At 39.4% G+C, this 52,077-nt stretch carries 45 protein-coding genes, 10 tRNA genes and 1 pseudogene; 35 read left to right on the top strand and 21 right to left on the bottom strand.

Translation table 11 applies throughout. The annotated features are described in order from the left end of the window. Positions 1–12 precede the first annotated feature (12 nt). From GQR54_RS16165 to GQR54_RS16190, 6 genes are all read left to right on the top strand, one after another. Positions 13–89, top strand: a tRNA-Asp gene (locus GQR54_RS16165). Positions 90–143: 54 nt separating this feature from the next. Beyond that, positions 144–220 (top strand) — tRNA-Asp (locus GQR54_RS16170). A 193-nt stretch (positions 221–413) separates the two neighbouring features. Then, positions 414–1,127 carry a response regulator transcription factor gene (locus tag GQR54_RS16175; RefSeq protein WP_024604903.1) on the top strand — a complete coding sequence of 238 codons (714 nt, stop codon included), beginning with the start codon at positions 414–416 and terminating at the stop codon, positions 1,125–1,127. After that, entirely contained in the window at positions 1,124–2,482 is a 1,359-nt protein-coding gene (locus GQR54_RS16180) for a histidine kinase sensor domain-containing protein (protein ID WP_166378959.1), read from the top strand. The genes GQR54_RS16175 and GQR54_RS16180 overlap by 4 nt, the downstream gene beginning before the upstream one ends. 210 nt (positions 2,483–2,692) lie before the next feature. Continuing rightward, positions 2,693–4,729, top strand: a complete 2,037-nt coding sequence (locus GQR54_RS16185; RefSeq protein ID WP_166378961.1) for a TonB-dependent receptor — start codon at positions 2,693–2,695, stop codon at positions 4,727–4,729. 18 nt (positions 4,730–4,747) lie between these two features. Then, entirely contained in the window at positions 4,748–5,869 is a 1,122-nt protein-coding gene (locus GQR54_RS16190; protein ID WP_166378963.1) for a PepSY-associated TM helix domain-containing protein, read from the top strand. Positions 5,870–5,994: 125 nt separating this feature from the next. On the opposite strand, the gene fadE is transcribed toward GQR54_RS16190, so the two are convergent. Beyond that, positions 5,995–8,451, bottom strand: coding sequence for an acyl-CoA dehydrogenase FadE (gene fadE / locus GQR54_RS16195; protein WP_007586946.1), 2,457 nt, complete (start codon positions 8,449–8,451; stop codon positions 5,995–5,997). A 324-nt stretch (positions 8,452–8,775) separates the two neighbouring features. On the opposite strand from fadE, the gene GQR54_RS16200 reads away from it, so the two are divergent. Continuing rightward, positions 8,776–9,540, top strand: a complete 765-nt coding sequence (locus GQR54_RS16200) for a class II glutamine amidotransferase (RefSeq protein WP_166378965.1) — start codon at positions 8,776–8,778, stop codon at positions 9,538–9,540. A gap of 38 nt (positions 9,541–9,578) precedes the next feature. On the opposite strand, the gene GQR54_RS16205 is transcribed toward GQR54_RS16200, so the two are convergent. The 5 genes from GQR54_RS16205 to cmoA all read right to left on the bottom strand — a co-directional run bounded on the left by GQR54_RS16205 (position 9,579) and on the right by cmoA (position 13,926). Beyond that, positions 9,579–10,313, bottom strand: a complete 735-nt coding sequence (locus tag GQR54_RS16205) for a DUF3108 domain-containing protein (protein ID WP_007586948.1) — start codon at positions 10,311–10,313, stop codon at positions 9,579–9,581. Positions 10,314–10,329: 16 nt separating this feature from the next. Beyond that, entirely contained in the window at positions 10,330–10,977 is a 648-nt protein-coding gene (gene purN / locus GQR54_RS16210; RefSeq protein WP_007586949.1) for a phosphoribosylglycinamide formyltransferase, read from the bottom strand. Then, positions 10,977–12,029, bottom strand: a complete 1,053-nt coding sequence (purM, locus tag GQR54_RS16215) for a phosphoribosylformylglycinamidine cyclo-ligase (RefSeq protein WP_002959993.1) — start codon at positions 12,027–12,029, stop codon at positions 10,977–10,979. The genes purN and purM overlap by 1 nt, the downstream gene beginning before the upstream one ends. Before the next feature lie 190 nt (positions 12,030–12,219). Further along, positions 12,220–13,188, bottom strand: a complete 969-nt coding sequence (cmoB, locus tag GQR54_RS16220; protein WP_166378967.1) for a tRNA 5-methoxyuridine(34)/uridine 5-oxyacetic acid(34) synthase CmoB — start codon at positions 13,186–13,188, stop codon at positions 12,220–12,222. A gap of 12 nt (positions 13,189–13,200) precedes the next feature. Then, positions 13,201–13,926 (bottom strand): carboxy-S-adenosyl-L-methionine synthase CmoA, encoded by a 726-nt coding sequence (gene cmoA / locus GQR54_RS16225; protein WP_007378000.1) that lies wholly within the window; start codon positions 13,924–13,926, stop codon positions 13,201–13,203. A gap of 116 nt (positions 13,927–14,042) precedes the next feature. Here cmoA and GQR54_RS16230 point away from each other — a divergent pair, with 116 nt between their 5' ends. Next, positions 14,043–14,729 carry a DUF3334 family protein gene (locus GQR54_RS16230; protein ID WP_007586957.1) on the top strand — a complete coding sequence of 229 codons (687 nt, stop codon included), beginning with the start codon at positions 14,043–14,045 and terminating at the stop codon, positions 14,727–14,729. 152 nt (positions 14,730–14,881) lie between these two features. Here GQR54_RS16230 and GQR54_RS16235 read toward each other — a convergent pair whose 3' ends face one another. The 7 genes from GQR54_RS16235 to GQR54_RS16260 form a co-directional block, all read right to left on the bottom strand. After that, positions 14,882–15,559, bottom strand: a complete 678-nt coding sequence (locus GQR54_RS16235) for a response regulator (RefSeq protein ID WP_166378969.1) — start codon at positions 15,557–15,559, stop codon at positions 14,882–14,884. A gap of 4 nt (positions 15,560–15,563) precedes the next feature. Then, complete coding sequence (locus tag GQR54_RS19640) at positions 15,564–16,454, bottom strand: ATP-binding protein (RefSeq protein ID WP_240918960.1); 891 nt, start codon at positions 16,452–16,454, stop codon at positions 15,564–15,566. 48 nt (positions 16,455–16,502) lie between these two features. Beyond that, positions 16,503–16,922, bottom strand: a complete 420-nt coding sequence (locus GQR54_RS19645; RefSeq protein ID WP_240918961.1) for a hypothetical protein — start codon at positions 16,920–16,922, stop codon at positions 16,503–16,505. A 222-nt stretch (positions 16,923–17,144) separates the two neighbouring features. Beyond that, positions 17,145–17,654: a hypothetical protein gene (locus GQR54_RS16245; RefSeq protein ID WP_166378971.1), complete on the bottom strand. Its 510-nt coding sequence runs from the start codon at positions 17,652–17,654 to the stop codon at positions 17,145–17,147. Between the two features lie 37 nt (positions 17,655–17,691). Further along, complete coding sequence (locus GQR54_RS16250; RefSeq protein WP_197192761.1) at positions 17,692–19,875, bottom strand: YHYH protein; 2,184 nt, start codon at positions 19,873–19,875, stop codon at positions 17,692–17,694. A gap of 235 nt (positions 19,876–20,110) precedes the next feature. Beyond that, positions 20,111–20,611 carry a YgjP-like metallopeptidase domain-containing protein gene (locus GQR54_RS16255; RefSeq protein ID WP_166378973.1) on the bottom strand — a complete coding sequence of 167 codons (501 nt, stop codon included), beginning with the start codon at positions 20,609–20,611 and terminating at the stop codon, positions 20,111–20,113. A gap of 24 nt (positions 20,612–20,635) precedes the next feature. Next, positions 20,636–21,484: a DUF72 domain-containing protein gene (locus tag GQR54_RS16260; RefSeq protein WP_166378975.1), complete on the bottom strand. Its 849-nt coding sequence runs from the start codon at positions 21,482–21,484 to the stop codon at positions 20,636–20,638. 247 nt (positions 21,485–21,731) lie between these two features. On the opposite strand from GQR54_RS16260, the gene aspS reads away from it, so the two are divergent. From aspS to GQR54_RS16275, 3 genes are all read left to right on the top strand, one after another. Next, positions 21,732–23,510, top strand: a complete 1,779-nt coding sequence (gene aspS / locus GQR54_RS16265) for an aspartate--tRNA ligase (protein ID WP_166378977.1) — start codon at positions 21,732–21,734, stop codon at positions 23,508–23,510. 119 nt (positions 23,511–23,629) lie between these two features. Further along, positions 23,630–23,860 carry a hypothetical protein gene (locus GQR54_RS16270; protein WP_166378979.1) on the top strand — a complete coding sequence of 77 codons (231 nt, stop codon included), beginning with the start codon at positions 23,630–23,632 and terminating at the stop codon, positions 23,858–23,860. Positions 23,861–23,874: 14 nt separating this feature from the next. Next, positions 23,875–24,471, top strand: a complete 597-nt coding sequence (locus tag GQR54_RS16275; RefSeq protein WP_166378981.1) for a pentapeptide repeat-containing protein — start codon at positions 23,875–23,877, stop codon at positions 24,469–24,471. 72 nt (positions 24,472–24,543) lie between these two features. Here GQR54_RS16275 and GQR54_RS16280 read toward each other — a convergent pair whose 3' ends face one another. Further along, a complete protein-coding gene (locus tag GQR54_RS16280; protein ID WP_166378983.1) occupies positions 24,544–24,867 on the bottom strand; it encodes a hypothetical protein in 324 nt (107 codons plus the stop codon). Positions 24,868–24,996: 129 nt separating this feature from the next. Between GQR54_RS16280 and GQR54_RS16285 the strand changes: the two genes are divergently transcribed. Continuing rightward, the gene (locus GQR54_RS16285) at positions 24,997–25,764 is read left to right on the top strand and encodes an alpha/beta hydrolase (protein ID WP_024591306.1); all 768 of its coding nucleotides are present in this window, start codon (positions 24,997–24,999) and stop codon (positions 25,762–25,764) included. 58 nt (positions 25,765–25,822) lie between these two features. On the opposite strand, the gene GQR54_RS16290 is transcribed toward GQR54_RS16285, so the two are convergent. Continuing rightward, a complete protein-coding gene (locus GQR54_RS16290) occupies positions 25,823–27,025 on the bottom strand; it encodes a bifunctional alpha/beta hydrolase/OsmC family protein (RefSeq protein ID WP_007586983.1) in 1,203 nt (400 codons plus the stop codon). A gap of 528 nt (positions 27,026–27,553) precedes the next feature. Here GQR54_RS16290 and GQR54_RS16295 point away from each other — a divergent pair. Together GQR54_RS16295 and GQR54_RS16300 are read left to right on the top strand one after the other, a co-directional pair. Next, a complete protein-coding gene (locus GQR54_RS16295) occupies positions 27,554–28,393 on the top strand; it encodes a 2OG-Fe(II) oxygenase family protein (protein WP_149605142.1) in 840 nt (279 codons plus the stop codon). A 200-nt stretch (positions 28,394–28,593) separates the two neighbouring features. Further along, on the top strand, positions 28,594–29,988 hold the full coding sequence (locus GQR54_RS16300) for a DEAD/DEAH box helicase (protein ID WP_166378985.1): 1,395 nt from the start codon (positions 28,594–28,596) through the stop codon (positions 29,986–29,988). Between the two features lie 130 nt (positions 29,989–30,118). Here GQR54_RS16300 and GQR54_RS16305 read toward each other — a convergent pair whose 3' ends face one another. Both GQR54_RS16305 and GQR54_RS16310 read right to left on the bottom strand, forming a co-directional pair. Continuing rightward, a complete protein-coding gene (locus tag GQR54_RS16305; protein WP_166378987.1) occupies positions 30,119–30,862 on the bottom strand; it encodes a DUF3307 domain-containing protein in 744 nt (247 codons plus the stop codon). Continuing rightward, positions 30,862–31,485 carry a hypothetical protein gene (locus GQR54_RS16310; RefSeq protein WP_166378989.1) on the bottom strand — a complete coding sequence of 208 codons (624 nt, stop codon included), beginning with the start codon at positions 31,483–31,485 and terminating at the stop codon, positions 30,862–30,864. The genes GQR54_RS16305 and GQR54_RS16310 overlap by 1 nt, the downstream gene beginning before the upstream one ends. A 150-nt stretch (positions 31,486–31,635) precedes the next feature. Here GQR54_RS16310 and GQR54_RS16315 point away from each other — a divergent pair, with 150 nt between their 5' ends. The 7 genes from GQR54_RS16315 to GQR54_RS16345 all read left to right on the top strand — a co-directional run bounded on the left by GQR54_RS16315 (position 31,636) and on the right by GQR54_RS16345 (position 37,669). Then, positions 31,636–32,139: an NYN domain-containing protein gene (locus tag GQR54_RS16315; protein WP_010555312.1), complete on the top strand. Its 504-nt coding sequence runs from the start codon at positions 31,636–31,638 to the stop codon at positions 32,137–32,139. Positions 32,140–32,313: 174 nt separating this feature from the next. Beyond that, positions 32,314–33,234 carry an NAD(+) diphosphatase gene (nudC, locus tag GQR54_RS16320; protein WP_166379013.1) on the top strand — a complete coding sequence of 307 codons (921 nt, stop codon included), beginning with the start codon at positions 32,314–32,316 and terminating at the stop codon, positions 33,232–33,234. 9 nt (positions 33,235–33,243) lie between these two features. Beyond that, the gene (locus GQR54_RS16325) at positions 33,244–34,425 is read left to right on the top strand and encodes a cystathionine beta-lyase (protein ID WP_166378991.1); all 1,182 of its coding nucleotides are present in this window, start codon (positions 33,244–33,246) and stop codon (positions 34,423–34,425) included. A 143-nt stretch (positions 34,426–34,568) separates the two neighbouring features. Then, on the top strand, positions 34,569–35,396 hold the full coding sequence (locus GQR54_RS16330; RefSeq protein WP_165740937.1) for an ABC transporter permease subunit: 828 nt from the start codon (positions 34,569–34,571) through the stop codon (positions 35,394–35,396). Further along, entirely contained in the window at positions 35,393–36,301 is a 909-nt protein-coding gene (locus GQR54_RS16335) for an ABC transporter ATP-binding protein (RefSeq protein ID WP_166378993.1), read from the top strand. Before GQR54_RS16330 ends, GQR54_RS16335 begins: the two co-directional genes overlap by 4 nt. Beyond that, entirely contained in the window at positions 36,301–36,675 is a 375-nt protein-coding gene (locus tag GQR54_RS16340) for a PH domain-containing protein (RefSeq protein WP_166378995.1), read from the top strand. The genes GQR54_RS16335 and GQR54_RS16340 overlap by 1 nt, the downstream gene beginning before the upstream one ends. A 199-nt stretch (positions 36,676–36,874) precedes the next feature. Further along, positions 36,875–37,669, top strand: a complete 795-nt coding sequence (locus GQR54_RS16345; RefSeq protein WP_166378997.1) for a putative porin — start codon at positions 36,875–36,877, stop codon at positions 37,667–37,669. Between the two features lie 87 nt (positions 37,670–37,756). Here the strand turns inward: GQR54_RS16345 and GQR54_RS16350 are convergent. Continuing rightward, positions 37,757–37,977, bottom strand: a pseudogene (locus GQR54_RS16350) (M2 family metallopeptidase); the annotation flags it as partial. Between the two features lie 469 nt (positions 37,978–38,446). Between GQR54_RS16350 and GQR54_RS16355 the strand changes: the two are divergent. Then, on the top strand, positions 38,447–39,250 hold the full coding sequence (locus GQR54_RS16355; RefSeq protein WP_166378999.1) for a putative porin: 804 nt from the start codon (positions 38,447–38,449) through the stop codon (positions 39,248–39,250). 328 nt (positions 39,251–39,578) lie between these two features. Then, entirely contained in the window at positions 39,579–41,855 is a 2,277-nt protein-coding gene (locus tag GQR54_RS16360) for an acyl-CoA dehydrogenase (protein ID WP_166379001.1), read from the top strand. 77 nt (positions 41,856–41,932) lie between these two features. Here the strand turns inward: GQR54_RS16360 and GQR54_RS16365 are convergent, their stop codons facing one another. Both GQR54_RS16365 and cysK read right to left on the bottom strand, forming a co-directional pair. Continuing rightward, positions 41,933–42,367: a hypothetical protein gene (locus GQR54_RS16365; RefSeq protein ID WP_166379003.1), complete on the bottom strand. Its 435-nt coding sequence runs from the start codon at positions 42,365–42,367 to the stop codon at positions 41,933–41,935. A 152-nt stretch (positions 42,368–42,519) separates the two neighbouring features. Continuing rightward, positions 42,520–43,488, bottom strand: coding sequence for a cysteine synthase A (cysK, locus tag GQR54_RS16370; RefSeq protein WP_002963138.1), 969 nt, complete (start codon positions 43,486–43,488; stop codon positions 42,520–42,522). Positions 43,489–43,850: 362 nt separating this feature from the next. Between cysK and GQR54_RS16375 the strand changes: the two genes are divergently transcribed. The 12 genes from GQR54_RS16375 (at position 43,851) to GQR54_RS16430 (ending at position 49,309) form a co-directional block, all read left to right on the top strand. Further along, positions 43,851–45,002: a dicarboxylate/amino acid:cation symporter gene (locus tag GQR54_RS16375; protein ID WP_007587010.1), complete on the top strand. Its 1,152-nt coding sequence runs from the start codon at positions 43,851–43,853 to the stop codon at positions 45,000–45,002. Positions 45,003–45,110: 108 nt separating this feature from the next. Beyond that, entirely contained in the window at positions 45,111–45,761 is a 651-nt protein-coding gene (gene uvrY, locus GQR54_RS16380; RefSeq protein ID WP_002963136.1) for a UvrY/SirA/GacA family response regulator transcription factor, read from the top strand. Positions 45,762–45,770: 9 nt separating this feature from the next. Beyond that, entirely contained in the window at positions 45,771–47,594 is a 1,824-nt protein-coding gene (gene uvrC / locus GQR54_RS16385) for an excinuclease ABC subunit UvrC (protein WP_166379005.1), read from the top strand. 42 nt (positions 47,595–47,636) lie between these two features. Continuing rightward, positions 47,637–48,182, top strand: a complete 546-nt coding sequence (gene pgsA / locus GQR54_RS16390) for a CDP-diacylglycerol--glycerol-3-phosphate 3-phosphatidyltransferase (RefSeq protein ID WP_166379007.1) — start codon at positions 47,637–47,639, stop codon at positions 48,180–48,182. Positions 48,183–48,394: 212 nt separating this feature from the next. After that, a tRNA-Gly gene (locus GQR54_RS16395) sits at positions 48,395–48,470 on the top strand. A gap of 32 nt (positions 48,471–48,502) precedes the next feature. Continuing rightward, positions 48,503–48,576 (top strand) — tRNA-Cys (locus tag GQR54_RS16400). Between the two features lie 37 nt (positions 48,577–48,613). Continuing rightward, positions 48,614–48,700 (top strand) — tRNA-Leu (locus GQR54_RS16405). A gap of 64 nt (positions 48,701–48,764) precedes the next feature. Beyond that, positions 48,765–48,840 (top strand) — tRNA-Gly (locus GQR54_RS16410). Positions 48,841–48,879: 39 nt separating this feature from the next. Then, positions 48,880–48,966 (top strand) — tRNA-Leu (locus GQR54_RS16415). Between the two features lie 49 nt (positions 48,967–49,015). After that, positions 49,016–49,091 (top strand) — tRNA-Gly (locus tag GQR54_RS16420). A gap of 19 nt (positions 49,092–49,110) precedes the next feature. After that, a tRNA-Cys gene (locus GQR54_RS16425) sits at positions 49,111–49,184 on the top strand. A gap of 38 nt (positions 49,185–49,222) precedes the next feature. After that, positions 49,223–49,309, top strand: a tRNA-Leu gene (locus GQR54_RS16430). Between the two features lie 925 nt (positions 49,310–50,234). On the opposite strand, the gene GQR54_RS16435 is transcribed toward GQR54_RS16430, so the two are convergent. Further along, positions 50,235–51,650, bottom strand: coding sequence for a sodium:alanine symporter family protein (locus GQR54_RS16435; protein ID WP_166379009.1), 1,416 nt, complete (start codon positions 51,648–51,650; stop codon positions 50,235–50,237). Positions 51,651–52,077: the final 427 nt, after the last annotated feature.

Below are 52,077 nucleotides of genomic sequence, written 5' to 3' on the forward strand. Positions count from 1 at the left end.
TGATATCTCTGCGGAGTGGTAGTTCAGTTGGTTAGAATACCGGCCTGTCACGCCGGGGGTCGCGGGTTCGAGTCCCGTCCACTCCGCCATTTGATATCATGATTAAAATTAGTAAGTGCATTACCCCATGCACATACCACTGCGGAGTGGTAGTTCAGTTGGTTAGAATACCGGCCTGTCACGCCGGGGGTCGCGGGTTCGAGTCCCGTCCACTCCGCCACTTGTTATTTCCTAAATGACAAGTTTATGCTCGAAAAACACTCAAAACACTCAAAACACTCAAAACACTCAAAACACTCAAAACACTCAAAACACTCAAAAAATCAACTTTCTCCACACTCACTAATTTTGATATTGATTTGTATTACCATTTGCTTTAATTTGTTTTAATACTATAAAAATTATGGCTTTCTATGTCTGCACCACAGGCCTATCAACGTAACAAATCTGATTTTGATATTTTAGTTGTTGAAGACGATACATTACTTAATGATCAAATTACTGAATTACTAGCCAACCAAGGATACTCTGTTACACAGTGTTTTGATGGTAATCAAGCGCTTGATTTAGCGGTTGCTCAACGTTTTAGTCTTATTTTATTAGATGTTATGTTGCCGGGCAAAGATGGCTTAGCAGTGCTTAATATTTTACGTAGTTGTAATAACACCCCTGTAATAATTGTATCGGCAAAACATGCTGAAGAAGAGCGCATTTTAGGTTTATCAGCTGGTGCAGATGATTACTTAGCAAAACCGTTTAATAGCCAAGAATTATTACTACGAGTAGATTCAGTACTAAGGCGCGTTTTTAAACAAGACACAAATACCCCTTACATTGCTAATATTGATGGACTTGAAATAGATAGCCTACACCAGCAGGTTTTTCTGCATTGTGAGCTATTAGCTTTTACGCCTATTGAGTTTGCCTTGCTGCAAATTTTAATGAAAAACCAAGAACAAATACTGTTAAAACCTTTTTTATATCAAGTGGCGCTTAACAAGCGTTTCAGTCAGTACGATCGTAGTTTAGATATGCATATGAGTCGTATACGAAAAAAATTAAATAACGCCGGCTGGGATGGCAGCCGTTTACACACTGTGCATGGGCAAGGGTACTGTATTAAATGACACGACGTTTATTTTGGAAGCTGTGCTTAATTATTGGTACTGGTGTTGTTGCGATGTTTTATTTAATTAATGTCGCGGTTAATCATTTTGAAAATGATATGAGCATGCTAAGTGACTCAAGTCGAGAAGAGTTAATTAATTGGCAAAAAAAGGCTGAGGTTATATTTGATCAAGGCGATATGAGCGAACTTGAGCGTTGGGTTGATGATTTACAACAACAAGAGAGTATTTGGGCTGTAATTGCTAAAGCCAATGTGGTTGAGTTAGCAGGTAATCGCTCTCATCGTTATGAGTATACAGGGTATAACTTGGGACGAAGTATTGATTGGAAAATTCATCTGTATTTTGAGCATGCACCCGTTATGCAATTACCTTTTAAAGATGGTGCAACTAGCCTTGTTGTGCAGTTGCCGCAAAGAATGCGCCCAGGATCACTTTGGAATTTAACACGTTTGTCGTTACAAGTTTTATTGCCAATGCTGATATTGGTGTGTTTATCGATTGTGTTATATCGCCATATTATGCATCCTATTAAAGAACTCGACTTAGCAAGTAGGGCATTTAGCAAAGGAGACTTTAGTGTCAGAGTTCGGGAGCAGTTGGGCTCACGCAATGATGAACTATCCCAGTTAGCTGAAACATTTGATTTAATGGCAGAGCGGATCAGTGATCAGATTATGCATCAACGTGTATTACTAACTGATCTGTCTCACGAGTTGAGAACACCTTTAACACGCTTAGATATAGCAACTGACAATTTACTCTCTCACAGAGAAAAGGGTGTAGAAGACACGCAAATCAAATTAGAGCGTATTCACAAAGAGTCACAGCACATCCGTAAGTTAGTGGATGACACGCTTACTTTATCCTGGTTAGATAACGAGTCACCTCAGTTGCGCATCGAATCTTTGGATTTAGTCGATTTACTCGAAATTCTCATTGAAGATGGGCGTTTTGAGTACCCAGATAAACTTATTTTTGCTGACTTACCTAATCAAGCCCATATTGAAAACAGTAATCACAGAGCATTAGGTCAAGCACTGGAGAATATACTTAGAAATGCACTACGTTACACACCCATTAATAAAAAAGTACGGATTAGCCTCATTGATTATAAACATGAATATCAAATTATTATTGCAGATCAAGGTCCAGGAGTACCTAAAGAGCATTTAAATACTATTTTTAGACCTTTTTTCCGGATTGATTCAGCTCGCTCATGCAACAGTGATAGCTTTGGTTTAGGGCTTGCTTTAGCACAAAGGCAATTACATGCGATTGCTGCGACAGTATTTGCTAAAAATGATACTGCAGGTGGTTTAGTAATGACTGTAACGGTTCCTAAAGGTGTATAAATTACATTTCATATTGTGTGCTTGTAAAAACTGAGCAACGCTTTCTCGTCCTGTTCACGCCCTTACTTACATATTTTTAGGCAACTAAAGTAGATTGCACCTAACGCGTCTTTGTATATATCCTAAATGTAACAAATGTAAAGTTGCTATACTTTTAATCAAAAGAAAATGATAATTCTTCTTATTTGCAATTAAGAAGGAACGTCCCCCTTGAAAAAATTAGCCCTAATGAGTGCCATTTGTGCATCATTTAGTTCACCTATATACGCGCAAGAACTTGCTAAAAATACAGCGTCTGTTGAAAAAATATCTGTAGTTGGTTCTGCAACTAATTTGAGTATTACAGCTGAAGAAATAGAACAATATCAAGCAAGTGATCTGGCTGACATTTTTCGACATTCACCTTCTGTTAGTGTGGGTGGCTCGGTAGGCGTTGCACAAAAGATCTATATTCGTGGTGTTGAAGATTCTTTATTAAATATAACGGTTGATGGTGCACAGCAAACATCAACGTTATTTCATCATATTGGTCGTGTAACAATAGATCCTGACCTATTACAGCAAATAGATGTGCAAGCAGGTGCCGGAGAAGCAACAAGTGGTCCTGGTGCGATTGGCGGCTCTATCCGCTTTAAAACTAAAGACGCGCAAGACTTACTTAATCAAGGTGAACAATTTGGTGGACGTGTTAAAGCAAGTTACTTTTCAAATGACGGTACGCGTTTAAGCACCAGTGTATACGGTAAATTAAGTGATGCATGGGGCGTACTAGGGTATTTCAGTACTGTGGATCGCGAGAACATGGAAAATGGTGATGGCGATACTATTTATGGTACGGCCGCCGATCAAGATATGATGTTTATTAAAGCCAGTGGTGAGTTAGCAGATAATCATCATTTGTCGGTAAGTATTGAAAAACGCGACGAAGAAGGGGATTTTTCAGCACGCCCTAACTGGGCGGTACAAGAAGGTGATGCTTTGTATCCAAGTGAAGCAGAGCGAGAGACTTACGTTGCTAATTATATATTTTCTCACAATAACTTATTGTATTTAGAGGCGACAGCATACAAAACCGAATCATCTTTTAATGGCGGCCGATTTGCTTGGCTTGCTGACATTGACACATATGGCTTAGATATTCGTAATACAAGTATTATTGATGAACATAAATTTGTTTATGGCGTTGATTATAGAAATGATGAAGTATCGAGTGGGTCTGCAGCAGGTGCAAAAGAAAATTCAGAACAAGGCAGTGTACTGGGTGTTTATGCACAAGGTTATAGTGATATTACTCCACAACTTTTACTGAGTTATGGAGTGCGTTTTGATAGTTATAAGTTTAAACAAGACATCCTATTAGATGAATATTATGGCACTGCAATTACAGAAAGTGCATCGAGTTTAGACGACAATGAAGTGAGCTTTAATATCGGTTTAGCATATGACATTAATGAAGCTTGGACAGTAGGGCTTGGGTATGCTGAAGCCGCGCGTGGTAAACAAATAGGGGATGGCTTTACCATTGATGGATATTTATATGACGGTTCAGATATTCCAGTAGCGGATGAAAGTTTAGTACCTGAGACCGTAGCTAATATTGAAGCATCCATAACATACACTAATGAAAATTTATCCGCTAAGGCAAGTATTTATAATTCGTCTTTAGATGATGTGATATTTGAAGGGTATGAAGGAAACTCGGTTTATAACAATATAGGCACGTTAGAGACTAAAGGATTTGAGTTTGACCTAGCATATCGCTTAAATTCATTTGATTTCTTCATTGGATTTTCAGCTACTGATACAGAGCTTGACCCACGTGACGGGTTGTACAGTGTAAATTATGATGCAATTGATATTAATGGCTATGAGTTTGTCGGTTTAGGTAATAGCAGAGGCAATACATGGGTTGCTGGCGTTGATTACGACATTAACACTGATGCAAAGGTTGGTTTTAGTGTAACTAAAGTCGATTCACTCGATATTGATACTCTTCATCAAGCTGTTGACCTTGGTTGGACCGATTCTTTATATACCCTAAATAAACCAAGCTATACCACTGTTGATTTATATGGGCAGTGGAATGTGACGAATGCATTATTATTTAATGTTGCTGTTACTAACTTATTTAATGAGTTATATATCGATCATTCAAGTGTGGGTGACTACAGTGAAGTATTTGACACTGTTGTTGGTCCATACGAATCTGGGCGCGATATTCGCTTATCGATTTCTTATCAGTTTTAAGAATAAGTAACTTATTTTATGTTCTTAAAATTGTTTAAAAAGTGGGTCTTTTGGGCTCACTTAATTATAGGTTTAATCGCCGGTTTATTTATTTTCAGTATGTCGTTCACGGGTTTTTTATTAACCTATGAACGACAGATTGTTGAGCTAGATGAAATGCGATTTACTGTAAAAAGCACCTATGCTCAACAGCGGCTATCGACTGATGCTGTTGTAGATATTTTGCAAGAATCGCATCCGAGTCAATCACATATTTATATTCGTTGGGTAAATCGAGAAGGGGCTGCTATTCCTGCCTGGGCGGGAAAACATAGCTATTTATTACACCCTTATACGGGAGATGTTATTCGTGAAGGAGAGGGGCTAGCGGCTGGCTTTTTTCACGTTGTAACTGATATACATCGTTATTTATTACTGCATGGCGCTTCACAAGTGATTGGCAAAAATATAAATGGCTACGCTAATCTATTTTTTATCTTTTTATTACTATCGGGTGCTTATTTGTGGTTACCAAAGCGATTTAATCGCTTTGCATTAAAAGGATATTTATTGCTAGCAAAGAGTTACAAATCATCACATCATCGAAATAGGCAGTGGCATTTAGTTTTTGGAATTTGGTGTTTACCGGTTTTACTCGTTTTGTCATTAACGGCTACTTTGTTTCATTTTGATTGGGCAAATAAGGCACTGTACGGCGCATTTGGACAAAGTGTACCGGAGCGTGAAAAGCATCTACCAGTATTAGATTTATCGGCTAATAAAGTACCTTACGATGCTTTATTTCAACAAGCTCAAATACATGCAATTAATAATGGTGCTGCTGATTGGTATTCAATGTGGTTAGAATTAGGTGACAAAAAACACGAAGCACGTTTTTATATTGATACCAGTATCGGGAATCGCCAAGAATATGCGTATTCATTATTTTTAGATACTCGCACTGGTGATGCAATTAAAACGTTAAAAAAATCGGATTGGACGCGAGGCGATCAAGCATGGGGAACATCTCGATTTTTACATACCGGTGAATACTTTGGTTTTTTAGGGCAAACATTAGCTGGTTTGGCATCATTACTCGCATGTTTTTTAGTGTATACAGGCATAGTTTTAGCATGGAAGCGATTGATAACTAAGCGCTAATTTACACTTATCGTCGAGTATTTGATTGCTTGATATGTGCGATTTGATATATAAGAATTTATTTTACACAAAAAAGCCAGCGCATTAGGCGCTGGCTTTTAGTATTCAAATGCTTACTTAGTTAATTAAGCAGCATCAGCTTCTTTTTTAACGCTATTACGCGCGGCTTTACCTGCAAGTAAGTCAGCAGGGTCAAAGTCATCAACGTTAATAACATCTAAACGAGATTGCTCAACAGCAGCTAGTTTATCAGCCTCTGCTTGGCTTAATATGCCTGCTTCAAGCCCCATTTGCGCTACTTTATCAAGCTGGAAGAATGGCAGTTTAAGACCTTTCTCTTTGCATACACGGTCAAATAATGGCTCAACAGCAAGTACGTCTTTAAGCGTTTGCTCTTGACGACCTACAAGGTTAAGCGGCTCATTTGTTAAGTATACATAGCTTGCTAAACGGTTACGCGTTTCGCTAGGTACTTGTAGTAGTTGCGCAAGTTTATGCTCAAGTTGGTCAGTTGGTTTACGAACCGGGCGACCAAACGGGAATAACAATACTTTTAACACGGCACGTAGTGGAGCCGAAGGCATGTTATTAATTAAATCAGCAAGTGCACGTTGGCAATGGTAAAGGTGATCTTGGCAACTCCATTTTACTAGAGCAAAATCTTCTTTTTTACGGCCTTCATCGTTGTAACGCTTAAGCGTTGCAGACACTAAGTATAAGTAACTAAGTAAGTCACCTAAACGTGCTGAAATACGTTCTTTACGTTTTAGTGAACCACCAAATACTGCCATGCTAATGTCTGACATAAGTGCAAGTGATGCACTAAAGCGTGACGCTATACGGTAAAATTCAGCAGTTTCGTCGTTGTACGGCACACTTGTAAAACGAGCGCCGGTAAGTGCAAGCCATTTAGTACGTACAAGGTTCGACATAGTAAAACCAATGTGACCCATTAGCGCTTTATCAAATACGTTAAGCGCTTCTTCGCGGTCTTCAATTTCGCACGCACCTAGTTCGGTAAGTACAAATGGATGACAGCGAATTGCACCTTGACCATAAATAATCATATTACGGGTCAAGATGTTTGCACCTTCAACGGTAATGGCAATAGGTGCACCTTGATAGCCACGACCTAAATAGTTATTTGGCCCAAGCATGATGCCCTTACCGCCAAGTACATCCATTGCATGAATAGTTGCATCACGCATTTGCTCTGTCAGGTGGTATTTAATAATGGCAGAAACAACCGATGGTTTTTCGCCTAAATCAACAGCACCCGTAGACATGCTAACCGCAGCATCAGAGCTGTAAGCGTAACCAGCTAATTTAGCTAGTGACTCTTCAACACCTTCCATTTTACCTATAGGTAAACGGAACTGACGACGAATGCGGCTATAAGCACCTGTCGCAATAGCAATCATTTTAATGCCACCGGCAGAGTTTGACGGCAATGTAATTGCACGACCAACCGATAAACATTCAACCAACATGCGCCAGCCTTGACCAGCCATATCTGGACCACCAATAATATAATCAAGTGGTACGAAAATGTCTTTACCGCGAGTAGGACCATTTTGAAATGGTACGTTAAGCGGGAAGTGTCTACGACCAATTTCTACTCCAGGAGTATCCGTTGGAATAAGTGCACATGTAATGCCTGGCTCTTTATTGTCGCCAATTAGGCCGTCTGGATCTTGTAATTTAAACGCAAGACCAAGTACGGTAGCCACTGGGGCAAGTGTAATGTAACGCTTATTCCACGTTAAACTAACACCCACAACCTCTTCACCATTCCATTGCCCTTTACATACCACACCGTAGTCTGGAATTGAGCTTGCATCAGAACCCGCTTCTGGCGAAGTTAATGCAAAACATGGAATTTCTTGACCGCTCGCTAGGCGCGGTAAATAATGATCTTTTTGCTCTTTTGTACCATAGTGTTGTAATAATTCACCTGGGCCTAAAGAGTTCGGTACACCAACAATTGACGAAAGTAATGTTGATTTACTTGTTAGTTTTTGAAGTACACATGACTGTGCAAATGCAGAAAATTCTAAACCGCCGTATTCTTTTTTGATGATCATGGCAAAGAATTTATTATCTTTTAGATATTGCCATACATCTTGAGGAAGGTCGGTTAGTTCGTGCGTTGCTTCCCAATCGTCCAACATGCTACATACTACTTCAACAGGGCCATCAACAAAGGCTTGCTCTTCAATAGTAAGTTTAGGAACTGGGTATTGATGAAGTTTTTTCCAATCTGGGTTACCGCAAAATAAGTCAGCTTCCCACCACGTTGTACCGGCATCAATAGCTGATTTTTCAGTATCAGACATGCTTGGCGTTACTTTTTTAAACGTAGCAAAAATAGGCTTGATGATATATTGCTGACGAAGGCCAGTAACAGAAAGAGGAACCGCGATGATCAAAAAGATCAACCAGCTAATTAAACCAAAAGCACCTGCAAAGGTACCAATTAATAAAGTTATAGCCGAAACACCAAGTGCTGTGTTCCAACTTGCTCTGTGGTAAACCGCAGTGCAAAGCAACGCGATTAGAACCAGTGTAAATATGAGTGTCATTTTTATTCCTTAATAGAGGTCAGACCACCTCACTTAGAGTAGCGCTAGTAACAGTAATTTTCAAGTACATAACGATGTTAAATTGTAGTAGAAAGTAACTTAAATACGATATTTAATTACCCGACAGAGGAACGCACAATAACTATCGTATAGTCAAAGCATTAACCGTAAGTAGTGTTAACGTAAAAATAAATAAATCTAATAGCAAAATGACACTTTTTAAGTAAGTATAGCCGTTATAGCGGGCTGCAAATTAGTGTACGCTTAATACACAAATATAACGCTATTTATTTTAATGTATGGTTTTTAAGGGTTATTTTATTAATGTGTGAATTACTTGGCATGTCAGCCAATGTGCCTACCGATATTTGTTTTAGTTTTTCAGGCCTTTTAGAGCGTGGCGGAAACACGGGACCACATAAAGATGGTTGGGGTATTACATTTTACGAAGGTAAAGGCTGTAGAACCTTTAAAGATCCGCAGCCGAGTTATCAATCTGAAATTGCAAAGCTCGTCAAAGCATACCCCATTAAAAGTGTCTCGGTTATTAGCCATATTCGCCAAGGTAACCGCGGGAGAGTATGCCTTGAAAATACTCATCCTTTTACGCGAGAGTTATGGGGGCGCGAGCTTACTTACGCTCATAACGGGCAGCTATCTAATTATCATGATTTAAAACCGCAGTACTATCGCCCAGTAGGTAACACCGATAGCGAACTCGCTTTTTGTTGGTTACTTGATAAAATTCGTGAAAAATACCCAAAGCGTCCAAGTAATATGGCGTCGGTTTTTAGATACGCCGCTAAGCTTTCGCATACCCTTCGTGAAAAAGGGGTGTTTAATATGTTATTGACCGACGGGGTGTTTGTTTTAGCGTATTGCACTAATAACTTACATTACATAACGCGCCGTGCGCCATTTGGTAAAGCAACGCTTATTGATGCGGATATGGTGGTTGATTTTCAAAAAGAAACCACACCAAACGATGTAGTGACGGTAATAACAACAAGGCCTTTGACGAATGATGAGCGTTGGCAAAAAATGGAGCCGGGGGAATTTGCATTGTTTAAAATGGGTGAGCTGATTTAGCCCACCTATTTTAAATATTAACTTTGGTTTAATTAAATTTAGTTAGCTTCTTGAGGTTGTTGTGCTGTTGCAGGCGCAACAGCTGTAGGTGCAGTAACAGTAAATGAATTCATTTGAACTTCAAACTGCTCCATACCTTTTTCGCCTTTCCACATACGTACCAGCATGTAATCCATTTCTGGCGCAAACCATGCAATTGCTTGGCGTTTATCGTTATCGTATAAACGTTTAACTTTAATGGCTTCTACATTACCGATAGGTAGGGAGATCATCTCTTTTTCAACAACTTCAAAGTTGTAGTCGCGGCGGTTACCTTTTTTGTCTATAAGCGGGAATGAAAAGCTCGTTTCGCCTTTTTTCAATCCTTCGCGCACTTGCACTTGGTATGAAATAGCATCCTGAAATTCATCAGTCCATTCGCATTTAAGTGGGTATTCGCTAGCGCTGCTGGTCACTACTTTGTTTGTTGTATCAAAATCAATTTTATAATCTTTATCTGGGCCTGTACCGGTGCGGATCATATTGTAATGATGCGGGGTAACCTTGCCATCTTTAAAGGTAAACTTTGATGTTTCTTCACGAGAGTCAGAGAAAATCATCCACTCAATATTGCTGTGGTATGTTAGTTCATAAGTATCGTCGCCCATTTTTTTGAGCTCACGAACAGCCTCACCATGATTTTTACCTTTGCGTAAAATATCGTAGTTAGCTTGATATTGGGTCAATTCGCCTGCAATTAGGCTAGTTGGAAGTAAAGCGCCCGCACATAACAACAGGGCACTTATTTTTTTATTGTGAGTAGTGCGCGCCGTGTGCAGGAAGTTGTTTTTTGTCAAGAACTGCATAATCTGCTTCCATAGTAAGTCTGTGTTCACTGAACCACTTGACCACCAAAGGATAAATTATATGCTCTTGCTCATGCACGCGTTTTGCTAATGTTTCTGCTGTATCATCCTTGAGTACAGGTATTTGCGCCTGAAGAATAACGGGACCGCCGTCTAATTCTTCAGTAACAAAGTGAACACTTACGCCATGAACATCGTCTTTTGCATCAATTGCTCTTTGGTGGGTATTCAGCCCCTGATACTTAGGCAACAAAGATGGATGAATGTTCAACATTTTTCCAACATATTTTTGCACTAAGCCAGGAGTAAGAATACGCATAAACCCAGCTAATACAACTAGATTTGGCATAAAAGAGTCGATAACGTTCATTAATTGCGCATCGTACGCTTCGCGCGAGTCAAAATCTTTATGACTGAGCACTTTTGTAGCAATACCTGCTTTTTTTGCACGCTCTAGGCCATAAGCGTCTGCTTTGTTACTAATAACAGCCGCTATATGTCCGTTTATCTCGCCACGTTCGCAGGCATCTATGATGGCTTGTAAATTAGAGCCACTACCTGAGATTAAAACTACCAGACGAGTCGGTGCCATTACTTAGCACCACCTACAATTTCAACTTGCTCTTCGCCAGCTGCTGCATCTTGAATTTCACCAAGGTGCCATGCATTTTCGCCCAAGTCTTTTAGCATTGTTAAGCTTTGCTCAAGTTTGTCTGCAGGAACTACTAAAACCATACCTACACCACAGTTAAATGTACGGTACATTTCGTGTGTAGTAATATTGCCGTTTTCTTGTAGCCAGTTAAAAATAGGTGGCCACTGCCAGCTATCACCTTTAACTACAGCTTTTGCTGAAGCGGGTAATACACGTGGAATGTTTTCCCAAAAACCGCCGCCAGTAATATGCGAAAGGGCATGTACGTCAACGTTTTTGAATAACTCAAGTAAAGGTTTTACGTAAATACGAGTAGGCTCAAGTAAAGTTTCGCCTAAAGTTTTACCTTCAAAGTCAGCGCTGGTATCAGCTTTTGACACTTCAAGTACTTTACGAATTAAAGAGAAGCCATTTGAATGAGGACCACTTGAAGCAAGTGCAATAAGCTGATCGCCTGCTGCTACTTTTGTGCCATCAATAATTTTAGATTTTTCTACAACGCCTGTACAAAAGCCTGCCATGTCGTAGTCTTCACCATCATACATACCTGGCATTTCAGCTGTTTCGCCACCAATTAGGGCACAACCTGAAATTTCACAACCTTTGCCAATACCTGTAACTACGTCAGCTGCTGTGTCTACATCTAGTTTACCAGTTGCATAGTAATCTAGGAAAAACAGGGGTTCAGCACCTTGAACAATTAAGTCGTTTACACACATTGCAACTAAATCAATACCAACCGTATCATGTTTTTTTAAGTCGATTGCTAAACGTAGTTTAGTACCAACGCCATCTGTGCCTGCAACTAATACTGGTTGCTTGTAGCCTTCAGGAATTTCGCAAAGTGCGCCAAAACCACCAATTCCGCCCATTACTTCAGGACGACGAGTTTTTTTAACTACGCCTTTAATACGCTCAACAAGTGCATTACCAGCGTCGATATCTACGCCCGCGTCTTTATAGCTTAGAGACTGTTTTTGTTCGCTCACAGGTTTTCCTCAAAATAGTTGTTTTGGGTTGCTTAGAAACGCGCGTATTTTACAACAATTGCAAGGTCGCGGCTAGCTCAAATGTAATTTTGAAATAATTAACAAGGACACTTGTCCGCTGTCTGTTGTTTAAATAAACAAAAAAACGCCCGTAGGCGTTTTTTTAGTATTAAAGGCGTTAAATTAACAGCTATGCTTTTGCGGTTAATATGGCTCGAAGTGGAGCGGGGTAGCCTTCAATTGTTTTACTTGTATCGTTTGGATCTAAAAAGTCGATTAACGATTCGTTTTCCATCCAATCGGTTTTGCGTTGCTCTTCAAGCGTGGTAATAGCGCAATCTTTTATTTGCACATCTTTAAAGCCAACGCGTTCCATCCACAGTTTTAATGCTGCAGTACTTGGAATAAACCAAACGTTGCGCATTTTAGCGTAGCGGTCGGTAGGGACTAAGACTGTGTTTTCATCACCTTCAATTACTAGCGTTTCAAGTACGAGTTCGCCGCCTGGGCGAAGCTGCGCTTTTAACTGTGCTAAAAAGTCGATAGGTGAGCGACGATGATAAAGTACGCCCATCGAAAAAACCGTATCAAACGCTTTAAGCTCAGGTAATGCTTCAACGCCTAGTGGCAGTAAATGAACGTTTTCGTCTGGATTGTAGTGTTTAATTGCTTGAAACTGACATAAAAATAAATCAGACGGATCAATACCCACTACAAACTCTGCGCCTTCACCGCGCATACGCCATAAATGATAACCTGAGCCACAACCAATATCTAAAACGGTGCGGCCTTTTAATGGCACAATATGAGGAAGCAGGCGGTCCCACTTCCAATCACTGCGCCACTCTGTGTCTATTTCAATTCCGTGCACACTAAATGGGCCTTTGCGCCATGGCATCATGCGTTTTAATAAATGCATGGCTTGCTTTTGCTCGCCATCACTCATCTCCCCTGGGGCGCCAATTTCTACCTTAGTAGAAATATCAACGTGCGAAGTTGCCACCTCTGGTAAGTTTTTAAGTACTTTTTGCCATTTAGGTAAATCACCGTGGCTAGCCTCGTTTTGCCAATGTTTTAATTGTGCAGGCAAGGTTTCTAGCCAGTGACTAAGTGGGCTTTGTGCAATAGATGCGTAAAATTGATTAAACCATTGAGACATGGATGACTCTCTTTATTTAATTGCTACCATTGAGCAAAAATTAAAACATTGATACCACACTTGAGTTTGGCTAAAACCAATATCTTGTAAGCGAGTAAAGTGAGCGCTTAGTGTATCTGGGCGCATAACGTTTTCGATGGCGGTACGCTTTTGGCTTATTTCAAGCTCAGAGTAACCATTGTGTCGTTTAAAGTCGTGGTGCAAATCAATCAATAAATTGTCGCATTGCTCGTTTTCAGCTTTAATTTTTTCGCTAAGTAGTAGCACGCCACCAGGTTTAAGATTAGCGTATATTTTCTCAAGCACAGCTTGGCGCTGCGCATGTGGAATAAACTGCAACGTAAAGTTCATTGCTACTACTGAGGCGTTTTGAATCTCAAGCTCGTTAATATCGCCCAAAGTAACAGTAACAGGCACATCTGATTTAAAACCTTGTAAATGTACCTTACAACGCTCAACCATAGCTTGAGAGTTATCTACCGCTATTATATGGCAGTTATCGGTGCGAATATTTCGTCGCATGCTAAGCGTTACTGCACCCAGTGAACAGCCTAAATCATAAAGATTTGAGTTACTTTGTGCATACTCACCCGCAAGCTTACCCATTGTACTTACAATAGTTGCGTAGCCCGGTACCGAGCGCTGAATCATATCTGGAAAAACTTCGACTACATTTTGGTCAAAGCTAAAATCTTTTACTTGTTGCTCAGAGGCATAAATACTGTCTTTTATGGTCACGAAGGCAGTCTCTTTGTAAATAATGGCGCTATTTTAACATTTTATACTGGATAGTCAGCGATAAATTCAGTAGCTTGACTAGAATTATGAATAATAAGTATAAAAGAGAAGATTAAATGAGCAAAAGTAAGGTCATCAGCACAGACGATATATTAGCAACCCTTTGTCATTCAGTGACAGGCGTACTCACTTCAGCCAGCGGTAATGGTATTAGCTACTCAGCCATGGTGCAAAAAATAACACGTACATGTATGCGACCAGATATTGGCTGCTTTGTTTTATTTGACGGCGGTTTTACAGGGCTTGTAATTACCAACTTTACTTCGCAAGCGGCGATGGAAATTTATGGCGATTACATGCGTAACATGGGAATGCCAGAAGATGAAATAGCGCATAGCCATTTATCAGACGACGTATCAAACGTACTAGGCGAGTTGATGAATCAAATTGTTGGCGACTTTACGTCTAAAGTGCGCGAGCAGTTACATACTTCAATTACGCAAAACCAGCCAAAAATGATGGCAATAAACAAGCAAGTGCAAATATCGGTAGATACCACCATGGATCGCCCGCAAGCCCGTCGCGTAACATTCACTACAAGTAAGCAAAATATCTTTTACTTGGAATTAGCGATGGATAAAACAGAGTTTATTAAATTACACGACTTTGATATTGCAGAAGCACTAGACCCAGACGACATAATTGAAAACGAAGCACGTAAAAAAGCGGACAAAGAAAAAGCATCTACAGCAGTAGAGCAAGACGATGCCGATGATGATTTCATGGCAGGCTTAGGGCTTTAAGTCTATTTACGTAGGTTTGGTTGAGTGAAACGAAACCCAACGACTGCTCAGCTATTAATCTTTAGCTGTTAGTGATCAGATTAGTGATTAAAATAAAAGCGCGACTGATATCGCGCTTTTTCGTCATGTTAGCTTTATTTGAATAAGTAAACCTACTCTTTAAATTTATAACCCACACTATAAACCGCAGCTATTGGGTTTAGCCCTGCTTGAATGTCGTTAATCTTTTTTCGTATATTTTTAATGTGTGTATCTATGTTGCGATCGGAGATGTCGGTTGTGTCGCTGTATACGTTATTAATAATATCTTCGCGGGTAAAAACACGACCTACGTGGCTTATAAATAATAAAAATATTTTAAACTCGACGGCGGTAAAGCCAATACTTTTGCCGTTTAGGCGTGCTTCGTAATCGTCTTTGTGTAATTGAAAATTATTATGATTGATGATGTTGGCTTTAGGCTGGCTGGTTCTTCTTAGTACGGCTTTTATGCGTGCTATAACTTCTTTAGGGCTGAAGGGTTTGCATATGTAGTCATCGGCGCCGATCTCTAAACCCTGTAAGCGGTCTATTTCCTCACTTTTTGCGGTAAGCATAATAATAGGCACGTTTGAAAAGGCTCTAATTTGCTTACATAGCTCTATGCCATCAACATCTGGCAGCATTAAATCAAGAAGTATTAAATCTACAGCGTTTTGTTTTACAAAACTAACTACACCTTTGCCACTATTAAAGTGCTCAGTTTCGTAATTTTGTTGCTTAGCATAGGCAATAAGTACCTCTGCAATATTTTCTTCGTCTTCAATAACAAGTATTTTTTGTGATGTCATTATTTCAACCTAAAAGTGTCAGCGTTATTTTAACTTTTAGCCCACCAAGTGGTGAGTTGTGCAACGATATTTGACCACCATGTGCCTCTACTATTTGTTTGCAAAGTGCAAGCCCTAAGCCCGAGCCGTCGTGCTCTCGGCTTCGAGACTTTTCAACGCGATAAAAACGCTCAAACAATTTTTGTAAGTCGTTTGGTAAAACACTTGGTGCTGAGTCTTGTAAAATAAGCTCAATATTATTGTGTGTTTTGTTGGCAAGTATTATTACTTGTCCGCCTTTATGCGTGTATCTGCAGGTATTTTCTAACAGGTTTGAAAATAATTGTACAAGGCGTTCTTTATCGCCATTTATTATACATTTACCGGCTTTGGCTAAGCTTTTGCTATCTACATTTAATTCACGCTCTTTAAAGCGAGCGGTGTAGTTTTCAATTGATTGCTCAAAAATGTTTATTAAATCAATGCGTGCATTGCTATAGGTTAAATTAACGCTATCTGTTTGTGCTAGTTGAGCTAGGTCGTCAACAATGTGACTTAAATTATCTACTTGGTTTATGAGTAAATTAATGCGCTTTGTGTCGGCTGTAAATACGCCATCTTGTACGGCTAGTAAATGCGAGCGTAGTACGGTAAGTGGGGTTCTTAATTCGTGGGATGTGTCTGACACCCATTGAAACCGCATTTGTTGGTTTTGCTCAAGCGTGTGGGCTAAGGCATTAAAGTTGTTGGATAGGGTACCTAGCTCATCTTTACTAGAGGAGGTTATTCTGCTGGCAAAATTTCCGTTTGTTAACTCATCGGTGCCAGTTACTATTTGCTTTATTGGTTTTATTAAATGGCGAGATAACACAATAGCCATAATAAATGCGAGCACAATAACGAGTAACGTGATCATAAAATAGTTATGAAATTGCGCTGCTAAAAATGCTTTTGCTGGGCTACTTTACACAAGTTTTGAAGGTACTAAACCTATCCAGCCTATAACGTTATTGTTTAATAAAATAGGCTCTATATGTGGGTTATCATTTAAATTAGTTCTACCAACAACAACTTTTTTATTTTGATCATATAAACTTATACGTTGCCCTGTTTTAAGGGAACCCGCAGGTAAGTGTACCCACAATAAAGAGGGCGTTGCTTTACTGCTATTTGGTTTGGGTGGGGTGCTTGTGTGTTTATTAGTTTTAGGTTCGCCTGGCTTTTTTTGCGGCTCCACAATAGAGCGCCATAATTGCGTGTTTTGCGTAATGGGTTGCCAACTGCCTAATTCGCTATAAAGCTCAATAAGTTGCTGCTTAACCATTGCGACATGCTTTGTTTCTTCTTGTTCAACAAAGTCGTTAAAACCTGACGAAAAGGTCATGTATATAAACACAAACATAAGCCCAACAAGGGCGATATTAGTGATAAAAAAAGCTAAAAAAAATTTATGTATTAATTTCACTGATTGGCAAATAGTAAAGATCATGACGTTAACGTACCAAGCAGTATTGCATATTGATTATGTGCCTACAATTAGCGTATTTAGGGAGTTGCTTACTAAAATCCTTTTTAAGTAAGCTTTTTAGGTATGTTGATATTTGGACTAGAACTTTATTTTTGCGGTATCGCCAGCACCCAGTAACTTATATTGTGGCTTTACAAAGCTTGCGTGTACTGCGCCTAAACTTTTAGGGAACGATATGGCAAGCTCATCTACTGTTGTAAATGTGTGCTTCGCTTGAAAAACAATTTCTAGGTCGTGCGCTTCGTTGTTGTTGCTGGTGGTAAAAGCGACGCGTTCAAACACGATAACTTGCTGATTTACACGTAAGCTCGTTTTTTGTTTAAGTGCATTTTTTACAAACTCTTCTTGTTGCTCTGTACTTAAGTTTGTAGGCATAAGCTTATCAATATCGCCCATAAGCCATGCTTGCTCGCTTTGCAGCGCTGAAATTAAATGCTCAGCATTAGTTAATACTTTAACCTCAACTTGCCCGTCTCTTAAAATCACTTGGGCTGTTGTGTTTTTTAATACATGGGCGCTCAATTGAGCGCTCATACTTGTTAAAATACACGCTAGCATTAGCCATTTTAATTTTTTTAAAAAATACATAATTACTACCTTTTATTGAGGCGGTTGACCTTTTTTTTTATTGAGGTTGCTCAATAGTTGCTTTACAAATAAGGGTGTTGTCGGTTTCTAAGTCTTCGCCCCATATGAATTTTGCGTTTTCATCCCAGTTAATATCGTCGTAACCATCTTTTGGTCCTACATCGGCAAAGTTGTGCTCTACTGCATTAGCCCAGTTTGTGTTATCAAAGTTACTTTGCAGCCAGTTAGTTGGCGCTTCTTTTGACATAAACGTACAAACGCCTTCGCCCGCGACAGGATTTGATTCGCTTTCGCATAATTTGTTAAGCGGCGCTTTGTGAAGTATTTCGCATTTAAAGCTTTGATCGCTTACGGCAACTACTTTATTTGTATCGGTGTCGGTAAGTTGCATAATAAAACCGCCATCACCCATTTGCTGATTTTTAGCACCGATGTATTCAAGCCCAGTGTCGTTTTGCTTAAAGTCTTTAATTATTAAATTAAGCTCAATAGGGTAGTTTGCAGAAAACGTAATGCTTTCGGCATTAAATGAACGCTCTGTGGTTATAGGCACAGAATCTTCAACAAGTAACTGCTCGCCTATGTAGGCTGTAAACCAGTTATCAGCCCATGCTTCTAGCTTTAAGTTATGCTTGCCTGTAATGGCAGGATTTGTATTTTGCTTAGTGACTGTTGGAGTAAGGTGATTTGGTTGCGGGCCTCTACAAAATGTACCGGTTTGAACCTTGCCACCATTACTGATAGTTTTTTGTTTAAAGCTATAGCAGTCTTTTCCCTGTGATGCAGGGCTGTAGGTAGTAAAGTAGCTTTCGCCTTTGTATGAGTAGCTCATTGTACGGCTGCCGTTTTCAGAGATCGTGTGCGTTAAGTTTTCAACGCCTCCTTGTGGCGGGCGCAGATCGGCTCTTATACCTTGAGTATCGCCACTAAGTGGTGACACTCTTGGTAATTTTGCGGTATCTACTTCACCTACTAAGCACTGAATAATATACGGCGGCGTAGCTGATGTTTGGTAGCGATAGCCAAATGTGTCATCGATTTGTCCGTTACATACATCAAGGTCACCTTTGGCAATTGCACTGCCGTCAGGGTTTTTACTGCCATACAGCGGGTAACCATCGTAAGCCCAACCAATAATGGCATCGCTTGATTGGTTTTTCATTGTGTCAATCATACACGTTGGCGATACATGATAATGGTAGTCATCACCTCGTCCTGTGTGTCCGCCACATATATCTAACTGTCCGAGTGCTAACGTGTCGTGTTTTTCATCGTAGCTATTTACGTCCAACTCACCTTGCGAAGAATAGTCGTATATTGGTACGCCATTAACGGCAACACCTACGGCTGCATCAATTGTTGTTATTGTTTTTGCTTTTTTCGGGTTTAGCTTTATAGGTGCGGCGTAGTCTTTAGCTGGAACGGGTATTTGCTCGTTAGTACCTGTAATACCAGTCATTACTTCATGATCAGGATAAGTAGATGAGGCAATATAAGCATATTGTTCATCGCACGTAACAGATACGCTTTTATCAAACCCTGCATTACTCACTGATTGTGTAATAGCATCGCAACGAGGTGATTTTACGTTAGCGGTTAAATATGATTTATCAGGCTTTGGTTGCTCATTTGGCTTTGGTTTTGAATCCGGTTTGTGCTCGGCGCTACTGGCGCTTCGCGAGTATTTAACCGTCATACTTGCAGTATCGAGCGTAATATCTTTTACAGCAGCGAGTAATGCTGAGCGATCTACCTTTGTATCGCTATTAAAGGTAACCGGTGCAGATAGCGCGTACACAGTATAAGCATAGCTTTTTTCACCTGGACCTTTAGAGCAAGGCGGCGCGTATTGGTTTAAATCGTTTACGCTATTAGAGCCCACTTCACCGAGAGTTTCGCCCGCTTTAATTTGTGTTTTATCGGCGGCAATATTGTACATGGTCCAATACCAATGCATTCCCTCTGGCGCTTTATGATCCATAATTAACGCATAATATTTGGCTGCCTTAGGTGCACCGCTCCAGTTAAGTGGGGGGCTAATGCTTTGCCCATCGCATGTATAAGTAATAGGCAAATTACCGCCATCACTTACTTTTGAGCTGGTTAGAGTAAAATCATTGAGGTTTGATTGTTCAAGTGATTGGCTGTTTTGCTCGTTGCAGGCACTTAAGGTTACACAGCACAGTGCACTGAGTAAAAAGGCATAGGTATTTTTCATCATTTAAAACTCGAAAGATTAAGAGTACATAGAAAGAATTAGCTATTAAGAGTGTAGTTCTCAAATGTAGGGCAATTATGTAGTTTTAAACTTTTTTGTTTTTATTAAGCGAAAGGAGTTAAGTTGTGAGCTGCTTACTTGGATAAGAGAAGAGATTGGATATGGGCGCTTGGTTATGAAAGGAAATATTAACTTAAGTATGGCGTTATTTTCACTCAGTTAAATAACGCTAAAATCCTTATTTTAAATAAGGATTTTCTCCCATTGCGACTACCACACAAAAAATTCTTAAATCTAACTCTAGCTGGTGGTAACTCGGTTCCATATGGCAGCAAAGTTGATAAAAGCCTTTGTTATGGTCTTTTTCTCTAAAGTGGGCGAGTTCGTGTACTACTAATGCTTTTAGTAGTGGCTCGGGGGCGCGCAGCAAATCGCTGTTAATCGCTAAATCGTGCTTACGGGTTTTACCTTGCATTCGATACGTATGTGTACCAAGTGCGTTGGTGACCATATCGCCTTGCTTTTTAAAAGCAGCGCGCCCAAATGGTGGCGCATTTTTTAAATATTGTTTTTTAAGCTCGGTTGCATAGCTATAAAGTAGTTTATCGCTAGTAATTGTATGTGATTGCGGGTACTTTTTAAGTAAGTAGTCACATACCTTTTTGTTATTTATAAGGTTTAATACTTGCTCAACAATGTTAGCTGGATAGCCGGTAAAGTAACGTGCGTATTCACTCATTATTAATTCTCTGTCGTTTTACTTTTAAAAAAGTGCTTGCTGGTGGGCTTCTTTTTCGCCAGTAAATGGGGTTAATGCTTTGTGATTATAACCAAGGTCCTTACAAAACTGCCTTGCTAATAATGGCGCTTCTCGGTTATTTGCCGTATGAAAAAACACATAAGGCGTTTTTCCTTCATCAAGCCATTGTTTTACTTTACTCAGCCACGGTTTATAAAAAGGCTTATAGTCGTTTTGTAAATCGGCAATAACAAAGCGCGCCATGGGTTGCGTGCTTGTAGCAATGGCATGCACGGGTAAATGCGGCTTTTTTTGCTGTACATCAATTAGCGCTTCGGTTGTTGGTTTTACCGCAAATAGGGCGCGAGTATCCATCGATATGCGATTTATGTTGTTTGCCATTAATAACTGATTAAGCGCTATTTCGGCTTCGCCCTTTTGAAAAAACGCAGTATGACGTACCTCTACACCGTAATTAACCTCTTTTGGTAATAGGCTAATAAATTGTGCGAGTTTGGGTAAGTCACCAGGGCCAAATGCTTTGGGTAATTGCAGCATGACTTGCCCAGTTTTTTCTAAAATAGGGGAGAACAATTTAAGCCAATCAGTAAGCTCGGTTTGAACATTAGTTAGGTGCAGCTCGTGGCTAAAGCGACGATTAAACTTAAAAGTAAATTTAAAATCGTCAGGTACGCTGTTTGCCCAGCGCAATACGGTGCTTGGCGAAGGGTCAGCGTAAAAGCTGGTATTGCCTTCAACAGAGTTAAAGTGTTGGGCGTATTGGCTAAGCATATCGGCGTTTTTACATTGGCTTGAAAATAAATTGCCTTTCCATGCATTACTCGACCACTGCGGGCATCCAATATATAACATACAAACTAGCGCCTTATTATAAAGTGGCGATAGTGTAGCAAATAACAAAACGAGCTGCTGTAAATTCAAGGGCAAAAGCGGCACACGCCCTAGCATCTTAATGTTAGTTGAGTATAATGCATGGCTTAATTTGATTATTTTTAGATTGCTAGCGGCTTTATTTGCATTGTGGTGACCTGTTTTTTAAATCACACGCCTTAAAACAAATAAGTTTAGCCGTTTAAGCCTTTTATCTGACAGGAAAACTATGCGCTCTATATATTGCGGACAGCTAAATAAAACTCACGTAGATCAAGAAGTTGAACTATGTGGCTGGATCAACAAACGACGTGACCTTGGTGGACTTATCTTTGTCGATTTACGCGATAGAGAAGGTTTAGTACAAGTTGTATTCGACTCTGACATTGAAGAGTTAATGAGTTCAGCTAACACACTTCGCCAAGAATTTTGTGTTCAGTTAAAAGGTATTGTTCGCGCACGCCCAGACAGCCAAGTAAATAAAGACATGGCAACAGGGGAGATCGAAATTTTAGGTAAAGAGCTTAATATTATTAACCGCTCTGAGCCATTACCGCTTGATTTTAACCAAGTAAACTCAGAAGAGCGTCGTTTAAAATATCGCTACCTAGACCTACGTCGTCTAGAAATGAGTGACCGTATTAAATTACGCGCTAAAGCAAGCAGCTTTGTTCGTCGCTTTTTAGATGAAAACGGCTTTTTAGACATCGAAACACCTGTACTTACTAAAGCAACGCCAGAAGGTGCGCGCGATTATTTAGTACCAAGCCGCGTTCACAAAGGTAGTTTTTACGCTTTACCACAGTCTCCACAGTTGTTTAAGCAATTGTTGATGATGTCTGGTTTTGACCGTTACTACCAAATTGTTAAATGTTTCCGTGATGAAGATTTACGCGCCGATCGCCAACCAGAATTTACCCAAATAGATATAGAAACCTCTTTCATGAGCTCTGATCAAGTACGTGGTATGACTGAAAAAATGATCCGCGAAATGTGGCAAACATTATTAAACGTTGATTTAGGCGATTTTCCAATCATGCCTTACAGCGAGGCAATGAGCCTTTACGGTTCTGATAAGCCAGATTTACGTAACCCAATGAAATTGGTTGATGTTGCAGATTTAGTTAAAGACGTAGAGTTTAATGTTTTCTCAGGTCCGGCTAACGACGAAAAAGGTCGCGTTGCTGTGTTAACTGTACCGGGTGGCGCTAAGCTTTCTCGTAAACAGCTTGACGATTACACTAAGTTTATTGGTATTTACGGCGCTAAAGGCATGGCGTGGATGAAAGTAAACGACCACACTGCAGGCGCTGAAGGTGTTCAATCGCCAGTGGCTAAGTTTTTAAGCGAAGACGTAATTACTAAATTACTTGCGCGTACTAATGCACAGTCTGGCGATATCATTTTATTTGGTGCCGATAAGCGCAACACAGTAAATGAAGCAATGGGCGCACTGCGCGTTAAGATTGGTGTTGATTTAGAAATCACTAACCTTAATAGCTGGGCACCACTTTGGGTTGTAGACTTCCCAATGTTTGAAGAAGATGACGAGGGCACATTACATGCTGTACATCATCCATTCACTGCACCAAAAGACATTAACGCCAGTGAGCTTGAAGCAAACCCAGCAGCTGCTATTTCAGATGCCTACGATATGGTATTAAACGGCTACGAAGTGGGTGGCGGTTCGGTACGTATTCATAATGCAGATATGCAAGAAACTGCATTTAGAATTTTAGGTATTAACGAGCAAGAGCAACAAGACAAGTTTGGTTTTTTACTTGATGCACTTAAATACGGCACACCACCACATGCAGGTTTAGCATTTGGCCTTGACCGTTTAGCAATGCTTTTATGTGGTACCGATAACATTCGTGACGTTATTGCTTTCCCTAAAACAACACAAGCGTCGTGTTTATTAACCAACGCGCCAAGCAAACCTAACCTTGATTCGTTAGCTGAACTTGCAATAAGTGTTGTAGAAAAAGCGACACCTAACGAAGAGTAATATTGTTTCGCTTTTTTGAGCTAAATTTAAAAACCCTTAAGTTGTTTGCTTAAGGGTTTTTTTGTGGTTAAATTTATAGCAGAGTATGTTTTAAACGAACAGAAGAAAAAGGAATTATTATGTCGTTCAGCTTAACCTTATTTGGTGAGTTTTTAGTTTTTATTATTGTGCTGTGTATTCCTATTTTTGCTGTAATTAGTTACAAAATAGGTAAGCGTAAAAGTACTATGCCGGGTGTTTTAGCTTTTGTGGGTGGCTGTTTAGCGCTATTTCTACTATTTGCTTTGATTTTTATTGCAGTGCTTGCGCTTAAAAAAGATTTACCTAAAAATAGCGTCTATGCCCATTAAAAACTAGGTTAATAGTGTCAATTTCAAATAATAATCACTACTTCGACGAGCAATTTAATGCTTTGCAGCACGAAGAGCAACTAACTGAGAATTCTGAGTTTGAAGAATGCACATTTACCGATTGCGACTTTTCAGGCGGGCAGTTTAAAAATTGCCGATTTATACAGTGCAACTTTAAAAACTGTAATTTATCGTCACTAAAATGGAACTACAGTTCGCTTGAAAATGTAAGTTTTAGCCACTGTAAATTAAATAGTTTGCAATGGGCTGATGTAGATTGGCCTGCGCTTAGTATTAACGCACCGGTGAGTTTTAATTATTGTGAGCTCAGTAATAGTTCTTTTTTTGAATTAACTCTCAAAGCCCTCAAACTAACACACTGCTTTGCCAAAAATGTTGATTTTAGACACGCTGATTTAAGCGGTAGTGAATTTACAGGAACAGATTTTCGCGATAGTGAGTTTTTTCAAACTAACTTAACAAAATGTGATTTTGTAAGTGCTACAGCGTTTAATATAGATTTGAATAATAATATTTTAGCGAATGCTAAGTTTGATCGCTTCGAAGCACTTAATTTGCTTACCAGCCTTAATATAGAGCTATGTGATTAATTTAGTTTAATATGATTACATATCTAGAAGCGACAGCTTGGCTGGGCTTCTAGATACTGCGTGACTGTGTAATTAACGGCTTGGACCATTTTTATTACGTGCACTGGCAAGCTGTCTTGCGATTTCTAATAACGCAGGTGAAATATCTTCAGCGCCATCTTTAATTAGTTTTGTAACGTCACCTGACGAAAACAAACCGTCACGTGGTGATTTAATACCTAACTCACGAACAAAATCCTTCGCTTTACCTGTGCTGCCTGTTTCAATAAACTTAAAAATAATACGTTCATTGTTGTTTTTAGCAGGTGCTTTTAAGGTTTCGATTTCGTCATGTATCTCGGTTAGTTTGTCTTCTAAAATTTCTATACGTTCTTGAATGCTATTGTATGATTTCATTTATTGGATCTTTTACTAAATATATTTAAACAATGGCGGCTATTATCGCATAGTTTGACAATAGAGAATGCAAAGCTATAAAGTAAAAGTTATTTTTAATTAAAAACAATAATTTATATAAATTTAAATATGCAAAAAACACTTAAAAAGCTTTTTATATTAAGCGCTCTAGCTCTAAGTACATCAGTTATAAGCACATCAGTAATAGGCGCAACAAGCTATGCAAACGATGGCGTTATAACTGATGAAAGCCGCAATCGCACTATTCCTATCAATATTACATTACCAAGTAACAATGCTAAGTGTACAGCTCAAGTAAAATGCTCTGTAGCGTTTATTAATGCGGGCTACGGGATTAGCCATAACGAATACACGTTTGCTAGTAATGTGTTTAATCAGCGTGGATACTTAACAGTAGCCGTTGCACATAAATTAAAAACCGACCCTGACCTTAATCGTGAGCAGCCTTATTTAACCACTCGCATGGAAAACTGGCATCGTGGCGTAGCAACGCTTAAGTTTTTAGTTAATGAGCTATCGAGTAAATACCCAGCGTACGACTTTACAAAACTCACCTTATTTGGGCATTCTAATGGCGGTGATATTTCCGCATTATATGGCTCTATTTATCCAAACGAAGTTAGCACTATTATTACGCTCGATCATCGCCGCATGTTGATCCCGCGCAATAAAAACATTCGCGTACTTACTCTACGCGGTAGTGATTACCCAGCTGATGCGAATGTGCTGTTAAACGATTCAGAGCTGGATAAGTTTCCTGTTACACAAACACTAATAGAAAAATCTCGCCATAACGATATGTACGATGGCGGGCCAAAATGGCTGGTGGACAGAATGAGTAAAGAAGTAGAGGGATTTTTAGATAGTAAAAATTAGGTTTATAAAAGTTAAATCACAGCGCAGTGTTACCTGCGCTATATTAATTTTATGGTAGTTACTCTACCAGTTCACTTACAATAACCGGGTTGTTATGCAGTGTTTTATGCACTGGGCATTTGTCGGCTATTTCGAGTAAACGCTGGCGCTGTGGCTCAGTTAAGTCTCCACGTAAGGTGATTTTACGGGTAATGGCTTCAAGGTTACCTGTTTGCTCACAATCGTCGCAATCTTTGTTGTAATCGCGAGTGTGATCAAGCTCTACTTTTACATGCTCCAGTGGTAAGTTTTTACGTGTAGCGTACATACGCAGTGTCATGGCCGTACAGGCACCAAGCCCCGCTAATAAGTGATGATACGGATCAGGACCTAAGTTTTTACCACCTACTTTTATTGGCTCATCTGCAAGCCAAGTATGATCTTTTGTACTTACGTGCTGAGTAAATACATGGTCTTTTTCTTCAACGAGTACATTGCCACCCGTTAAACTTGCCGTGTATTTAGTTTTGTCGTACTTAACATAACGGTTTGCCCACGTTGCAATTATTTGTGCTGCGTAGTCGGCATCGTTTTTATTTGTTAAAAGGTGATCGGCGTTATCTAGGCTAATAAAGCTTTTAGGATGCTTGGCTGATGCATAAATTTTTTCAGCTTCACTAATATTTACCGTCGCATCAATAGGGGAGTGCATTACTAATAATGCGCGCTTAAGTTTACTTATGTGGCTTTTATCGTACTTGGCTATATCGTCAATAAATTGCTTTTTAATGGTAAATTCACGACCGGCTAAGTTTACTTTAGCTTCACCTGCTGCGTTAATTTCATCAAGGTGTGCTTCAAAGTTATGCGCTACGTGCTGCGCATCTGACGGTGCACCAATGGTTGTAATAGCCGATACTTCAGGAATATGCTCCGCAGCAGCAAGAACGGCAGCCCCGCCTAAACTGTGGCCAATGAGTAGTTGCGGCGCCGCAAAATGCTCACGTAAATGATTTGCCGCAGATACTAAATCTTGAATGTTTGATGAAAAGTTACTGTTAGCAAAGTCGCCATCGCTATTGCCTAAACCGGTAAAGTCGAAACGTAGTACGGCAATGCCTTGTTGTGTTAAAGCTCGGCTAATACGAGTGGCTGCTGCAATGTCTTTACCGCAGGTAAAGCAGTGTGCAAATAGCGCGTAAAACTTAACGTCACCAGAGGGAAGTTCAAGTTGGCCGGCAAGTTCTAAATCGCCGCTTTTAAAAGATACTTTTTGTCGCATGGGGAGCCTTATTTACACAAATAAAATATATTAGGGCGTGTTGACCGTTGTGGATTGAAATTTGTTCAATCTAGGGGCGATTTAATCGCGGCGCGAGGTTTGTAACCTAGTGGACTAAGTAAAAACCGAGCAACAAAGAGTTAATCGTCCCTAGAAAGAACCCAAAGGGTAGCGCATGTTTGGCATTTATGCTGCGTTATCGCCTATTTATGGGGAACAACCACACATCACAGGCTCTGCCTTGCTTAAATACCAAACAGTCTGCTACAAATTCACCTACCAAAGGTCAGCACGCCCTAGTAGACCATATATAAGCACTAAACCTTGCAAATTCAACGTTTTTTTATAAGTTGATCTTGATCAAGCCAAGTGGCGGTGACTATGCTTTGCGGACATATGTCCTTATTTTTTTGAGGTCATTTGTCTATCCTCGCATAGCGCTATAATGAAGGCTTTGCTACTTTATATAAGTAATTTAGCACTATTAAAAGCAACTCACTTCACACAACCTATTCACTGGAACGTACAATGCAATTACCTACTGTTGATTATAAAGCTCCCGATGCGGCTGCACAATTTGTTGAATCGTTAAGAAATACTGGATTTGGCGTTTTAAAAAACCACCCAATCCCACAGTCTTTAGTTGAGTCTATTTACAAAAATTGGCAAGACTTTTTTAACTCAGAGCAAAAGCACGACTTTTTATTCTCTAAAGACACTCAAGACGGTTACTTTCCGCCTTCAGTATCTGAAGTAGCGAAAGGCTTTACAATAAAAGATATTAAAGAGTACTTCCATGTGTACCCTAAAGGTCGCGTTCCTGCCCAGCTTGAAGCTGATGTACGTGAATACTACCGTTTAGCAAGTGAATTTGCGGGCACGTTGTTAAGCTGGGTTCAGGCTGAATCTCCGGCTGATGTACGTGCTAAGTTTTCGATTGATTTAAAAGACATGATTGCCGATTCTGAGCAAACATTGTTACGTATTTTACATTATCCGCCTATGACGGGTGATGAAGAGCCAGGTGCTATTCGCGCAGCAGCCCATGGCGATATTAACTTATTGACTGTATTACCAGCTTCTAATGAGCCTGGTTTACAAGTTCAAAAAACAGATGGCGGTTGGTTAGACGTGCCATGTGATTTTGGCAGCTTAATTATTAATATCGGCGACATGTTACAAGAAGCGTCGGGCGGGTATTTCCCATCGACAATTCACCGTGTAATTAACCCAACGGGTAAAGCATCTACTAAATCGCGTATTTCACTACCGTTATTTTTACACCCGCATCCAGATGTTGTGCTTTCAGAGCGCTACACGGCAGATAGCTACTTGCAAGAACGCCTGCGTGAATTAGGTGTTAAGTAACTCTTATACTTAGAGTAATTAAGTATAAATATAAAACGGCTTATGGCCGTTTTTTGCATTTTTAAGCAACTTGAGCACAGGTTTAATTTTATTAAGCTATGCTCAATTGCTCGCGACGTAAATAATGGCATGCATTCTTAGCTACTACAGGTATAATGCGCGCAACTGGCTAACGTAGCCTAATTTAAAAGAGAGTTTATATGAGTTTTGAAGGTTTAGGTTTATCACAGTCTTTGGTTAATGCGGTTTTAGAAAAGGGCTATGAAACGCCAACGCCGATTCAGGCTCAAGCAATTCCTGCAATTATTGAACGCCGTGATGTTATGGCAGCAGCGCAAACAGGTACAGGTAAAACAGCGGGTTTTACATTACCACTTATTGAGCGTTTGTCGTCAGGCCCTAAAGCTAAAAGTAACCACGTACGTGCACTTATTTTAACGCCTACACGTGAGCTTGCTTTGCAAGTAAGCGAAAACGTTGAAGAGTACGCTAAGCATTCGGATGTGAGCTCATTTGTAGTTTACGGTGGCGTTAAAATTAACCCACAAATGCAGCGTCTTCGTAAAGGTGTTGATATTTTAGTAGCAACGCCGGGTCGTTTAATCGACTTACATAATCAAAATGCAGTTAAATTTGATAGCGTTGAAGTGCTTGTACTCGATGAAGCTGACCGCATGTTAGACATGGGCTTTATTCACGACATTAAACGCTTAATTGCTAAAATGCCTGCTAAACGTCAAAACTTGATGTTTTCGGCTACATTTTCTGACGAAATTCGTGCATTAGCAAAAGGGTTAATTAATGACCCTGTTGAAATTTCAGTTGCTGCAAAAAATACCACTGCAAAAAGTGTTACTCAGTGTGTTTATGCGGTAGATAAAACACGTAAAACAGCATTGCTAAGCCACTTGATTCGCACTAACGATTGGCAACAAGTGTTAGTGTTTAGCCGTACAAAGCACGGTGCTAACCGCTTAGTTAAACAACTAGAGCGAGATGATATTGTAGGCGCGGCTATCCATGGTAATAAGTCACAAGGCGCACGTGTTAAAGCACTTGATGGTTTTAAAAGTGGTGAAGTACGCGTACTAGTAGCAACAGACATTGTTGCACGTGGTTTAGACATTGTTGAATTACCGCATGTTGTTAACTACGACTTACCAAACGTATATGAAGATTACGTTCACCGTATTGGCCGTACAGGCCGTGCTGGTGCGTCGGGTCATGCGATTTCGTTTGTAACAACAGAAGATGCTGTTGATTTATACGGTATTGAGCGCTTTATTGGTGAGCTTATCCCACGTGCTGAAGAAGACGGTTTTGAGCCTATTAACCCAGTAGCAGAGCGCGCATTAGATGCTCGCCCACTGCCGTCTAAAAAGCCTAAGAAAAAGCAGCCTTTTAATAAGCCTAAATCTGATAGCAGCAAGCCTAACAGTAAAAAACCGACCAATGGTGGTAATGGTACCGGCCCACGCCGTGGTGGTTCTAAAAAGCCAGCAGCTAAAACAGATGATAACGCGCAAAACCCATGGGCAAAGCGTGAATCTGTTGGCGGTAATGGCCAACGCCGTCGTCGCACAAATAACGATTAATCATTGTTAATGATTATATTGGCGTTTAATTAATTTAGAACTTGATTAAAGGTTGATACAAAAAACGCGCTCCCTTCTTAATAGAAGTAGCGCGTTTTTTATTGTCTGTAATTTGTACTTACTGTATTGCCTACCTGATTAAATAGTTAATACCCAAGCCGAAAAATAAAGTCACACTTACGCTAAGTAATGTGCCGAGCATAACGTACTCGGTAAGTTTTTTATCTTTGCTTGCACTTAAATCACCAAACCTAAATACCGACTTTGCCGCAAGTAAAAAGCCAAGCCCTGCAAATTGGTCAAGCAATATAAAGCTCAGCATAAGTACGCGCTCAAGCATACCTATGCTTTGCCCTGCAAGTGGTAAGCTACCAGTACTTGAAAAGTTACTTGTTAAACGCTCTAACATCATTCTTATAAATACGGCGCTGGGACTTAAAATAATTAAATAACCGCATACCACCCACAGTATTTTGGGATCAGTGAGCATATTATTAATTGCAGCCATAAAGCTACTGTTATCAGTTAGCCAAATACTGAGCGCAATAATAACCAGTATGTGCGCTATTTGATCAAGTAAAAAAGGCACCACGCCTTTATTAGAATACGATTTAGCTATATCAATAAAGTAATGGCTCAACATAATGCTCGCCGTGGCAATTAAAACACTGCTTAGTTGCTGCCACCCGAATGTATATTCCCACACGGTAATAATGAGTGCACTCGTTACACCATGCACTAGTACATGAAAATAAAGCTTACTGGCTTTAAAGTGACGGGTGTTTCTGTCGTTTACCCAACTCATAGGTTGCCAGTAAAAATCAGCGAGTAAGTGGCCAATAATAAGCGCGACCAGTAAAAGTGAAAACGTCATTATTCACCTCCTTTAATTATATTTTTTATAGCGTGTTGTGTGTACTTAATAAAGCGCTCTATAAGTTGGTAGTGCGCTAAATTGAGTAGTTTGGTTACGTTTTCGCGACTTGTTTTAAGCTCTTTAGCCAGTGCCGCGTGGCTGTTGTCTGGTGATGTTAAATAGACATACAGGGCATTTGCTTGTTTTTGTGTGATTTTAGTGAGTAATACGTCGGCAAAGGCTAAATTAAGGTTTAAGCTTTCATCGAGCTGCTGCTCATTAATATTAAAAACAAAGCGTTGATTACCTATTTTATCAAGGCCTTGACCTGAAAGGGTAAAAGCAGAACCGGTTGCTGTTTTTATATCGCTGCGTGGGTTATCTATTTGCCCAAGTGCCAAGCTTTGTCGTAGTTCATAACCTGACGATTTAAGGTGTAAATATACAAGTATGGCATTTTTAAAAAGGAGCTCAGGATTATTAACTTGTAACTGAAAGGCATCGCCTCGGTATATATTCCAAAGGGTTTGCTCCCCCGAAATGTTTCGCAAACTTTGCTCTAGTTGGTAAAGCATGGCATCGTATTGCTGCTTAGGGATTGTTTGCGATTTAATAATATCGCCGCTGATCACACCAATCATAAAAATCTCAAAATGGTTACTTTTTAATATGTAACCAATATTGGTTACATAAGGGTATGTAACCAATTTAGGTTACTTAAATATAAATTGCAAGGTACACTTATTTTATAACGTTACTTTTATTGCTATTAATCCTCACTAGGACACTAAATGACTTTACAAAACGAGCAGCAAAGCACTAAACCACGGGTCGGTATTTTTGTTGATGTGCAAAATATTTATTACACGTGCCGTGAGAGTTACGGAAAAAACTTTGACTACAATGCGTTTTGGCGGGTAATGCAGGCGCAATACAATATTGAGTGTGCTTTTGCGTATGCTATTTATCGAGGAGATGAAAAGCAAAATCAGTTTCAAAATATTTTGCGTGCGATTGGTTTTGAGGTAAAGCTAAAGCCATTTATTCAACGTCGTGATGGAAGTGCTAAAGGCGATTGGGATGTAGGCATAACAATAGACATGTTAGAGCAGGGTAAAAATCTTGATAAAGTTATTTTGCTCTCTGGCGATGGTGACTTTGCTTTGTTACTTGGGCATTTAAAAAATCAATATAATGTACCGTGCGATGTATACGGTGCTGACAGGTTAACTGCTGAGGTATTAAAACAAAGCGCAGAGCAATTTCATTTAATTGATAATACTTTGCTGCTTTAACAGCAAAAAATAGTTAAAAAAGTGCAAGCTAAGTGCCTGCAACATGAGAGATTTTAATACAAAGCCGTAATAGATGAATTAAGCCTTATATAGGCTTTTTTTATTACTGTAATCAATTGGGTTTGCTAAATGATTATGGTAATTTTAAAGCATAACGAGTTACCAAGGACTTACATGCTTCATTACAGCAACATGCCACTAGATAGAGGCTCAAATTTTCGTAAAGACCCATCGTGGCTTAAAGCGCATATGTCGGCGCAAAGTAAATGGGTTTTAGTTAAAAATAATCAAACCCTATTTATTAAAGATACCCCTAAAGTAAGCTATTTAACGTATCAACAAGTGGCACATTTAGATTTAACGAGTGCTATTTTTGTTGGTTTAAACAATGCTAAACATGGTGTGTTTGCATTGGATGTATCGGATCTGGATGAAAGCGTACTTTCGCCTTTAATAGAGGGCGCTCAGTTTTTTGATATTCGCCAATATGGGCCTCAAGTAACCATTAAATATGCCTCAATAGCGGCGCTTGCGAGAGGTTTATGTTATTGGCATGCCACGCATCGTTTTTGTGGGCGCTGTGGTAGTAAAAACCGTTCAGTGGAAGCTGGGCATTCTAGAGTGTGTGAAAACGAAAACTGTAAGCATCCTACATTCCCGCGTACCGATCCTGCGGTAATTATGGTGGTTACTAAAGTCTTTGCTGACGGAGTAGAACGCTGTTTATTAGGTCGCCAAGCTGCGTGGCCCACTGGTATGTATTCGTCGCTTGCTGGATTTGTAGACCCAGGGGAGACACTGGAACAAGCTGTTGCGCGTGAAGTTAAAGAAGAGGCAGGCATAGAGGTTGAAAATGTACGTTATGTTGCATCTCAGCCATGGCCGTTCCCATCGTCAATTATGCTTGGTTTTTTTGCACAGGCGACATCTGAGGAAATTAATGTAGATAAAGAAGAGCTAGACGATGCAAAATGGTTTAGCCGTGAAGACTTAGAGCAATTTGGTAATTGGCACGAAGAAGGCGAGCATTTAAAGCTGCCTAGAACCGACTCTATCTCTCGTTATTTAATTGAGCATTGGCGCACAAACCCTTAAGGATTAACAATGTCGAGTAAAAGTAATAAAAACACTCAGCTGGTATCATCAGGGCGCAAAAAAGCGTACACACACGGCGTAGTAAACCCCGTTGTACAGCGTGCATCTACCATTGTATTTGATACTGTAGCCGATTTAAAAGAAGCGGCTAAAACCCGTGGTGATAAAACGTTATTTTATGGGCGCCGGGGCACAACAACACACTTTGCACTACAAGAAGCGATTACAGAACTTGAAGGCGGCGAAGGCTGTGCACTATACCCTTGTGGCGCGGCGGCGATTAGCCAAGTATTTTTATCGTTTTTAAAAACCGGTGATCATATTTTAATGGTTGATAACGTGTACGAACCAACTCGCGATTTTTGCGATAAAATTTTAGTGGGACTGGGCATTACAACAACCTACTACCCGCCAACCATTGGCGCAGGTATTAAAGACTACATTCAGCCAAATACCAAAGTGTTGTTTTTAGAATCCCCAGGTTCTATTACGATGGAAGTGCAAGATGTGCCTGCTATGGTAAAAGTAGCCAATGGGCACAACGTAATGACCATACTTGATAATACCTACGGCAACGGTTTGCATTATCGCCCGTTAGAGCACGGTGTTGATATTAGTATTCAAGCTGCAACAAAGTATATTGTTGGCCATTCAGACGTGATGATGGGGGTGGCTGTTGCTAATAAAAAGTATTGGCCAACCTTGCGCGAAAACTCATACTTACTAGGGCAATGTACCAGTGCCGATGATGCGTATTTAGCACTTAGAGGCCTGCGTACAATGGGTGTGCGTTTAAATCAACATGAAAAAGCAGCAATAGAAGTAGCTAAATGGCTTGAGCAACATGAGCTTGTTGATCATATTCGACACCCTGCATTTGAAAGCTGCCCAGGGCATGAGTTCTTTAAACGTGATTTTGATGGCAGTAATGGGTTGTTTTCATTTGTGATGAAAACCGGCAATCAAACAGCGATTGATGCATTTTTAGATAGCCTTGAGCATATTAAAATGGGCTTTTCGTGGGGCGGTTTTGAAAGTTTAGTAACAGCTAATTTAACTATGAAAGGGCTGCGTTCAAATACAGGTTGGGATTTAGGGCCGGTTATTCGCCTGCATATTGGCCTTGAAGATGTTGAAGATTTAATTAGCGATTTAAGCCAAGCACTTGAGGTTTATAAGCAGCATTTATAATTTATATCGCAATTTATGCTGTTACATTTAAACGTATTGTTACAAAGCTCGCCATTGGTGGGCTTTTTTTTGCTGGTAATTCAAGGTGTTTACACTTAGTGTGGATAAATACACAGAAAATAAAAAGTCATTAAGGATAGTCAATGGCAACACCATTACCGATAAACGTAGGCCGATTAACGCAAATAGCGGGATTTGAGCTTGTACGTATGTTTTTAACTAAACGTGGACTTATTGCATTAGCTGCCTTTGCATTGGTGTGGCTAATAATACTGCGCTACCCAATAGGGCAGGCAGTAGGCATTGTAAGTGCGCCCGATTTTGAGCAAATAGCCCGTGATATATCAGGTTCTATTGGTTTAAGTAAATTATTGGATTGGCCTGAGGCCGAATTTGCTATGTACTGGTTAATAGCCCTGTATAGCTTTCCCGTTTTTGGTTTGTTTATTTGTAGCGACCAAACGGTAGGCGATAGAGAGCGCGGCACACTAAGGTTTTTATCACTGCGCTCCACTCGCTTTGAAATACTATTTGGTCGTTTTTTAGGGCAATTAGCGGTATTAGCGTGTTTGGTAGGTATAACGCTTGTGGCCACGCTTGCTGTACTAGGGTTTAGAGATCCAAGTTTACTGGCTGGTGGTTTTGCTCGTGCGCTTTCTATATTTTTAATATTGGTTGTTACTTTATGTCCATTTGTAGCACTTATGACGTTAATAAATACCTTTGCTCGCTCATCGCGTTTATCTATTGTATTGGCAATTTTATACTTTGCAGCAGGCGGTATTGTAGTTGGTATATTGCAATGGCAAATACCCGCATTAGGCTTGCTTGATTATTTATTTCCGGGTGTGCAAATAGAGTTATTAGCGGGGCAAAATTTACCATTATTAAGCGCTGTGGCTATTCCCCTTGTGCAAACTGCGGTGTTACTAAGCGTTGCTCAACGTATTTTTGCAAGGAGCTCACTATGAGACCATTAATTACAGCCAGCGGTTTGAGTAAATCGTATGGTGCAAAACTTGCGCTTAATAATGTGGACTTTGAGATTAATAAAGGTGCGCCAGTGGCGCTTGTTGGGCCAAATGGTGCGGGTAAAACCACCTTATTTAGTTTGTTGTGCGGCTATATAGCGCCAAGTAAAGGCAGCCTTGAAATATTAGGGCATAAGCCAGGGAGCGCTGCTTTATTTAATAAAGTAAGTGCATTACCACAAGATGCACAACTTGACCCTCGTTTTAATATAGATAAGCAACTCGCTTTTTATGCAAAACTGCAAGGTATGGGTGCTAAGCAAAGCCAAACTGAGGCGCTACGTGTACTTGATTTAGTTGGCTTAAAAGAAATTGCAAAGCAGCGTGCGGGGGATTTATCGCACGGTATGCGCAAGCGCGTTACGATAGCGCAAGCACTTATTGGCGCACCACAAATTGTAATGCTTGATGAAGCAACCGCAGGGCTTGATCCGATTCATGCCAGAGAAGTACGTGAGCTAGTATCTGAATTAAGTGAGCAGGCTACATTTATTTTAAGCTCTCACGATTTAACTGAGCTTGAGCGACTATGCTCACAGGTACTTCATTTAGATAAAGGCGTACTAAGCGAACATCAAACAAAAACAAATAATACCGATAAACACTTTTATACATTAATGCTAAGCGAAGCTTATCAAAATGTTGAGCAACAGCTTCAAGCAATTGCAGGGGTGAGCCGCGTGTATATGAGCCAGCATAAAGAATATGTTGTTGAGTATCAGCCAACGAGCGATTCACTTGATATTGCACTACTGAATTTTTGTCATCAACAACACTGGCAGTACAGGCAGTTAGTTAATGGACATACATTAGAGAACCAAATATTTAAACAGGAGAAAGTATAATGGGTTTACTTAGCGGACTTATGGGTAATGCAAGCGAAGTTGACGATTCTGATTTAGAGAAAGTACTCGCCAATACATTAATTGACGGCGAACAAGTAGAAAAGGCATATAAAGTAGTACGTGATATGTTTATTTTTACTAATAAGCGCTTAATCTTAATTGATAAGCAAGGTATGACCGGCTCTAAAATGGAAATGGTGAGTATTGCTTACTCTAAAATTACCAAGTTTAGTAAAGAAAGTGCAGGCCATTTTGACTTAGATGCCGAGCTAAAAATATGGGTTGGCTCAGATCCAACACCAATTAGTAAAGAGTTTAAGTCTGGCGATAATATTAACGATGTTTACCGTATTATTAGCCAACACGCGCTTTAATACGGTACATGTTTTAAGTAGTTGTTGACTAGATGTTGCAACTACTTTAATTTTACAGTTTACAACACTTCCTTACAATTAACTTAATAAATACAACTGGTTAGTTAAGTTTTCATTCAGTTTCCTAACGTTAGCATGTGCCTCGACTTTAGCAATACAGCTAGAGCATAAAAAGCAATGTACATAGGGAAGTCTTACAATGAAAAAATTAGCAGTTATTATTTCGAGCATTTTATTATCTAGCACTGCGGCTGCTGCAGACAGCTATAATTCAATTAGTAACCTAAGCTATAAAAATAGCGATAACAACGACACCGTTGCTGTCGATTCTATTTACTACTTATCTCCTAAAAAAACTTTAGGTCCGTACGATCAGTTTGAATACATCAATAAACAAACTAACGTATATGGTGGCTACGCAGATGACGATTTTGGCGATTTAACATCAGTTGGTGGTGAATACTTCATTAATGAATTTGTTGTTGGCGCATCTTACGAGAATACAGACCTAGATTCAGGCTCTAACCGTGAGCTTTATAAACTGACGGGTGGTTACTTTTTCAACCCAGATTTACTTGCAAAAGTAACACTAGTTGAAAACAAAGACGGCGATGATTTTGCATTATTTGATTTAGCTTACAACTACATGCTAAACAGCACAGATTACGTAGGTGTTACACTTACATCAGACGACGATTTTGATTACCGTGCAGTAGCTGCTAAATACTTTATTGATTTACAGCAAGGTAACTACCTTACTTTTGAAGGTAAATACGAAAGCATTGATGATGCCCAAAACCAATGGGTAGCAGAAACTAACTACTACTTCTCAAAAGCAACATCTGTATTTGCTAACTACAACAAGCAAGATACTTATAGCTTTGGTGCTCAACACTTCATCAATAAAAATATTGGTGTAAAGGTGGGTTACGAAAACAACGCTGATGATTCTGATAACGATGCGTACTTTGCTAACATGCGTTTTCAGTTTTAATTAAGTCCTGTACTTAGTTAATACAAGAGTAATATTAAAAAGCCCGCTAAATTTAGCGGGCTTTGTCGTTTTTATATAAATACATTATCACCAACCGCAGTTACGGCCTTCGTTTTGCTTATCTAAATATGTTTGTAATGGTACAGAGTAATCAAGCATTGCTGTTGCATCCGTTTGCGGTTTGCCTGTTACAGTTTCAAGCGCTCCTTGCCAAGGACGAGACAAGCCCATTTCAAGCATGGCGTTTAGCTTATCCCCGCTTATTTTGAGTTATAAATTGCGCAGCGACGAATAGCTTTATCGTTACCAAAGTCATTTTTTAGTTATAAAGTAGTAATTTATGTGGTTACTTTTACTGATAAATAATGGTTATTATGAAGAAATAGATAAAAATACGCACTGAAACAAACCTGTTTGTTACTATAAATTCAGAAATAATAAATAAAAAAGAGTAATTTTTTTGAAAAATTAGAAAAAATATAGTGAAATAAAATAATATTGATGAGGTTTATCGAATAATTAAGTTGTATTCAATTTAGCGGCAACTTATACCGTATTTTTTACTTTTTTAACTTAAGTAGTGACATGCTACTGTTCAGTATATTTAAGAGATACTTTATAGTTACATTTACATTCAAATATTTACAATTAAATCACTTCACTTAGGTCGCAATATGACCTCTCATTCAGTTTTTGTTCATTTTTTTGAAGTTAGGATGCGCCCCAACTTTAGCTAGACAGCTTAAGCATAAAAGTAATATTCACAGGGAATTAAGAATGAAAAAATTAGCCGTTATCATTTCGAGCATTTTATTATCAAGCGCTGCAAGCACTGCAATGGCTGCAGACAGCTATAATTCAATAAGTAATTTAGGTTACCAATTTACAGACAGTAATAATGATGACCAGTTTAGTATCGATTCTACTTATTATTTCTCTCCTAAAAAGACATTAGGTCCTTACGACCAGTTTGAGTACATCAATAAGCAAACTAATGTTTTTGGTTCGTACACAGATAACGACGCAAGCGATGTAACATCGGTTGGCGGCGAATATTTTTATAAAGATGTTGTTCTTGGTGCTTCTTACGAAAACAGTGACTTTGGTTCAAATGATGAATCTTATGCGTTTACAGCTGGTTACTTTTTCAACCCAGATTTACTTGCAAAAGCAAAATTTGTTGAAAATGATGACGGCGAAGACTACGCGTTATTCTCTTTAGCATATAATTACATGCTTAATGGTACTGACTATGTTGGTGTAACTGTTGAGTCTGATGATGATTTTGATTACCGCTCAGTAGCAGCTAAGTACTTTGTTGATTTACAAGAAGGTAACTTTTTAACAGTTGAAGGTACATTCGAAAGTATCTCTGAAGCTGACGATCAGTGGAACTTAGAAACAAATTACTACTTCAGCAAGGCAACATCAGTATTTGCTTCTTACGATAAAGAAGATGCTTATACTTTTGGTGCTCAACACTTCTTTAACCAAAACCTTGGTTTAAAAGTAGGTTACGGTAACAATGCTGATGACTCTGACAACGATGCTTACTTTGCTAACATGCGTTATCAGTTTTAATTAGAGAATATACCTTCTCTAATTAATACAAAAATATAGTTTAATGCCCGCTTATTTAAGCGGGCTTTTTGTTGTTTGCTGCAAAATGAATAGTGAAAATGGGCTATGAGCAAAGCAGCACCTTACCTTTAATAATGCATATTTATGTAATTTTGATGCCGAAGCTAAGTTTTTATTAGCTCGAAAAAGAGTAAAGCTAGGTGATCAACAGTACCTAATTTAAAAATAAAATATTGAGGCGTTTTAGTCATCTTGCAATGATTGTATTTAAATTAAGATGGGTCATAATTAAGTTACTATTTTCATTCAATGTGTAAGGAATGTGCGCATGTTAATATTTATAATATTGCTGGTCGTGGTGGTGGTTATTTTTGCGGTTAAAGATATTCGCCTAAACTTGATTAGTCGTCCTACGTTTAAAATGTTCAAAAAGGTGCTTCCGCCATTATCGCAAACAGAGCGAGAGGCGATGGAAGCAGGTGATGTTTGGTGGGATGGTGAGTTATTTAGTGGTAACCCAGACTGGCAAAAACTGCACCGCTTTCCTAAGCCAGAGCTTAGCGATAAAGAAAACGCATTTATGGCTAACCAAGTAGAAACCTTATTGGCGATGCTTGATGATTATCAAATTGTACAAAAAGACAAAGACTTACCAAAAGAAGTGTGGGATTACCTAAAAACAGAAGGTTTTTTTGCGCTGATCATTCCTGAAAAATTTGGCGGTCGTGAGTTCTCGGCAATTGCTAATTCAACGATAGTGTCAAAAATTTCGACTAAAAGCTTAACAGCCGCAGTCACTGTTATGGTGCCTAATAGCTTAGGTCCGGGCGAGTTACTTCTTCACTATGGTACGAAAGAGCAGCAAGATCGTTGGCTGCCAAGTTTAGCTAATGGTACAGATGTTCCTTGTTTTGCATTAACGGGACCAGAGGCGGGCTCTGATGCTGGCAGTATTCCTGATTCAGGTGTGGTGTGTATGGGTGAGCACAATGGTGAGCAAGTAATGGGCCTGCGTTTAAATTGGTCAAAGCGTTACATTACACTTGCACCCGTGGCTACTGTACTCGGCTTAGCATTTAAAATGTATGATCCAGACGCTTTATTAGGTGATAAAAAAGAGCTAGGCATTACATGTGCTCTAATACCAACCGACCATCCGGGTGTTGAAACGGGTGAGCGTCATTATCCGCTTAATATGGCCTTCATGAATGGTACCACTTACGGTAAAGATGTATTTATACCACTGGACTGGATCATTGGTGGCCAAGAGTGTGCAGGGCGTGGCTGGAGAATGCTTGTTGAGTGTTTAAGTGCAGGGCGTGGTATATCACTACCAGCATTGAGTGCAGCAACTGGGCATTTAGCTTCAAAAATGACATCGGCATACGCCATGGTACGCCAGCAGTTTGGTGTATCTATAGGGCAGTTTGAAGGTGTGCAAGAGGCACTTGCACGTATTGGTGGTTTAACTTACACACTTGAGTCGTGCCGATTAATGACCGCAGGTGCGATTGATTTAAAATTAAGCCCGTCGGTTGTAACCGCGATTGCTAAATACCATATGACTGAAATGGGTCGTACGGTAATGAATGATGCAATGGATATTCATTCAGGTAAAGGAATTCAAGTAGGGCCTAATAACTATTTGGCGCATGGCTATATGGGTATTCCAGTATCAATTACGGTTGAAGGCGCGAATATTTTAACGCGTAACTTAATGATATTTGGCCAAGGTGCAACACGCTGTCATCCATTTGTTTTAAAAGAAATGGAAGCCGCTGCAATGGAAGATGACGACGCAGCACTTGAACAATTTGATGGTTTATTAATGAACCATATAATATTTGCAGCAAGTAATGCAGGCATGGCATTTGTGCACGGCTTAACACGTAGTTATTTTGCTAAAGCGCCTGTAAGTGGTGAAACGGCTGTTTATTATAAGCAACTGAGCAGAATGAGCCGAGGCTTAGCTATTTGCACAGACGTGGCTATGTTAATGCTTGGCGGTGAGCTTAAACGAAAAGAAATGATATCGGCACGTTTGGGTGATGTATTAAGTCATTTGTACTTAGCATCAACTGTTTTAAAACGTTATGAAGACGAAGGGCGCCAACAAGCTGATTTACCATTTGTAAAATATGCTATTGAGAACTCATTATTTGAAATTGGCCAAGCGTTTAATGGCTTCTTTAAAAACTTTTCAAATCCGGTTGTTGATTTTACCCTTAAACGTATCGTATTCCCGCTTGGAAATCATTACCACAGACCAAGTGATGAAATAGCACAAAGTATTTGTGAGCGAATGACTCAACCGGGTGTATTTAGAAACCGCTTAACGCATTTATGTTATGTAGATGAAAATGCAGGTACAGGGGTCATGGAAAGCGCATTTTTAGCTATGCATGATATGCAAGCGCAGTTTAAAGATCTAAAACAATGGCAGCGTAAGGGCAGTGTGCCTGCAACGCTTGATATTGAAGGCGCTATAAGTTATGCACTTGAGAATAAGTTGTTAGAGCAAACGGATGCTGATGCAATGCATCACGCTAATAAGTTACGAAAGAAAGCCATTGCAGTTGATAACTTTCAACCAGGTGAGCTGTAGCGCAGTACTTTAAATACTAACTCAAGCGTGATCAAAAAGGCCTTACAAATGTAAGGCCTATTTATGTTTTATTTATTTTAACGAGCGTAGGGATCGGCGATTATTTTATCTATGTACCATTTCCCCTTTTTGCGGACCATTTCAACGCTACGGAAATTATCTACCTTATTGCCATTTAAATAGCCGGTAAAAATAAGGTTTATTTTAGCATTATCTCCGTATTGCTCACGAACACTCATGTTTGTCCTATCGACTTCCATAATTACTTCATCATATTGCATATTTACTAAGTTTCGCGAAAATTGCTTTGCAGTACCGTAAGATTTCATTATACGAGTAAGGTGCGGTGTTGCCATGGTGCTGGCTTTTTGAAGGTCCTGTTGGTTATAAAGCGCATCAAAATATGCTGTGGCAGTGTCACCTGGAGTTGCACTATCTGATTTTGTAATATCACCACAACCAAATATAAATAAACTGGTTACTATAGCTATCAAAGTTATTAATTTTTTCATCTTACCTTCATCATTATTATTATTTAGATTAAGCAAATTGTGTGTTTAAAAAATGAATATGTAAAGAGTAAGATAAGAATTAGTTACTTATATTAAGTTAGGCTAATAAAAAAGGATGCATAGGCATCCTCATTTATTATTAGCTTTAGAGGTTATTGTACTAACTCTTGCTCACTAAATTCTTCATCAAACATTGGGCTTGATAAGTAACGCTCAGTTGCACTAGGTAGGATAACAACAATATTTTTATCTGCGTTTTCAGGTTTTTCAGCAATTCGCTTAGCTGCAACAACCGCAGCACCTGACGAAATACCGACTAAAATACCTTCTTTTTTCATTAACTGATGCGCCATTGCAATTGCGTCTTCGTTAGATACAAGCTCGGCACCATCAATTAAGTCCATATCTAAGTTGCCAGGGATAAAGCCTGCACCAATGCCTTGGATTTTATGAGGGCCAGGTTTAATTTCTTCACCGGCAAGCGTTTGGCTAATAACAGGAGAGTTAGTTGGCTCAACAGCAATAGACTTAACGTTTAAACCTTTTTCTGTTTTAAGGTAGCGGCTAACACCTGTAATAGTACCACCAGTACCTACACCTGCTACAAAAAAGTCTACTTTGCCGTCAAGCGCATCGTAAATTTCAGGGCCTGTTGTTTCAAAGTGAATTTTTGGGTTTGCAGGGTTTTCGAATTGTTGTAATAAAATATACTTATCAGGTGCTGTTGCTTGAATTTCTTTTGCTTTTTCAATTGCGCCATTCATACCTTTAGCACCGTCGGTAAGTACTAGATTCGCACCTAATGCTTTTAATAGCTTGCGACGTTCTAGGCTCATGGTGTTTGGCATAGTAAGCGTTAACTTGTAACCACGTGCTGCTGCAACAAATGCAAGTGCAATACCGGTGTTCCCCGATGTTGGTTCTATAAGTTCTTTACCTTCAACAAGCTGACCTGACTTTTCAGCTTCCCAAATCATCGATGCACCAATGCGGCATTTGATACTAAAGCTTGGATTACGAGATTCAACTTTAGCGTATACATTCCCACCTGTAACACGGTTAAGTTTTACCAGCGGTGTATTACCGATGCTTAGTGAGTTATCTTCAAAAATAGTAGACATAATGTTCCTTTGGATGCAATCTGATCAACGTGTTAATAGCCTTTGCTACTAACTATATAAATACACTTTACTGTGAGTTTAAAAAAACTAAAGTAAAGTTTGGCTATAACATATATCTATTGGGCTTATAACTAGCCGAAATAAAAATCAATTATTAACGGTGCTTTAGTTATTATAGGTGCGGGCTTAATTTGAAATTTAAAGAGTAAAAACTCGTTTAGTCAAAAAATGTTCGAAAGAGCATTGGATCAAGCTGTATTTGTTCGTTATTTGTGCATATGAATGTAACTTGAATAGTTTTATCACACAATGCGTCTAAAACATGATAAAAACACGTATCTAAATTCAATTAAGCAATCACAATGAAGTTAATCTTAAAATTAATTGCCGGTATTGTGGCCGGTATCTTAGTCGGACTATATGTACCTATAACTGGTGTTGAACTTTTATTTACAGTAAAAGAGCTGATTGGTCAAATTATCTCCTTTACCATCCCTCTTATCATTTTATTTTTTATTGCATCGGGTATTGCTGGCCTACCAAAAGGGTCTGGTCACTTACTTGGTAAAACAGTAGGGTTTGCTTACAGCTCTACCATTATTGCAGGTACGCTTGCATTTTTATTAGTAAGTGCTGTTATCCCTTTTTTAAGTGGTGGCATAACATTTGAAGCAGAAGTTGCTACTGAAATAGGTAGTTTTATTGATTTAGAAATTCCACCTCTGATGGGTGTAATGACCGCATTAGTGACTGCTTTTGTATTTGGTATAGGCATGAGCCAACTAGAACTTGATACGCTTAAAAAGGTGTCTGATCAGGGTCGTGATGTAGTGGACGGGTTATTATCAAAAGTAATTATCCCTGCTTTACCATTTTACATTGCTGGCGTATTTGCCGAAATGACGGTGGCAGGCACTGTGGTAGATACGTTGCAAACATTTGGTGTAGTACTAATTGCAGCGCTTGTTATGCATTGGTTATGGTTAAGCGTTTTATATATAGCGACAGGTATATTGTTAAAACGTAATCCAATCGAATTAGTTAAAAATATGCTACCAGCTTACTTTACAGCGTTAGGTACTATGTCAAGTGCAGCAACGATTCCAGTATCGCTTCAATCAAGTAAAGCAAATAACGTTAAAGAAGATGTAGCTAACTTTACAGTGCCACTTTGCGCGACTATTCACTTATCTGGCTCAACTATCACTATAGTAACCTGTGCAATGGCTGTTATGTTTTTATCGCCAAGCATGGAAGTTCCTTCATTAATGGGTATGCTACCGTTTATTATGATGTTAGGTGTAGTAATGATTGCAGCACCGGGTGCGCCAGGTGGTGCAGTCATGTCGGCGCTTGGTTTATTAACAAGCATGCTTGGGTTTAATGAAGGTGCTGTTGCATTAATGATTGCACTTTATTTAGCACAAGATAGCTTTGGTACTGCGTGTAATGTAACGGGTGATGGTATCATTGCGTTATGGGTTGACAGATTTAGCGAAAAATCGTCATCTTAAACTATTAGAGCGAGGCAATAATATTAATTATTGTTTCGCTTTATGTATGTTACTGTGGCAAATTAATTTAATTAAATTGCATGTTGTTAGGTAAGTGAGGATGTTCCATTGATTAATGTACTTTTAGTTGATGACCATGAACTTGTACGAACAGGAATCAAGCGTATTCTTGATGACGTACGAGGGTTTAAAGTAATTGGCGAAGCTAAAACTGGCGAAGAGGCTGTACAGTTTTGTCGTCAGCATGCGCCAAACATAGTATTAATGGATATGAATATGCCAGGCATGGGCGGATTAGAAGCGACTAAAAAGATTTGTCGTTACTGCCCAGATGTAAAAATTATTGTGCTTACTGTTAATTGTGAAGACCCGTTTCCGAGCAAGGTAATGCAAATTGGTGCACATGGCTTTTTAACTAAAGGTGCAGGCTCTGACGAAATGGTTCGTGCCATTCGTTGTGTTCATGCTGGTCAGCGTTACATTGCACCTGAAATTGCGCAGCAGATAGCGCTTGCACAAGTGACAGGCCGCACAGATGAAAACCCTTTTCAGAGTTTATCTGAGCGCGAACTGCAAATTATGCTTATGATCACCAAAGGTGAAAAAGCACAAAATATAGCTGAACGCTTAAATTTAAGCTCTAAAACAGTAAATAGCTATCGTTACCGTATGTTTGAAAAGTTAAATGTAGGTGGTGATGTTGAGCTTACCCATTTAGCTATTCGTCATAAAATGATTGATATAGACGTTTCGTACTAACTATAATTTATGTCTGAATTCGATCACGTACATTTTCTCAAAACGCTATCAAGTGAGCCGGGCGTATACCGCATGCTTGATAGTGATAACCAAGTTATTTATGTTGGTAAAGCAAAGCATCTAAAAAAGCGTGTGAGCAGTTACTTTAGAAGTAACATTACCGATAGCAAAACACGCGTTTTAGTGAGTAATATTTGTAACATTGAAGTCACCCTCACCAATACTGAAACCGAAGCGCTGCTGCTTGAAAATAATCTAATAAAAAAATATCAGCCTCGGTACAACATATTATTACGCGACGATAAGTCGTACCCCTATATTTTACTCACTAGCCATAAACACCCTCGTTTAGCATTTCATCGTGGCAGTCGTAAAATTAAAGGTGAGTACTTTGGGCCTTTCCCAAGCGCAGGAGCTGTATCTGAAAGCTTGCGCTTAATGCAAAAAATATTTCCTGTTCGTCAATGTGAAGATGCTTATTACCGCGCAAGAAGTCGCCCGTGTCTGCAATATCAACTTAAACGTTGCTCAGCTCCATGTGTAAATAAAGTAACTGATGATGATTACGGTGAGCAAGTTGACTATGTTCGTAAATTTTTAACGGGTAAATCTCACGAAGTTATTGCTGATTTAATAAAAAAAATGGAAGCAGCCAGCCTGCAATTAAACTTTGAATTAGCGGCAAAAGTTCGCGACCAAATAATGCTACTTCGTAAAATGCAGGAGCAACAGTCTATTTCTGGTAACTTTGCAGAAATGGATGTTGTCGGTTTTGCGCATTTAAACGGGTTAAACGGCATTCATTTATTAATGATCCGCGATCATAAAGTACTGGGTAGTAAAACCTATTTTCCAAAAGTACCTAAAGATTCGAGTGAGCAAGAAATATTGACTTCATTTTTAGGACAGTATTATTTAGCGCCAGGGGCAACAGGGCGTATTGCAAAAGAAATCATATTACCGTTTGAAATAGAAGAGAGCGGGGCACTCGGCGAAGCGCTTACACAAATAAGTGAGCGCAAAGTAATCCTTAAAGTGGTCACTCGTGGTGAGCGTGCGCAATACTTACAACTGGCCAATAAAAATGCATTAAACAGTATTGCGGTTAAACAAAGTACCCAAGACTCTATTAATAAACGTTATGCACAATTAAAAGCAACACTGCGACTTGACGATATTACCCGAATGGAGTGTTTTGATATAAGCCACACCATGGGGGAGAACACCGTTGCAAGTTGTGTTGTATTTGACTCACAAGGCCCAAATACAAAAGAGTATAGGCGCTACAACGTAACAGGTATTACAGGTGGCGATGATTATGCTGCAATGGAATTTGCACTTAACAAGCGCTATAACAAGTTAGTAGACGAAGACAAAATTCCAGACGTTATCTTTATTGATGGCGGTAAGGGGCAGTTAGGACGCGCTGAGCAGTACTTTTCTAATTGGCCGCACACTAAAATGCCTTTATTAGTCGGTGTTGCAAAAGGAACGAGTCGTAAACCCGGTCTTGAAACACTATTGATTGATGGTGGACGCAAAACCATTCCGATGGATTCAGATGCGCCTGCGCTTCATTTGATTCAGCATATACGTGATGAGTCTCACCGTTTTGCTATTGCAGGGCATCGTAATAAACGACAAAAACAACGTACACAATCACTACTAGAAGAAATAAATGGAGTAGGTTCTAAGCGTCGCCAAACATTATTAAAATATTTAGGGGGCATGCAGGGTGTAAAAGCTGCTAATATAGAACAGTTAAAGAAAGTTCCTGGGATCAGCCCTGACATGGCTGAGAAGATATTTAACCATTTGCATGACAAGGGCTAGCCCTACATGCGAATATAGCAAAAAAGACATATCCAAGTAGTTATGTGGAATATTCCAAACACACTCACAACATTTAGACTTTTTCTTATCCCCGTTTTTTTGGTGATATTTTATTTGCCTTATAGCTGGGCTTTTTTTGCTGCCGCCTTTATTTTTTGGCTTGCATCGATCACCGATATATTAGACGGTTATTTGGCAAGAAAGCTTGAGCAATCAACTCCTTTTGGTGCTTTTTTAGATCCTGTTGCTGACAAAGTAATGGTATGTGCTGCACTTGTAGCGTTATCTGATCAGTACCAGTCAATGTACATGACAATACCTGCTCTTATTATAATAAGCCGTGAAATTATCATATCTGCACTTCGTGAATGGATGGCAGAGCAGGGTAAGCGTGGTAATGTAGCTGTATCAAATATGGGTAAAATAAAGACGGCTGCACAAATGTTAGCCATTATCGGTTTGATTTGGCAATATGATACGTGGATGAACTATTTAGGTTTTGGACTACTGTACATTGCGACCTTTTTAACCTTGAGTTCTATGATGCAATATTTACGTGCAGCATGGGGTGAATTGACTAAAAATTAACTCTAAATGTATAATAACGCACCGTTTTAGATAAAAAACAAGCAAACAGTTCAAAACTAGCATTTTTTGTATTGACGCGTTTAATAATCTCTGTAGAATGCGTCCGTGTTGAGAGGGCATAGCCCCCGAGATAAACAAAACGGTAATTAATCAGTTACCTGAATGTTCACATAAATCATCATGTGTTAATTCAAATAACTGATAAATAAAATGCGGTACTAGCTCAGTTGGTAGAGCGCGACCTTGCCAAGGTCGAGGTCACGAGTTCGAGCCTCGTGTACCGCTCCAAGTTTATCTCAAGGTTATTGCTCCAGTATTGGGGCGGAATGGCAGAGTGGCCATGCACCGGATTGCAAATCCGTTTACCTCGGTTCGACTCCGGGTTCCGCCTCCATTTCAACACTCCACACGCTTTAATTAGCAAACTCGATGCCCGAGTGGTGGAATTGGTAGACACAAGGGATTTAAAATCCCTCGACTAACAAGTCGTGCCGGTTCAAGTCCGGCCTCGGGCACCACTTTGTGGTTTAATTACATTACCAAGTGTAATTTATAAAATGGTTAATTTAGAATTAATATGATGCGGTACTAGCTCAGTTGGTAGAGCGCGACCTTGCCAAGGTCGAGGTCACGAGTTCGAGCCTCGTGTACCGCTCCATATTAGTTTTATCCACTTGCTTTTAATAGCAAACTCGATGCCCGAGTGGTGGAATTGGTAGACACAAGGGATTTAAAATCCCTCGACTAACAAGTCGTGCCGGTTCAAGTCCGGCCTCGGGCACCACTTTAAATTATTTTACCAAGATGATTTGAAGTTGATAAAACAGTATTTTGCGGTACTAGCTCAGTTGGTAGAGCGCGACCTTGCCAAGGTCGAGGTCACGAGTTCGAGCCTCGTGTACCGCTCCAAATTATTTGGATACATTTAGGCGGAATGGCAGAGTGGCCATGCACCGGATTGCAAATCCGTTTACCTCGGTTCGACTCCGGGTTCCGCCTCCATATAATTTACTCCACACGCTTTAATTAGCAAACTCGATGCCCGAGTGGTGGAATTGGTAGACACAAGGGATTTAAAATCCCTCGACTAACAAGTCGTGCCGGTTCAAGTCCGGCCTCGGGCACCATCTCTCTATTAAGCGCTCTGCTTAAAAAAGATCTAATAAATCTTCTAATATCTATAAAATATCCAGTAAAAATCCTGATTTATCATTTTTATGTTTTCTATGATTTATATTATCTTGATATGCACTATTTTATGCATGGTCTACCCAATAATAGCGTTGTGTGATGGTTCATTAAGAGTTTGTATATCTATCGTATTAAAGATATATATGAGTAAGTATAATGTAATATTTCCAAACCCAATCCTATAGCGCCTCAAATAAACCAGCCATGCAATCCTTAGCGACACACAGTACTTTATGCTAATGAATGCACTTTGAACTGAACTAAGCGTCATAGACTTATGATAACAACCAGTAAAGTAGGCCATTAGCTTTAAAAAATTCAAAACAGTAAAGCAATCTACACCTCGAGAGCAAATAACCTTGAAAGCAAAGTTCAAACACCTATGTGCTGGTAGCATAAAGTAATACCAATCTGCTTATATATGGGGTCTATTTAAGGTTAAGGAAATTACGCTAGATTTAGGCAAAAATTTTTGTATCTAGTGTTCTAAATAAAAATTTTTAACGACGTTATAGTGCAATTTAATTCGTTAAATTGCTCAGAGATTTATGCAGGTTGGTATAGTTGTCGAATTGGTTGCTAACACATGCTCATTGGAAGTTAAAAATCGCGGGTAAGAGTAAGTCTAGAGTTATGGTGAGAACTTCAAATGGTAAACAATAAAGTGCTTATACAAAATGCAGAGCTATGGGCATTAAACATCTGTTTTTGTAGGTTGTCTTATCTAGGCTGATAATCAGATAATGTCTATACAGTTCTTATCGTCCGTAACAGCTTTTACTTATAAATGATCGAGTGCTATGTGTCAGGACTTTTTATTTTTAGAACTAAAAAAGCGAGCCGTAGCTCGCTGTTTATTGTTTATTTCCAGGCCTCGGGATCGACCTCTTTAGCAAGTTTAGGATGCTTACTTTTGTCAAAGGTGGGTATTAAGCCCTTTTTGCGTTGTTCGTTGTAATCTTTAGAGAGCCATACAACAACACCTGAAAGCATAAATAGCGCTATAACGTTTACAATGGCCATTAAACCCATTGATATATCTGCCAGCGTCCAAATTAAACCAAGCTCACCAACAGCACCAAACATCACCATACCTAAAACAACAAGTCTAAAGATAAACATACCTTTATTAGAGTTGCGTCCTAAAAACATTAAATTTGTTTCAGCGTAAGAGTAATTAGCCACAATAGAAGTAAAAGCAAAAAACAATATAGCAATGGCAATAAAGTAAGTACCCCAGTCGCCGACATGTTCTTGTAATGCTGCTTGTGTAAGTTCAATCCCCATAACACCAGATTCAGGTACTAATTGCTGCGATAGTAAAATAAGAGAAGCAGTCGCTGTACAAATAACAATAGTATCAATAAATACACCTAGCATTTGCACATAACCTTGTGATGCTGGATGAGGAGGGTAAGGTGTCGCAGTAGCTGCGGCATTAGCTGCACTACCCATACCAGCTTCGTTTGAGAATAAGCCACGCTTTATACCTTGGATCATAGCTTGTGTAACACCATAGCCAATTGCACCTGCACCAGCTTGTTCAATACCAAAAGCACTTTTTATTATAAGTACAATTACATCAGGTAATGCAGTAAAGTTAATAGCGCATACATAAAGAGCCACTAACAAGTAGGCTAATGCCATAAATGGAACAACCATTTCAGCAAAACGAGAAATCGTTTTCAAACCACCAAAAATAATAATACCAGAGCCAATAACCAAGCAAATGCCTACTATATACTTAGGTACATCAAACGCTACTTCAAATGCTGCAGCAATAGAGTTTGACTGTACGGCGTTAAATACCAAACCAAAGGCTAAAATTAAGCATAACGAGAATAAAGTCCCCATCCAGCGTTTACCTAAACCGTTTTGCATATAATAAGCAGGGCCACCTCTAAAATTGCCATCAGCATCTTTTGTTTTATAAGCCTGAGCCAAAGTACTTTCAGCAAAGCTTGTAGCCATACCTATTAATGCAATAAGCCACATCCAAAAAATAGCACCTGGCCCACCTAGGTATAAGGCAACAGCAACACCAGCCATATTACCTGTACCAACGCGTGCAGCTAACGAAGTACAAAAAGCCTGAAAGGATGAAATTTCATTATCTGCACATTTACGAGAGCCAAACATAACTTTGAGCATATGTGGAAATTGCACAAACTGAATAAAGCCTAGTCGAAAAGTAAAAAAGAGGCCTGCTGCTATTAATAAGTAGACGAGAACTTGGCCCCATAGAAGGGCACTTATACTGTTTATTATGTCTGTCATGGATACTGCCTAAATACATGAGTAAAAAAAGTGACCGCAACTTATCACATCAGGATAAAAGTGTTTAGTTTTAAAGTGCAAAAATAGAGTTATCAACAGGTTTTTGTGGGTAACTTGTGCTTATCATGTGCGCTTGCTTGGGGCTTAATTTTAATTACTATTTTATGCAAATAACGCTTGCGTAAAATCCGTCGCTCCCTATAATGCGACCCCACTGAGACGGGATATGGCGACGCGCAGCGGACAACGCATAGCGAGGCACGAACAACTCAGAGAGTTAAATAAGACTTCGGTTTTAAATTATCTAAAAAGAAAGTTTAAAACTAAGTGTTGACTCGAAAAATAAAGGGTGTATCATTCGCATCCCTTGAGACGCTAAAGCGACTCAAAACGTTCTTTAACAATATAAAGCAATCATCTGTGTGGG

Source organism: Pseudoalteromonas sp. Z9A4, from assembly GCF_011378845.1.
Classification (GTDB): domain Bacteria; phylum Pseudomonadota; class Gammaproteobacteria; order Enterobacterales; family Alteromonadaceae; genus Pseudoalteromonas; species Pseudoalteromonas arctica.

Excerpts from the sequence above, each read along its gene's own strand:
- GQR54_RS16175 (WP_024604903.1), top strand. The coding sequence starts at position 414 with ATGTCTGCACCACAGGCCTATCAACGTAACAAATCTGATTTTGATATT.
- GQR54_RS16180 (WP_166378959.1), top strand. The coding sequence starts at position 1,124 with ATGACACGACGTTTATTTTGGAAGCTGTGCTTAATTATTGGTACTGGT.
- GQR54_RS16190 (WP_166378963.1), top strand. The coding sequence starts at position 4,748 with ATGTTCTTAAAATTGTTTAAAAAGTGGGTCTTTTGGGCTCACTTAATT.
- fadE (WP_007586946.1), bottom strand. The coding sequence starts at position 8,451 with ATGACACTCATATTTACACTGGTTCTAATCGCGTTGCTTTGCACTGCG.
- GQR54_RS16200 (WP_166378965.1), top strand. The coding sequence starts at position 8,776 with ATGTGTGAATTACTTGGCATGTCAGCCAATGTGCCTACCGATATTTGT.
- purN (WP_007586949.1), bottom strand. The coding sequence starts at position 10,977 with ATGGCACCGACTCGTCTGGTAGTTTTAATCTCAGGTAGTGGCTCTAAT.
- cmoB (WP_166378967.1), bottom strand. The coding sequence starts at position 13,188 with ATGTCTCAATGGTTTAATCAATTTTACGCATCTATTGCACAAAGCCCA.
- GQR54_RS16230 (WP_007586957.1), top strand. The coding sequence starts at position 14,043 with ATGAGCAAAAGTAAGGTCATCAGCACAGACGATATATTAGCAACCCTT.
- GQR54_RS16235 (WP_166378969.1), bottom strand. The coding sequence starts at position 15,559 with ATGACATCACAAAAAATACTTGTTATTGAAGACGAAGAAAATATTGCA.
- GQR54_RS19640 (WP_240918960.1), bottom strand. The coding sequence starts at position 16,454 with ATGATCACGTTACTCGTTATTGTGCTCGCATTTATTATGGCTATTGTG.
- GQR54_RS19645 (WP_240918961.1), bottom strand. The coding sequence starts at position 16,922 with ATGACCTTTTCGTCAGGTTTTAACGACTTTGTTGAACAAGAAGAAACA.
- GQR54_RS16245 (WP_166378971.1), bottom strand. The coding sequence starts at position 17,654 with ATGTATTTTTTAAAAAAATTAAAATGGCTAATGCTAGCGTGTATTTTA.
- GQR54_RS16250 (WP_197192761.1), bottom strand. The coding sequence starts at position 19,875 with ATGATGAAAAATACCTATGCCTTTTTACTCAGTGCACTGTGCTGTGTA.
- GQR54_RS16255 (WP_166378973.1), bottom strand. The coding sequence starts at position 20,611 with ATGAGTGAATACGCACGTTACTTTACCGGCTATCCAGCTAACATTGTT.
- GQR54_RS16260 (WP_166378975.1), bottom strand. The coding sequence starts at position 21,484 with ATGTTATATATTGGATGCCCGCAGTGGTCGAGTAATGCATGGAAAGGC.
- aspS (WP_166378977.1), top strand. The coding sequence starts at position 21,732 with ATGCGCTCTATATATTGCGGACAGCTAAATAAAACTCACGTAGATCAA.
- GQR54_RS16270 (WP_166378979.1), top strand. The coding sequence starts at position 23,630 with ATGTCGTTCAGCTTAACCTTATTTGGTGAGTTTTTAGTTTTTATTATT.
- GQR54_RS16280 (WP_166378983.1), bottom strand. The coding sequence starts at position 24,867 with ATGAAATCATACAATAGCATTCAAGAACGTATAGAAATTTTAGAAGAC.
- GQR54_RS16285 (WP_024591306.1), top strand. The coding sequence starts at position 24,997 with ATGCAAAAAACACTTAAAAAGCTTTTTATATTAAGCGCTCTAGCTCTA.
- GQR54_RS16290 (WP_007586983.1), bottom strand. The coding sequence starts at position 27,025 with ATGCGACAAAAAGTATCTTTTAAAAGCGGCGATTTAGAACTTGCCGGC.
- GQR54_RS16295 (WP_149605142.1), top strand. The coding sequence starts at position 27,554 with ATGCAATTACCTACTGTTGATTATAAAGCTCCCGATGCGGCTGCACAA.
- GQR54_RS16300 (WP_166378985.1), top strand. The coding sequence starts at position 28,594 with ATGAGTTTTGAAGGTTTAGGTTTATCACAGTCTTTGGTTAATGCGGTT.
- GQR54_RS16305 (WP_166378987.1), bottom strand. The coding sequence starts at position 30,862 with ATGACGTTTTCACTTTTACTGGTCGCGCTTATTATTGGCCACTTACTC.
- GQR54_RS16310 (WP_166378989.1), bottom strand. The coding sequence starts at position 31,485 with ATGATTGGTGTGATCAGCGGCGATATTATTAAATCGCAAACAATCCCT.
- GQR54_RS16315 (WP_010555312.1), top strand. The coding sequence starts at position 31,636 with ATGACTTTACAAAACGAGCAGCAAAGCACTAAACCACGGGTCGGTATT.
- nudC (WP_166379013.1), top strand. The coding sequence starts at position 32,314 with ATGCTTCATTACAGCAACATGCCACTAGATAGAGGCTCAAATTTTCGT.
- GQR54_RS16325 (WP_166378991.1), top strand. The coding sequence starts at position 33,244 with ATGTCGAGTAAAAGTAATAAAAACACTCAGCTGGTATCATCAGGGCGC.
- GQR54_RS16330 (WP_165740937.1), top strand. The coding sequence starts at position 34,569 with ATGGCAACACCATTACCGATAAACGTAGGCCGATTAACGCAAATAGCG.
- GQR54_RS16335 (WP_166378993.1), top strand. The coding sequence starts at position 35,393 with ATGAGACCATTAATTACAGCCAGCGGTTTGAGTAAATCGTATGGTGCA.
- GQR54_RS16340 (WP_166378995.1), top strand. The coding sequence starts at position 36,301 with ATGGGTTTACTTAGCGGACTTATGGGTAATGCAAGCGAAGTTGACGAT.
- GQR54_RS16345 (WP_166378997.1), top strand. The coding sequence starts at position 36,875 with ATGAAAAAATTAGCAGTTATTATTTCGAGCATTTTATTATCTAGCACT.
- GQR54_RS16355 (WP_166378999.1), top strand. The coding sequence starts at position 38,447 with ATGAAAAAATTAGCCGTTATCATTTCGAGCATTTTATTATCAAGCGCT.
- GQR54_RS16360 (WP_166379001.1), top strand. The coding sequence starts at position 39,579 with ATGTTAATATTTATAATATTGCTGGTCGTGGTGGTGGTTATTTTTGCG.
- GQR54_RS16365 (WP_166379003.1), bottom strand. The coding sequence starts at position 42,367 with ATGAAAAAATTAATAACTTTGATAGCTATAGTAACCAGTTTATTTATA.
- cysK (WP_002963138.1), bottom strand. The coding sequence starts at position 43,488 with ATGTCTACTATTTTTGAAGATAACTCACTAAGCATCGGTAATACACCG.
- GQR54_RS16375 (WP_007587010.1), top strand. The coding sequence starts at position 43,851 with ATGAAGTTAATCTTAAAATTAATTGCCGGTATTGTGGCCGGTATCTTA.
- uvrC (WP_166379005.1), top strand. The coding sequence starts at position 45,771 with ATGTCTGAATTCGATCACGTACATTTTCTCAAAACGCTATCAAGTGAG.
- pgsA (WP_166379007.1), top strand. The coding sequence starts at position 47,637 with ATGTGGAATATTCCAAACACACTCACAACATTTAGACTTTTTCTTATC.
- GQR54_RS16435 (WP_166379009.1), bottom strand. The coding sequence starts at position 51,650 with ATGACAGACATAATAAACAGTATAAGTGCCCTTCTATGGGGCCAAGTT.